The sequence below is a fragment of the Chryseobacterium sp. GVT01B genome, from assembly GCF_019970045.1.
Taxonomy (GTDB): Bacteria; Bacteroidota; Bacteroidia; order Flavobacteriales; family Weeksellaceae; genus Chryseobacterium.
In genome coordinates this window covers 1-57,671 of the sequence record NZ_JAHXYI010000010.1, presented here as the reverse complement: position 1 = coordinate 57,671, position 57,671 = coordinate 1, and the positions used below count along the sequence as shown (strand labels likewise).

At 35.8% G+C, this 57,671-nt stretch carries 53 protein-coding genes and 1 tRNA gene (1 of these 54 running past the window's edge); 26 read left to right on the top strand and 28 right to left on the bottom strand.

Annotated elements, in window-relative coordinates:
• From LC457_RS21265 to gcvP, 11 genes are all read left to right on the top strand, one after another.
• A protein-coding gene (locus tag LC457_RS21265; protein ID WP_223601632.1) for an SDR family oxidoreductase crosses the window boundary here: on the top strand, positions 1-165 show its 3' portion. The gene continues 669 nt to the left of window position 1, outside the view; 165 of the gene's 834 nt are visible here — the last part of the coding sequence; its start codon lies off the left edge, out of view; the stop codon is at positions 163-165.
• A 137-nt stretch (positions 166-302) separates the two neighbouring features.
• Positions 303-731, top strand: a complete 429-nt coding sequence (locus LC457_RS21260) for an SRPBCC domain-containing protein (protein WP_223601631.1) — start codon at positions 303-305, stop codon at positions 729-731.
• Positions 732-801: 70 nt separating this feature from the next.
• Entirely contained in the window at positions 802-1,260 is a 459-nt protein-coding gene (locus tag LC457_RS21255) for an SRPBCC domain-containing protein (RefSeq protein ID WP_223601630.1), read from the top strand.
• Positions 1,261-1,359: 99 nt separating this feature from the next.
• On the top strand, positions 1,360-1,818 hold the full coding sequence (locus LC457_RS21250) for a DoxX family protein (protein ID WP_223601629.1): 459 nt from the start codon (positions 1,360-1,362) through the stop codon (positions 1,816-1,818).
• A gap of 176 nt (positions 1,819-1,994) precedes the next feature.
• On the top strand, positions 1,995-3,998 hold the full coding sequence (locus LC457_RS21245) for a S9 family peptidase (protein WP_223601628.1): 2,004 nt from the start codon (positions 1,995-1,997) through the stop codon (positions 3,996-3,998).
• 795 nt (positions 3,999-4,793) lie between these two features.
• On the top strand, positions 4,794-5,348 hold the full coding sequence (locus LC457_RS21240) for an RNA polymerase sigma factor (protein WP_223601627.1): 555 nt from the start codon (positions 4,794-4,796) through the stop codon (positions 5,346-5,348).
• Between the two features lie 11 nt (positions 5,349-5,359).
• Positions 5,360-5,692 (top strand): hypothetical protein, encoded by a 333-nt coding sequence (locus LC457_RS21235; RefSeq protein ID WP_223601626.1) that lies wholly within the window; start codon positions 5,360-5,362, stop codon positions 5,690-5,692.
• 90 nt (positions 5,693-5,782) lie between these two features.
• The gene (locus LC457_RS21230; protein ID WP_142718197.1) at positions 5,783-6,040 is read left to right on the top strand and encodes a hypothetical protein; all 258 of its coding nucleotides are present in this window, start codon (positions 5,783-5,785) and stop codon (positions 6,038-6,040) included.
• A 135-nt stretch (positions 6,041-6,175) separates the two neighbouring features.
• Complete coding sequence (locus tag LC457_RS21225) at positions 6,176-6,820, top strand: alpha/beta hydrolase (protein WP_223601625.1); 645 nt, start codon at positions 6,176-6,178, stop codon at positions 6,818-6,820.
• A 379-nt stretch (positions 6,821-7,199) separates the two neighbouring features.
• Positions 7,200-7,847: a J domain-containing protein gene (locus tag LC457_RS21220; RefSeq protein WP_213279850.1), complete on the top strand. Its 648-nt coding sequence runs from the start codon at positions 7,200-7,202 to the stop codon at positions 7,845-7,847.
• A 637-nt stretch (positions 7,848-8,484) separates the two neighbouring features.
• Complete coding sequence (gene gcvP / locus LC457_RS21215) at positions 8,485-11,343, top strand: aminomethyl-transferring glycine dehydrogenase (protein WP_223601624.1); 2,859 nt, start codon at positions 8,485-8,487, stop codon at positions 11,341-11,343.
• Positions 11,344-11,453: 110 nt separating this feature from the next.
• Here the strand turns inward: gcvP and LC457_RS21210 are convergent, their stop codons facing one another.
• The 4 genes from LC457_RS21210 to LC457_RS21195 form a co-directional block, all read right to left on the bottom strand.
• Positions 11,454-12,239 (bottom strand): hypothetical protein, encoded by a 786-nt coding sequence (locus tag LC457_RS21210; protein WP_223601623.1) that lies wholly within the window; start codon positions 12,237-12,239, stop codon positions 11,454-11,456.
• A gap of 381 nt (positions 12,240-12,620) precedes the next feature.
• Complete coding sequence (locus LC457_RS21205; protein WP_223601622.1) at positions 12,621-13,061, bottom strand: hypothetical protein; 441 nt, start codon at positions 13,059-13,061, stop codon at positions 12,621-12,623.
• Positions 13,062-13,066: 5 nt separating this feature from the next.
• Positions 13,067-13,813 (bottom strand): YggS family pyridoxal phosphate-dependent enzyme, encoded by a 747-nt coding sequence (locus LC457_RS21200; RefSeq protein ID WP_223601621.1) that lies wholly within the window; start codon positions 13,811-13,813, stop codon positions 13,067-13,069.
• A complete protein-coding gene (locus LC457_RS21195; protein WP_223601620.1) occupies positions 13,810-14,529 on the bottom strand; it encodes an AAA family ATPase in 720 nt (239 codons plus the stop codon). The genes LC457_RS21200 and LC457_RS21195 overlap by 4 nt, the downstream gene beginning before the upstream one ends.
• A gap of 1,145 nt (positions 14,530-15,674) precedes the next feature.
• Here LC457_RS21195 and LC457_RS21190 point away from each other — a divergent pair.
• Positions 15,675-16,010: a multidrug efflux SMR transporter gene (locus tag LC457_RS21190; RefSeq protein WP_223601619.1), complete on the top strand. Its 336-nt coding sequence runs from the start codon at positions 15,675-15,677 to the stop codon at positions 16,008-16,010.
• On the opposite strand, the gene LC457_RS21185 is transcribed toward LC457_RS21190, so the two are convergent.
• The 3 genes from LC457_RS21185 to LC457_RS21175 form a co-directional block, all read right to left on the bottom strand.
• Positions 16,007-16,663, bottom strand: coding sequence for a glycosyltransferase family 32 protein (locus LC457_RS21185; protein WP_223601618.1), 657 nt, complete (start codon positions 16,661-16,663; stop codon positions 16,007-16,009). The two genes, LC457_RS21190 and LC457_RS21185, sit on opposite strands and share 4 nt — an antisense overlap.
• Positions 16,664-16,929: 266 nt before the next feature.
• Entirely contained in the window at positions 16,930-17,901 is a 972-nt protein-coding gene (locus LC457_RS21180; protein WP_223601617.1) for a DUF6268 family outer membrane beta-barrel protein, read from the bottom strand.
• 7 nt (positions 17,902-17,908) lie between these two features.
• Positions 17,909-18,337: a hypothetical protein gene (locus LC457_RS21175; RefSeq protein ID WP_223601616.1), complete on the bottom strand. Its 429-nt coding sequence runs from the start codon at positions 18,335-18,337 to the stop codon at positions 17,909-17,911.
• Positions 18,338-18,530: 193 nt separating this feature from the next.
• Here LC457_RS21175 and LC457_RS21170 point away from each other — a divergent pair, with 193 nt between their 5' ends.
• A complete protein-coding gene (locus LC457_RS21170; RefSeq protein ID WP_223601615.1) occupies positions 18,531-19,607 on the top strand; it encodes a sensor histidine kinase in 1,077 nt (358 codons plus the stop codon).
• On the top strand, positions 19,607-20,329 hold the full coding sequence (locus LC457_RS21165) for a LytTR family DNA-binding domain-containing protein (RefSeq protein WP_223601614.1): 723 nt from the start codon (positions 19,607-19,609) through the stop codon (positions 20,327-20,329). Before LC457_RS21170 ends, LC457_RS21165 begins: the two co-directional genes overlap by 1 nt.
• A gap of 258 nt (positions 20,330-20,587) precedes the next feature.
• Here the strand turns inward: LC457_RS21165 and LC457_RS21160 are convergent, their stop codons facing one another.
• Together LC457_RS21160 and LC457_RS21155 are read right to left on the bottom strand one after the other, a co-directional pair.
• Complete coding sequence (locus LC457_RS21160) at positions 20,588-21,322, bottom strand: DNA-formamidopyrimidine glycosylase family protein (RefSeq protein WP_223601613.1); 735 nt, start codon at positions 21,320-21,322, stop codon at positions 20,588-20,590.
• A 91-nt stretch (positions 21,323-21,413) separates the two neighbouring features.
• Positions 21,414-22,043, bottom strand: a complete 630-nt coding sequence (locus tag LC457_RS21155; RefSeq protein ID WP_223601612.1) for a bifunctional 2-polyprenyl-6-hydroxyphenol methylase/3-demethylubiquinol 3-O-methyltransferase UbiG — start codon at positions 22,041-22,043, stop codon at positions 21,414-21,416.
• Positions 22,044-22,247: 204 nt separating this feature from the next.
• On the opposite strand from LC457_RS21155, the gene LC457_RS21150 reads away from it, so the two are divergent.
• Positions 22,248-23,603: a deoxyguanosinetriphosphate triphosphohydrolase gene (locus tag LC457_RS21150; protein WP_223601701.1), complete on the top strand. Its 1,356-nt coding sequence runs from the start codon at positions 22,248-22,250 to the stop codon at positions 23,601-23,603.
• 3 nt (positions 23,604-23,606) lie between these two features.
• Here the strand turns inward: LC457_RS21150 and LC457_RS21145 are convergent, their stop codons facing one another.
• From LC457_RS21145 to LC457_RS21120, 6 genes are all read right to left on the bottom strand, one after another.
• A complete protein-coding gene (locus tag LC457_RS21145; protein ID WP_223601611.1) occupies positions 23,607-24,683 on the bottom strand; it encodes a nitronate monooxygenase family protein in 1,077 nt (358 codons plus the stop codon).
• 30 nt (positions 24,684-24,713) lie between these two features.
• Positions 24,714-25,166 (bottom strand): nuclear transport factor 2 family protein, encoded by a 453-nt coding sequence (locus LC457_RS21140; protein WP_223601610.1) that lies wholly within the window; start codon positions 25,164-25,166, stop codon positions 24,714-24,716.
• Positions 25,163-25,897, bottom strand: a complete 735-nt coding sequence (locus LC457_RS21135) for an SDR family NAD(P)-dependent oxidoreductase (RefSeq protein WP_223601609.1) — start codon at positions 25,895-25,897, stop codon at positions 25,163-25,165. Before LC457_RS21135 ends, LC457_RS21140 begins: the two co-directional genes overlap by 4 nt.
• A gap of 6 nt (positions 25,898-25,903) precedes the next feature.
• On the bottom strand, positions 25,904-26,122 hold the full coding sequence (locus LC457_RS21130) for a 4-oxalocrotonate tautomerase family protein (protein ID WP_047421685.1): 219 nt from the start codon (positions 26,120-26,122) through the stop codon (positions 25,904-25,906).
• 39 nt (positions 26,123-26,161) lie between these two features.
• Positions 26,162-26,695: a YceI family protein gene (locus LC457_RS21125; RefSeq protein ID WP_223601608.1), complete on the bottom strand. Its 534-nt coding sequence runs from the start codon at positions 26,693-26,695 to the stop codon at positions 26,162-26,164.
• A 102-nt stretch (positions 26,696-26,797) separates the two neighbouring features.
• Positions 26,798-27,370, bottom strand: coding sequence for a Crp/Fnr family transcriptional regulator (locus LC457_RS21120; RefSeq protein WP_223601607.1), 573 nt, complete (start codon positions 27,368-27,370; stop codon positions 26,798-26,800).
• A 192-nt stretch (positions 27,371-27,562) separates the two neighbouring features.
• Here LC457_RS21120 and LC457_RS21115 point away from each other — a divergent pair, with 192 nt between their 5' ends.
• Entirely contained in the window at positions 27,563-28,501 is a 939-nt protein-coding gene (locus tag LC457_RS21115) for an SPFH domain-containing protein (protein ID WP_223601606.1), read from the top strand.
• Positions 28,502-28,638: 137 nt separating this feature from the next.
• Here the strand turns inward: LC457_RS21115 and LC457_RS21110 are convergent, their stop codons facing one another.
• Positions 28,639-29,253 carry a DUF4377 domain-containing protein gene (locus LC457_RS21110; protein WP_223601605.1) on the bottom strand — a complete coding sequence of 205 codons (615 nt, stop codon included), beginning with the start codon at positions 29,251-29,253 and terminating at the stop codon, positions 28,639-28,641.
• Between the two features lie 149 nt (positions 29,254-29,402).
• Here LC457_RS21110 and LC457_RS21105 point away from each other — a divergent pair, with 149 nt between their 5' ends.
• The 3 genes from LC457_RS21105 to LC457_RS21095 all read left to right on the top strand — a co-directional run bounded on the left by LC457_RS21105 (position 29,403) and on the right by LC457_RS21095 (position 32,481).
• Complete coding sequence (locus LC457_RS21105; RefSeq protein WP_223601604.1) at positions 29,403-31,424, top strand: hypothetical protein; 2,022 nt, start codon at positions 29,403-29,405, stop codon at positions 31,422-31,424.
• 131 nt (positions 31,425-31,555) lie between these two features.
• Entirely contained in the window at positions 31,556-32,011 is a 456-nt protein-coding gene (locus LC457_RS21100) for a lipocalin family protein (protein WP_223601603.1), read from the top strand.
• Between the two features lie 23 nt (positions 32,012-32,034).
• Complete coding sequence (locus LC457_RS21095; RefSeq protein WP_223601602.1) at positions 32,035-32,481, top strand: hypothetical protein; 447 nt, start codon at positions 32,035-32,037, stop codon at positions 32,479-32,481.
• Positions 32,482-32,760: 279 nt separating this feature from the next.
• On the opposite strand, the gene LC457_RS21090 is transcribed toward LC457_RS21095, so the two are convergent.
• The 4 genes from LC457_RS21090 to LC457_RS21075 all read right to left on the bottom strand — a co-directional run bounded on the left by LC457_RS21090 (position 32,761) and on the right by LC457_RS21075 (position 39,718).
• Positions 32,761-33,099 carry a DUF962 domain-containing protein gene (locus tag LC457_RS21090; RefSeq protein WP_223601601.1) on the bottom strand — a complete coding sequence of 113 codons (339 nt, stop codon included), beginning with the start codon at positions 33,097-33,099 and terminating at the stop codon, positions 32,761-32,763.
• Positions 33,100-33,254: 155 nt separating this feature from the next.
• Positions 33,255-34,937 carry an APC family permease gene (locus LC457_RS21085; RefSeq protein WP_223601600.1) on the bottom strand — a complete coding sequence of 561 codons (1,683 nt, stop codon included), beginning with the start codon at positions 34,935-34,937 and terminating at the stop codon, positions 33,255-33,257.
• A 104-nt stretch (positions 34,938-35,041) separates the two neighbouring features.
• The gene (locus tag LC457_RS21080; protein WP_223601599.1) at positions 35,042-37,294 is read right to left on the bottom strand and encodes a CocE/NonD family hydrolase; all 2,253 of its coding nucleotides are present in this window, start codon (positions 37,292-37,294) and stop codon (positions 35,042-35,044) included.
• A gap of 183 nt (positions 37,295-37,477) precedes the next feature.
• Positions 37,478-39,718: a CocE/NonD family hydrolase gene (locus LC457_RS21075; protein ID WP_223601598.1), complete on the bottom strand. Its 2,241-nt coding sequence runs from the start codon at positions 39,716-39,718 to the stop codon at positions 37,478-37,480.
• 257 nt (positions 39,719-39,975) lie between these two features.
• On the opposite strand from LC457_RS21075, the gene LC457_RS21070 reads away from it, so the two are divergent.
• The 4 genes from LC457_RS21070 (at position 39,976) to LC457_RS21055 (ending at position 45,370) form a co-directional block, all read left to right on the top strand.
• On the top strand, positions 39,976-42,939 hold the full coding sequence (locus tag LC457_RS21070) for a tetratricopeptide repeat protein (RefSeq protein WP_223601597.1): 2,964 nt from the start codon (positions 39,976-39,978) through the stop codon (positions 42,937-42,939).
• Positions 42,940-42,942: 3 nt separating this feature from the next.
• Entirely contained in the window at positions 42,943-43,434 is a 492-nt protein-coding gene (locus LC457_RS21065; protein WP_223601596.1) for a hypothetical protein, read from the top strand.
• A 34-nt stretch (positions 43,435-43,468) separates the two neighbouring features.
• Complete coding sequence (locus LC457_RS21060; RefSeq protein ID WP_223601595.1) at positions 43,469-45,232, top strand: TonB-dependent receptor; 1,764 nt, start codon at positions 43,469-43,471, stop codon at positions 45,230-45,232.
• 64 nt (positions 45,233-45,296) lie between these two features.
• Positions 45,297-45,370 (top strand) — tRNA-Arg (locus LC457_RS21055).
• Between the two features lie 123 nt (positions 45,371-45,493).
• On the opposite strand, the gene LC457_RS21050 is transcribed toward LC457_RS21055, so the two are convergent.
• The 7 genes from LC457_RS21050 to LC457_RS21020 all read right to left on the bottom strand — a co-directional run bounded on the left by LC457_RS21050 (position 45,494) and on the right by LC457_RS21020 (position 52,864).
• Positions 45,494-48,262 carry a hypothetical protein gene (locus LC457_RS21050; protein WP_223601594.1) on the bottom strand — a complete coding sequence of 923 codons (2,769 nt, stop codon included), beginning with the start codon at positions 48,260-48,262 and terminating at the stop codon, positions 45,494-45,496.
• Positions 48,263-48,298: 36 nt separating this feature from the next.
• Positions 48,299-49,324: a hypothetical protein gene (locus LC457_RS21045; RefSeq protein ID WP_223601593.1), complete on the bottom strand. Its 1,026-nt coding sequence runs from the start codon at positions 49,322-49,324 to the stop codon at positions 48,299-48,301.
• A complete protein-coding gene (locus tag LC457_RS21040; RefSeq protein ID WP_223601592.1) occupies positions 49,317-50,120 on the bottom strand; it encodes a molecular chaperone in 804 nt (267 codons plus the stop codon). The genes LC457_RS21045 and LC457_RS21040 overlap by 8 nt, the downstream gene beginning before the upstream one ends.
• A gap of 84 nt (positions 50,121-50,204) precedes the next feature.
• A complete protein-coding gene (locus LC457_RS21035) occupies positions 50,205-50,729 on the bottom strand; it encodes a hypothetical protein (protein ID WP_223601591.1) in 525 nt (174 codons plus the stop codon).
• 300 nt (positions 50,730-51,029) lie between these two features.
• Positions 51,030-51,395, bottom strand: coding sequence for a hypothetical protein (locus LC457_RS21030; RefSeq protein WP_223601590.1), 366 nt, complete (start codon positions 51,393-51,395; stop codon positions 51,030-51,032).
• A 55-nt stretch (positions 51,396-51,450) separates the two neighbouring features.
• Entirely contained in the window at positions 51,451-52,281 is an 831-nt protein-coding gene (locus LC457_RS21025) for an AraC family transcriptional regulator (protein ID WP_223601589.1), read from the bottom strand.
• Between the two features lie 406 nt (positions 52,282-52,687).
• A complete protein-coding gene (locus tag LC457_RS21020) occupies positions 52,688-52,864 on the bottom strand; it encodes a hypothetical protein (RefSeq protein WP_223601588.1) in 177 nt (58 codons plus the stop codon).
• Between the two features lie 308 nt (positions 52,865-53,172).
• Here LC457_RS21020 and LC457_RS21015 point away from each other — a divergent pair, with 308 nt between their 5' ends.
• Together LC457_RS21015 and LC457_RS21010 are read left to right on the top strand one after the other, a co-directional pair.
• A complete protein-coding gene (locus tag LC457_RS21015) occupies positions 53,173-53,649 on the top strand; it encodes a DUF5675 family protein (RefSeq protein ID WP_223601587.1) in 477 nt (158 codons plus the stop codon).
• 7 nt (positions 53,650-53,656) lie between these two features.
• The gene (locus LC457_RS21010) at positions 53,657-55,366 is read left to right on the top strand and encodes a hypothetical protein (protein WP_223601586.1); all 1,710 of its coding nucleotides are present in this window, start codon (positions 53,657-53,659) and stop codon (positions 55,364-55,366) included.
• A 112-nt stretch (positions 55,367-55,478) separates the two neighbouring features.
• Here the strand turns inward: LC457_RS21010 and LC457_RS21005 are convergent, their stop codons facing one another.
• A complete protein-coding gene (locus LC457_RS21005; protein ID WP_223601585.1) occupies positions 55,479-56,663 on the bottom strand; it encodes a DcaP family trimeric outer membrane transporter in 1,185 nt (394 codons plus the stop codon).
• A gap of 380 nt (positions 56,664-57,043) precedes the next feature.
• On the opposite strand from LC457_RS21005, the gene LC457_RS21000 reads away from it, so the two are divergent.
• The coding region (locus tag LC457_RS21000) for a dicarboxylate/amino acid:cation symporter (protein ID WP_223601584.1) at positions 57,044-57,671 on the top strand (628 nt) is incomplete at its 3' end.

Here is a 57,671-nt window from a genome sequence, read left to right as displayed (position 1 = left end):
GAAGCTTTTGATGATCTTTCCAAATTTGGAAAAGATACTCCGCTGAAGCGTGCTGGGCAACCATCGGAAGTAGCTCCGGCCTATGTTTTTCTTGCTTCTAAAGATGCAAGTTATATTACAGGAGAAATTATCCACATTAACGGAGGTGATTTCGTCGGAGGATAGAATGAAACGCTGGAAGCTGGAAACAAGAAGTTAGAAGTTAGAAAATCACAGATCAATACACTCTTACTCTAAGACTCTCAAACCCTCAGACACAATCACCTGCAACCTATTAACCACCACCTAAAACCTTAAAATATATGGAACGATTATCATACGAAATAGAAATCAATGCCGAACCTGAAAAAGTATGGAGTGTCCTGTGGGCAGATATTACTTACAGGCAATGGACAACGGCATTTACAGAAGGTTCTTTCTATGAAGGAACACTCGAAGAGAACAATATTGTTAAATTTCTTGACCCCAAAAACAACGGAATGTACAGCAGGGTAGAAAAGGTTATTCCTAATGAAGAAATAAGATTTCTGCACCTTGGAGAAATTTATGACGGTATTGAAGTTCCTCAGGACTGGGGAGAAGCAACAGAAGCTTATTTCCTTGAAGAAAATGAAGAAGGAACACTACTGAAAACAGAAATACAGACTCCTGCAGAATTTAAAGACTTTTTTGAAGAGAAATTTCCAAAAGCGATGACCATCGTTAAGCACCTTTCAGAGAATCAGTTGTAAATATCTCAGGTTAAATTACACCTGAGATTGAAAGTAATTCAATAGCCAAATCACTGTAAAAAATATAAAAATGGAAACCTTATCATACGAAACAGTAATTGATGCCCCTTTACAGAAAGTATGGGACATTCTTTGGAACCCTGAAACATATAGTGAATGGACTCGGTTTTTCGGTCCGGGATCTATCATGAAATCCGATTGGAAGATAGGCGGAAAAACCTATTTTCTTAATGCTGAGGGAGAAGGAATGGTTTCAACCATAGACAGTCTGGAAGAACCCCATCAGATTGTTTTTAAACATCTGGGAATGGTAGATAAAAATGGAGTAGAAGACACCCAAAGCAAAGAAGTAATGGAATGGAACGGAAGCTTTGAAAAATATTTCCTGATCGACTTTGGAGGGAAAACAAAACTTCATGCCGAAGTTCAGGTTGAAAAACAATGGGAAGATCACATGAACACAGGCTTTACAAAAGGTCTGATGGTCGTGAAAAGTCTCGCAGAAGGAGTAAGCCTCGATTCTGTGTAAAGCAGTTCAAAGTTTAAAATTTCAAGTTCAAGGTCTCTAATCCCTGCCACCTATCATCTGCTACCTGCTACCTGCTACCTATTACCTACCACCTAAAATATGAAACTACTCGTAATACTTTTCGCAACATTTATTCTGGCTTTGCTGGGAACTTTTTTAGTTCAGGGAAAGCCGGATTTTATATTTTCAGGAAACCTGGGAATGGCTGTATTTATCATATTTACAGGTTTTGCCCATTTTAAATTTCAGAAAGGAATGGCCATGATGATTCCCGAATTTATTCCCGCGAGAATGTTTTGGGTATACTTTACAGGAGTTTTAGAAATTGCTGCAGGAATCGGACTGATGATTCCGGCTGTTCGTGAGATTACTGCAGTGTTGCTGATTATTTTTTATGTATTGGTTTTTATTGCCAATATCAATTCTTCCAGGAAAAGGATTAATATTTTTAAAGCAGATTACACTGGTCCGGGAATGAAATACCTTTACATGCAAAGGATTCCCATGCAGATTATTTTGATAGTCTGGACCTGGTATTTCGGAATATATTTACACTAAATAAAAAAGACAGTCATGGAGGCTGTCTTTTTCATATAATTGCTGTTTTTTTAAATTAATTGATAATATTGTGTAACGTTTTATAGGGATCGTGTGTCTTATTGTATAAATGCATTTATTTTTTATTGTTTTGAAAATAAGTGTGTTCTATAACTTTAACCTTAAAAACAGAAGTTATGAATCTAAATCACAAAATTTTCGGTACAGCCATTATTGTACTATCCTCTATGATGATCAACGCACAAAGTTCTACTGCAAAACTGCCGGGAGATCCTACTTTGCCATCTTCTAAGGCTAATCTTGAGAAACTTATTTCTTATGACAAAGGAAACTTCAAATACAAAGTTGAAGATTACTTTGCAAGACCAAAAGCTTCCGTATTTAAAATCTCTCCTGACGGAAAATATCTTTCCTACAAAGAAAAAGATCAGGATAAAAAAAATCATGTGTACGTTAAAGACTTGAGTACAGGAAAGATCACTAAGGCCATCGTTGAAAAAGATGATCTGATCAAAGCTTACGGCTGGCTGAATAAAAAACGTCTTTTCTATACGCAGGATAGAGGAGGAAATGAAAATATTCACCTTTATGCTACCGATACAGATGGAAGCAATCAAAAAGATCTAACACCATTTGACGGTGTAAAAGTGCAGTCTATTATTCCTATAAAAGATACTGATTTCGTTGTGGTTACTATGAATAAAAACAACAAACAGATCTTTGAACCTTTTAAAATCAATTTCGTTACAGGGGAAATGACCCAGCTGTATGAAAATAAAGATGTCAACAGTCCTATCGACGACTATCTTTTTGATAAAGATGGAAATCTGAGAGGCTATAGCGTTCTTGAAAACGGATTAACAACAAAAACATATTATAAAGATCTGCAGACAGGAAAATTCAACCTGATCAAATCCGCAGACTGGTCTGATACTTTCAGTATTATAGAGTTTAATGAAAATTCTAAAAATAAAGATGAAGCGTATGTAGTAATGAATCTTGATAGTGATAAAGCGAGAATTGTACTCTACGATCTGAAAAAAAATACTGTGATTAAAGAAATTTATTCCAATCCGGTATATGATGTAAGTTCAATAAGCACAGCGGGTAAAAATAGAAATTATGAGCTTGATTTTATTAGCTATGAAGGGACAAAAGGAGAAACAGTTCCGGTAAGTAAATTTTATAAAGAAATACATGATAAATTAAAATCTCAGTTTGGAGACAAGGAATTCGGAATTGCTTCTTCTGATGATAATAATGATAAACTTCTCGTTGTGGTAGGAAGTGATAAGCTCTACGGAACCTATTATGAATATGATACCAAAACCAAGCAAACCAAACTTCTGTACAACCTGATGCCTCAGCTGAAGGAAGAAGATATGGCTGAAATGAGACCTATCGAATTTAAAAGCAGAGATGGAATGACCATTCATGGATATATCACATTGCCTAAAGCAGCGCTGGAAGGTAAAGAAGTTCCAATGATTGTGAATCCTCACGGTGGTCCACAGGGAATCAGAGACAGCTGGGGATTCAATCCTGAAGCGCAGCTGTTTGCAAGCAGAGGATATGCCACACTTCAGGTCAACTTCAGAATTTCCGGAGGCTATGGAAAATCATTCCAGAAAGCAGGCTACAAACAGATCGGAAGAAAAGCGATGGATGATGTGGAAGACGGGGTAAAATATGCCATCAGTCAGGGATGGGTAGATCAGGATAAAGTAGCCATTTACGGAGGCAGCCATGGTGGATATGCCACGTTAATGGGCTTGATTAAAACTCCAGACCTGTATACTTGTGGGGTAGATTATGTAGGAGTATCGAATATCTTTACCTTCTTTGATTCATTCCCGGAATACTGGAAGCCTTATAAAGAAATGGTAAAACAAATCTGGTATGATCTGGATAATCCTGAAGAAGCAAAGATTGCCAAGGAAGTTTCACCGGTATATCAGATTGATAAGATTAAAAAACCACTATTTGTCGTTCAGGGAGCCAATGACCCAAGGGTAAACATCAATGAATCTGATCAGATTGTAAAAGCAATGCGTGCCAAAGGTTTTGAAGTTCCTTACCTGGTAAAATATGATGAAGGACATGGATTTGGAAAAGAACCGAACAGAATTGAGCTTTACAAATCAATGTTAGGATTCTTTGCAGAAAATTTTAATAAATAAACTATTAATTAAATAATATTTGAACGGAGGACTTAGGTCTTCCGTTTCTTTTTTATCATGGGTAAAGTCATTGCGAGCAAAGCGAAGCAATCTCATAAGAAATTAGAAGCAGTGGAAGAGTTGGAAACGCAAAGGCGCTAAGGTTTTACAAGTGATGTGCTTTAAGGCGCAAGGATTTTATCTTCGATAAAATTGTATAGCTCTAAGGGTTTACGGATATTTCCACGGTACATTTGTCATTCCGGGCGAAGCGAGGAATCCAGGCTCCGGTAATAGTCACTCTTATTAATTATGCAAATACTTATAAAAAACTGTTTTAATAACCTTTGATCTATATTGATCTACAAGAAAATAAAAAGAATATCACTTGCCGAAAATCTTTGATTTTCTTGCGCCTTACAATTATACATAATAATGATAAAAACTTTGCGGCCTTGCGTTTTCCAACCAAAAAAAATATATATGGAAATACAAAGATTTTATCATTCATTACTTATCATTTATCATTGATTACTTTAGCCCCGATAGCAGCGGTTACCCCGGAGCATGAATGGGAGCGTTGGAGGATAAGGTTGGGGGATAGTTTGGCGTGAGGAGTATGAGCGGATAGCGGGAATAAGCTCCTAAAGAAATAAATAATGAGTAATAAGCAATGGGTAATCTGATAAAATAAGAAGATAAAAATGTTGATGAATAAAAGAAAAATTGAATTGTAAGAAAAATATTTTAAATTTATTAAAGTAAAACCAAAAGGCTGGCCGTCATAGCAATATGGAGGTTGTCGAAAAAATAACAATGCCACAGAAGGAGAAAGAAAGCATCATCTCACAGACCGTTTCCAACTACGGAGGGAAGCTGATGTCCTATATTCGTCCGAAAGTGAAAAATACGGAGGATGCGGAAGATATTCTGCAGGAGGTGTGGTATCAGTTCAGTAGCCTTACGAATATTTCGGAGATCGTAAATGTTGGTGGATGGCTGTATAGGGTAACGGCAAATAAAATTACAGACCGTTACCGCAAAAAGAAAACAGAAAATCTTGAAGATTTCGTATATGAGGATGAAGACGGTAGTTTTTCTATCAAGGATATCTTGTTGATGGATGACAGTGCCGGTCCTGAGGTGAAGATGTTTCAGGATGAGATCTGGAAAAAACTGTTTGAAGCACTGGACGAACTTCCCGAAAAACAAAGACTGGTCTACGTAGAAAATGAACTGAACGACAAAACCCTCCAGGAGATCGCCGATGAACAGGGAGAAAACATCAAAACCATCATCAGTAGAAAAAACTATGCTGTGAAGCATTTGAGAAACAGATTGAGAAAACTGTACGAAGATTTAAAAAGTTAGAAAAAGAAATTATGAATCATAAACACAAAAAGGGTTGGATTTTTTTATTGTTATGTCCGCCGTTAATTTTAGCCGCTGTTACATGGATTGTAATGCTGCTTTGGAATTGCCTTCTCCCGGAGATTTTAGGAGTAAAAGCCATTACATTCTGGCAGGCAATGGGAATACTGATCCTAAGTAAAATTCTTTTCGGAGGTTTCCATTTCGGGAAAGGAATGAAAGACTTCAAGGAAAGAAAAATGAGAAAAAAAATGGAAGGATGGTCCCCTGAAGAAAGGGAAAAATTCAAAGAAGTCTGGAGAAATAAATGTTCAGGCGGATTCTTCAACAGAAACAACGAATAATTTGAAAATTTTAAGAAGTAGTAAAGTAAAATTAAAATTCATTCGTCTCTATAAAAAACAAGAAGTAGTAAAATTTAAAATTTTGAAAAAATGAAAAATTCAGCATTAAAAGGAGCTCTGGGAGCATTAGCTGTTGTAGGTGTAGCCTTAATCGCTAAAAAAGCAATACAAAGAAAAAGATTTATCAAAGGTATTTTTGATGAGTATGGAATCAAGGAAAAATCACCTTTCGGACTGGCAGATAAGATCAGAGAAATGAATGACGAAGACTATCAGGAACTGAAAGGGAAATTCAAAAAAGAATTCCATTCAAGATGCTGCAAAAAGGATAATACCTTCGAAGCATAATACGTAAAGACTAAATTGAAATTGTTTAATTCCGGCGCGGGAAGCTCTGCTTCCCGCGCCGGAATTTTTATTTAAAATACATCCTGTAAAGGCTTTTAATACTATATTTGTTATTACTAAATATTATTTCCGGCTATGATGAAGTGTAAGAATATTTTCTTTGTGGTATCTTCGTTTTTCTCAATCAGTATGTTTGGGCAAAAGTCACAACCAAAACAGTATATTTTCTTCTTACATAATAAATTTTTAGAAGGGCATTCTTTAGAGGAGAAACATCCAAAATATGGGGTTGCGGAATATGAAGAAATACTTAATAAACTAAAGGATAAAAATACGGTTGTGATTTCTGAGAAAAGAAAAGCAGATACTGATCCAGTAGCTTATGCAGAAAAGGTAAGGAAGCAGATTGACAGTCTCATGAAAAAAGGAATTCCGGCTGGAAGCATAACCGTGGTAGGAACTTCTCAGGGAGGTTATATTGCACAATATGTGTCTTATTATGAAAAGAATCCGCAATTGAAATTTGTGATCATTGGAGCGAGTTTTAAAGATGATTCTCTGGAAAAAGATAAGAACTTTAAGCTTTATGGAAGGATTCTTTCCATTACGGAAAATTCAGATGATGGACATGTGCCGTTATCGAAGGAACAAAGGTGGATCAGATCCGGTATTAAGGATTTTAAAGAAATAGAGCTTAATACAGGACTTAATCATGGTTTCCTTTTCAAAGCCCTCAATGATTGGATTGTTCCGGCTAAGGATTGGGTTTTCCGCAAATAGATATTGGTTGAGCTATTACCGTTTAGTTCTTATGGTTGAGTTGCTGCAAAATGATCTGCGTAATCGGTGAAATCTGCGGGCAGAAATTAAAGTTGAGATTCCTCGTTATGCTCGGAATGACAAAGGGGCTGTTGAACTCATTCAATTCGCAGCATTTGTTGAGAAGTACAATTTTATCGGAGATAAAATCTTCGCCTTAAAATATGCAGTTTGAAAAAGAACTAGCGTCTTTGCGTTTTCCAACCTTAAAATAATAAATGATATTGAGATTGCTTCATCTTCGATTCGCAATGACTTTTTTGAGCTCCGTTTTCCAGCTAAATTTTTGTAATAAATATCAGACGCAAAGAAAAATAAATCCTTATTTTTGTATTTCTCAATGAAAGATTACTACTATTTTCTCGGTATATCACAGGATGCTTCAGAAGAAGACGTCAAAAAAGCCTATCGAAAACTGTCTTTAAAATATCATCCCGATAAAAATGACAATGACGACTTTTTTGCTGACCGTTTTCGTGAAATTCAGGAAGCTTATGAGACGTTGAGTGATTCTGTCAGAAGGCGCGCTTATGATCAGAATTTAGAAAATCATCAGAAAAGTTTCAGGTATAATATTCCACCTGCGATCAAAACTTTTACCGCGAATAAAATTCATGCAAAAAAAGGGGAGGAGATTATCATCAACTGGCAGACGAGTAATGCTGATGTGGTGAAAGTATTGCCTTTCGGGTTAGAAAAGCCGTATGGAGAGAGAATCTTTAAGATCACAGAATTTAAAGATGGGAAATTCCAGCTTCTGCTTCATGCAACGAATTCTCTTTTGCACAAAACCGTTGTTCAGGGAATTACCATTACGGAAGTTTTTGAAAATGATACTGAGAAATTCAAAAATTCAGTAGAAGAAATGTTTAAGCCACAACCCAGAACGGTAATGAACAGGTATGGACAGCCTAAAATTATAATGCTGTTTTGGGGAATTATCGTACTGGCAATTGCCTTATACTTTTTGATAAAAACGTTGGCCTAGCCTAAGCCATTTTCTTTCTTCCCGGGCATTTTTTGCATCTTTTTCCTTTCTTGAACTTTTTACAACACGATTTCTTTTCACAGAACATCTCTTCGTTATTGAATGAGTAAGGTGCCAAAGGCGGAACTTTAAAAGGGACAATCATATTCATGCTGCAAATATATTAATTTAGAATAAATATAATTAATAAAATTTCATAAAATTCTTTAAACCTGATGTATAGCAGATATTGCCTGCTTTCTAATGGATTGTCAGACGTAAAATCTATGCCTGGATCGTTCTTAAATTCTCCTTGAATTAGATTTAAGTTTACATTTTGAATAAAACTAATAATAGTAGAATGTTTTAAAGATAAGTTTAACCCGTAAGATGAGACCAGTGAATAATTCACATTATTTCAAATAATATTTCAGTATTTTGTTGAGTGTGATTTGATAGTTTTGTTGCATATTATGTATAGAATAAGGGATGTGTTTGTCAGGATTGTTATAAACCTTGTTAAAAGTTTATTAAAAATAAAGTGTGATAAAAATCACAAATATTTTGGTGAATTATCACCCCGGATATGCTCTTGTACAATCATTCAAAAAAATGTAATTTTACACATCTTTTTACAAACAAAATCTAATAAATAAAAATGAATACAGAACAGTTTGTGAGCCGTCACATTTCCCTTAATGAAGCCGATAAACAGGCGATGTTGGAGAAACTTGGCGTTTCTAGTATTGAAGAGTTAATTTCTCAGACCATTCCATCTTCTATCCGTTTAGAGAAAGATCTTGAGATCTCGGAACCACTTTCTGAATACGAAATGTTGAACCACTCAAAAGAATTGGCATCTAAAAATACAGATTATACGAGTTATATCGGATTTGGATACCACAATACACTTTTGCCTTCAGCAATCCAGAGAAATATTTTTGAAAACCCTAGCTGGTATACGGCCTATACTCCATATCAGGCAGAAATTGCACAGGGAAGACTTGAAGCTCTTCTTAATTTCCAGACTGTAGTATGTGATCTTACAGGTTTTGCATTGGCTAATGCATCTTTGCTGGATGAATCTACTGCTGCAGCTGAAGCAATGCATATGTTCTTCAACAACAGAACAAAAAACCAGAAAAAAGCAGGAGCTAATAAGTTCTTTATTTCTGACCTTGTTCTTCCTCAAACAGTTTCTGTATTAAAAACAAAAGCTGAAGGATTAGAAATAGAAATCGTAGTAGGAGATCATAAAACACACCAGTTTGATGGTTCTTATTATGGAGTTTTATTACAGTATCCTGGTAAAAACGGAATCGTTTTAGATTATACAGAAGATATCGTAGAATACAAAAAACTTGACCTTCAGGTAGCTGTTGCTTGTGATCCTATGGCTTTGGTAAAACTAAAGTCTCCGGCAGAAATGGGAGCTGACTGTGCGGTAGGAACTACACAGAGATTTGGTATTCCATTAGGGTACGGAGGTCCTCACGCAGCTTTCTTTGCTTGTAGAGAAGATTACAAGAGAGATATCCCAGGAAGAATCATTGGGGTTTCTCAGGATATGTACGGAAGACGTGCATTAAGAATGGCGTTACAGACAAGAGAGCAGCACATCAAAAGAGAGAAAGCTACTTCAAACATCTGTACAGCTCAGGTTCTTTTAGCAGTAATGGCAGGGATGTATGCTGTTTATCACGGTCCAAAAGGATTAAATTATATCGCTGATCAGATCCACTTTAAAGCCAATGCTTTGAAAAATGGTCTTAAAGCATTAGGTTATCAGGTAGTAGAAGAGCCAATCTTCGATACAGTGAAAATCACAATGGCTGAAGATGAAAAAGGAAGATTAGTAAGATTGATGCTTGATCACAAACTTAACCTTAACTATTTCACAGAAGGTGTAGTAAGTATTGCGATCAACGAAAGTACAACATTAGAGAAATTAAACTATCTGATGGCTTCTTTCGCTCAGTTTAAAGACAAGCAGACTTTCAAATTAGAAATAAAAGAAGGATACAGCATTCCGGAAGAAAACTTAAGAAAAGACGAAATTCTTACAGAATCAGTATTCAACAAATACCATACGGAAACAGAATTGATGCGTTACATCAAGCGTCTTGAGAGAAAAGACTTATCATTGACTCATTCAATGATTTCTTTAGGATCTTGTACGATGAAACTGAACGCAGCAACTCAGATGTTACCGCTTTCATGGGAAAACTGGGGTGCAGTTCACCCATTTGTACCTGTAAATCAGGCGGAAGGTTACCAGGAGATGATCCGTGAACTGGAGAAAGACTTAGCAGAAATTACAGGTTTTGCAGGAACTTCTCTTCAGCCAAACTCTGGAGCTCAGGGTGAATATGCAGGATTAATGGTAATCAGAGAGTATCACATTTCAAGAGGAGACCACCACAGAAATGTAGTATTGATCCCTCAGTCTGCACACGGAACAAACCCGGCTTCTGCTGCAATGGCAGGAATGAAAATCGTAGTTGTGAAAAACCTTGAGAACGGTGAAATCGATTTCGAAGATCTTAAAGCTAAAACAGAACTTCATTCAGCAAACTTATCAGCTGTAATGATCACTTATCCTTCAACTTACGGATTCTTTGATGCTAACATTAAAGAAATTACCAACCTTATCCACGAGCACGGAGGACAAGTATATATGGATGGTGCAAACATGAACGCTCAGGTAGGATTTACAAGTCCTGGAAACATCGGAGCTGACGTTTGCCACCTTAACCTTCACAAAACTTTTGCAATTCCTCACGGAGGTGGAGGTCCTGGAGTAGGTCCAATCTGTGTTGCTAAACACCTAGTACCTTTCCTTCCTTCTAACGCGAATATCAGAATAGGGTCTAAAGAAGCTATTGAAGGTATTTCTGCTGCACCTTACGGTTCAGGATTGATCCTTAATATTTCTTATTCTTACATCAAGATGTTGGGAACTGAAGGTCTTAAAAAGGCTACAGGTCACGCTATCATGAACGCTAACTACCTGAAAGAAATTTTAGCAGAGCATTTCCCGATTTTATATTCAAACGAAAACGGAAGAGTAGCTCACGAATGTATCGTAGATTTCCGTCAGTTTAAATCTTTAGGAATTGAAGTGGCTGATGTGGCGAAGAGATTGATGGATTATGGTTTCCATGCTCCTACTGTTTCTTTCCCGGTTGCAGGTACTTTGATGATTGAGCCTACAGAATCTGAAAGCAAGTCTGAAATTGACCGTTTCGCAGAAGCATTGATCTCTATTAAAAAAGAAATTGATGAAATTGCTAATGGTGAAGCAGATGCAACAAATAACGTATTGAAAAATGCTCCTCACACAGAACAATTGGTAATCTCTGATTCCTGGGATAAACCATATAGCAGAGAAAAGGCAGCTTATCCGTTAGAGTGGGTAAGAGACCACAAATTCTTCGCTTCTGTATCAAGAGTAGATGAAGCTTACGGAGACAGAAACTTGGTATGTACTTGTGAGCCGATTGAAGCTTATATGTAATCTTAGTTTTAACTATAAAAAATCCCTTTCAGTAATGAGAGGGATTTTTGTTTTTGTCATTGCGAGCAACGCGAAGCAATCTCAAGTTGCGTAAAATCAATAATACTCTATTAATTAAATAACTTATATTTCTCCCTGTAATCTCCTTTCGGCTTAAAATGTCCCGTTTTTTGATCATAAAGAAAAATATATTCTACAGGAATTTTTTTGTAAGGATTATCAACAGAATAATTGATTTCCCTATCATCTATCGTAGTGTTGTCATACCAGAACCCATCCGGTGTTCGCCTTTGGATCAATACGAGTTTTCCAGTGAAAGCAATATCATTGAATCCATCATTATTATAATCTTTTATTTTTAATGATAACTCATGAGGTTCATACACTTTGTTGTCTTCATCAGTATCATAAGTTTTTACATTTCCATCATAGATATTTACTAAAGAGTCTGCTGTGATTTTGTAAATTTCATGGCCTCCGTTTCCATGGCCTGTCACTATTGTTGCCAGTAGAAAAGGATTTTGTTTGGGGAAGATCTTTATAAATTCATATCGTTGAGCGCATAAAGTTTTAACAAGTTTTCCATCGGAAGTTAGTATTACTTGATTTTTCCAGGGATATCCTGCACTAGGTCCCGTTTTCCAGTCATATTCAATAAAATAATAATCCTGATCAGAACCATTTATTTTTATCTTTTTGAATGCCGTTATTTTTTCACCTGTCTGCTGTTCCGGACTTTTATGAATAGCAAGATCAAAGGTCTGCCGAAGATTTCTGATAAATAAAGAAGAATCCCTAATTACCGGATAATCTGAAACCTGCCCGAATTTTTTTTCGTTCTTTTGAGTACAGCTAAAAGCCATGAAAGAAAGAGCTGCTAATAGAGGTGTTTTCATTGGGCTATAAGTAATAATATGACAATTTATTAGATTTTAATGAAATTCTCATTATTTATTTGAAACAAATAAAACAAAACCACCTCCCAAAACTGAGAGGTGTTCTATTGTTTTCTGTCATATTCCTTTACCTTCTTTTAAAGCTATAGGCCAGCAAAATAGCTACGCCCATAGTAACGCAGGTTATAATTGAAATAGTTTCAATGGAGATTCCACTTTTCATCTGTGTGTTTTCTTTTTCACATGAAAAAAAGAATAATACTGCTATAAATAGACAGCCCGAGAGTAATTTTTTTGTCATACATGTATTTGTTTGGTTCTTAAAGTTTTATAGCAAAAAGTATACCGAATTTGTAGACAATGTAATGGACTGTTTACTGTTTAATTTTCGTTTAAATTTTTGGATATTTTATCAATTACTTTAAGGTGATAGGAATAGTTCAGAATTGTGTTAAGAATGAAAAATAGAGTTGAAAAAATGATTTCAATAACTATATGATGGATCAGGAAATGTAAGATCAGAAAAAATATAACAGAATAAATTAGGAAAAATAGAAGAGAATAAAATGCTTCAATTTTATAGGTGAGAATTTTTGTATTTTCATTATAATTGAAGAACTCTTTACGAGGAGAAAATACCAATGGAGATCTACTTGAAAAATCTAGTTTAAAGAGTTTTTCTTTGCCTACAATAGTATTGTCATCAAAGCTGGAATTATCCATTTCTCTTTCCATAAATGAATAGCGTATTTCATCAGTGACATTTTTTAATGTATTACTATTCTTTATTTCTCTTTCAAAGGTATAATAAAGTGGAAACATATAATTTATGCTTTTTTATTCGTTTTACCCTCGTTCCAATAATAACTGTCCGGATATATTCTCGCTCCAAAAACTGCAGTTCCCACCCGTACAATGGTGGCTCCTTCTTCAATGGCTGTTTCCAGATCTCCACTCATTCCCATGGAAAGTTCTTTCATTTCCACATTCGGAATATGTTCATGGATGATTTCCTGTTGAAGATTTTTAAGGATTTTAAAACATGCTCTTACTTTCTCGGTTTCAGCACTGAATAAGCCAATCGTCATCAAACCTTTTATTTTCAAAGTAGAGTAATGGGAAATCTTTCGGGTGAGTTCAACTGCTTCATTGGGATCAACTCCGAATTTGCTCTCTTCATTGGAGGTATTCACCTGAATTAAAACATTCATCGTTTTATTTTCGGCTAAAAGTCTTTGGTGAAGTTTTTCTGCCAGTTCCAGACGATCTAGAGACTGAACGCAGGTAACATCATATTTCAGGATATCTTTGATTTTATTAGACTGAAGATGTCCTATAAAGTGATTGTCATGAGGTAGATCTTTTAAATCATCGTACTTCTCCTTTAATTCCTGCACCTTGTTTTCTGCAATTAAGATTTGCCCATGTTTCAGCGCAACTTTAATTCGTTCTGCGGAAACTGTTTTGGTAGCCAGTAATAATTTAACTTCATCAATATTTCTTCCGGATTGTTCACAGGCATTTTTTATCCGGTTATTGATGATAGTGAGATTGTGGAGAATGTCTTCTTTCATGATGGAATGGTTTCTTTGGCTTCCAGTTTTTTTATCAATGCAGCTTTTACCGATGTTAAAGCATAATCCTTAGCTTCAGCAAAAGAAACTGAGTATTTTCTTTCAACGGTTCTCATGTCTTCAGGGAATTGACCCAGCAATTGGTCGTAGTAGGTATCCAGGATCTCATCGGAAGGCATTTCGTAATTGATCTTTAGCTGGAAACGTCTTAGCAAAGCCGTATCAATGATCTCTGGATGATTGGTAGCACAAAGCAAAAGTGAATGTTCAGGATAATAATCAATTAATTGAATTAATGTATTCACCAGTCTTCTCATTTCCCCTACATCTTTATCATCACTGCCTCTCGCTTTGCCAATCTGATCCAGTTCATCAAGAAAAAGTACAGATCTTTCTCTTGCTGCTTTATCAAAGATCATTTTAATATTCTGGGATGTTTCGCCGATACGGGATGAAACAATGTTACTCAGATTAAGGATCATAATGTTTTTTCCTAAAGCATTCGCAACAGCCTTTGCAGTCATTGTTTTTCCACATCCCGAACTTCCCTGAAGCAAAATCTTATTATTAACCGGAAGACCGTATTCCTGCAGCTCTTTTATATAATTATGTTCCTTGATAAGCTGAACCAGGTGCTCCTTGTTATTTTTATCGAGAAATACTTCGTTGAGGTTTACTTGTTCTTTATCCTGGATAATAAGATTGTACAGACTCATGATGATAATAAAATGATTATTGAATAAACAAAGATAAAGCTTTATTAAATGCCGAAAGAAATCCTGAATAATAATAAACAGCTAGGCCAGTATGAAAAAATAATAAGCTGTGAATGAAAAAACATCGGTAAATAATTGTAGAATTCGTGATCAAGAGAATTTAATGCTCATTTGATAATTCTTAAAACAAAAAGAAGAGCCGGACTTACGAACGACTCTTCTCATTTGGATATTAAAATTTGTTATGAAACTAAGATTTTGTGGTTTATGTTTTGGGCCCTTTTACCCGATGAGTAAAAGAGCAATCCGATCTCTCAGACTAAAAACATAAAACAATATAATTAGTATAGATATTTCTATAGGCTTGCTTTATTTAAAATTAGTTTCTTTCTCTTCTTACTGTCATGAAATATGAAGTGATTACGACTAAACCTGTTACGATACCGATATAAGTTACCATTTTGTATTATTTTTAATTATTTGACTTTTTTTTATCAATCTTTCAATTGCAATATTACTACTTTCAAATCACGTGCCAAAGTAAATACTTATGATGTATATCAGTGTTTTACGGTGGTTGGTGTTCATTTATTAGTGAATTTTTGTTTACATTAAATTAATGCATTATTGAGAATTTATTAATACTTTTATTATTCTCTCTGTAAAATTATGTGAAAACGTTAATCGTTTCTCGACTTCTATATTGGAGTTGATAAAACAAATAATAAATAATGTGTAGCATAATATTGTTTTAAACCACTTTTTTTGAATGTAAATTTTTCACGCGAAAAGGATTTTCATGTTAAGAAAATTTATTTTTAGCCTCGTTTTTCATTCGGAATTTTTGTCATGTGTCACATTTCATGACATAGAGAAATAATTTTTTTGTGCCAGATCGGAAAAAAATGGCATACTTTTCCAAAACCTTTAAAATATTGAATGGAGCTAAAAATAAGGCACTTAAGTTGAATTAAGTGCCTGTGATAAGTATTGTTGTTGGATTGATAGTTTAAAAAATAGAATTTTTTATACCTTAATAAAGTCATAAAAACACTTGCCGTATTTGAATAACAGAGAGTTTCCCCATTATCTCTTTTTTGGAATTACCGGAGTGCTTTTGTTACTTTTGTACAAAGAATAAACTTATGGGACGCAGTTATATTTTTCTTACTTTGGCTATTGTATTTGAGATCATCGCTACGAGTTTTCTGAAAAAATCCGAGGAGTTCTCCAAACTATGGCCATCCGTAGTGACCGTCATAGGATATGCCTGTGCTTTTTATTTTCTCAGTCTCACGCTTCGGCAGATTCCTGTTGGAATTACCTATGCCATCTGGTCCGGAGTAGGAATTGTCTTTATAACAATGATTGGAGTCATTGCCTTTAAACAGATTCCGGATCTTCCGGCTATTATCGGTATTGCTCTGATTGTTATCGGGGTGATTATTATTAATGTATTTTCAAAAATGGGAACGCATTAAAAAATAATCTCCTCATGCTTTTGCATCTGTTTCCAATGTTTGGATCTTGTTTTGTATAAGAAAAATTTTCCCAGTTTATATTTGAACTTTAAATACCCGCGGAACTCAATACCGTCAAATAAAGTAAAGGGAGTAGTCGGATTTTCTTCTAGTGACTGTCTGATTCCATTACTGAATACAGTAGGTCCTGTAGTAGAATGTATATCATGTGGATAGCGGTGAGTGTTGATATTATCCATCATCAATTCCAGTGTTTTCTTTAGGAAAGGATGATTTTTATTGAAAATAAGGGCCCATTGAACATACAGATTTTCATGTCTTTCTACACTGATTACAGCTTCATCATTATCTTTTATCAACTTTTTGAATGGCTTGATAATACTGCTGTCTACATCCAGATATACACCTCCTTTCTTATATAAAACAGCATATCTGAAAAAGTCAGCTTTTGCAGCACCGATTCTTAATTTGCGATACGTTTCAATATATTGTGGAGGGAATTCTTCTTCAAGAAAATTTTCTATATCCTGATCATCATAAAAATAATACTTATATTCCGGATTCTTTCTTTTCATATTCCAGATATGATAACGCGTAATCAGAGGAAGTTTTTTAGTTATGAAAGTCTGAAATATTTGTTTGGGTACAGGCATATTCTTTTTTTGGTAAATTCTTATATTTAAAATCCCGAAATCATTTTCACAAGTCATTTGCATAGGAGGCAATAAGATTTTTCATGAAAGAGAATCTCCGAACGTGTATTTTTTCTGTAGTTTTGATTGTAATTTGTAAGAATGGTTAAACGCTGAAGGAAGAAAATTTTAATTTTTTTTTAATCTCCTTGATTAGGGAACTTCAGCAATCTATTCGGATATTGTAAAAATCAAAATCCTGTGTTTACAGGAACGGCTTTTCGGTGTTATTTTGTCCTTTTTCTTTCAAATGGATTATAAGAAATTCCAACATTGAAATAGAGTGAAGGTTTGTAAGTTCCTTTCCATATATAATCATTAAATGAATCCTGTTTATTAAAAGCCCTGGAGTTGATATTTGCTCTGAGCCCTGTTTTAAAAGTTCCGATAAAGTTTCCTCCAAGATTATGCTCATACATTGCCCCTGAGTTGAGGGCAACCTGCCGGAATTCATAAGTATTGTTATTACGGTAGGTATAAAATGATGTATTGTCCATTTCCGTTCCCAGAGAGAGTCTTCCGTTGGAAGAAATATCTTTTCGGATCAATACTTTTTTCGGAAGCAGAACATCCAATACCCATCCGTTATTGAATCTGTTTTCGTAAGTGAAGATAGGAAGTACAGGTATTTGTGAACTCGGATCGATAATACCAGCCAGCCCAAGGGTCATTTTTGTTTTTGGAGTTGCTTTTAAAATCAATGAGGCCGTTACCAATCCTCTGATCCGTTCAAAATGCTGATCACTACCATCAGCAGAAATGCTGGCAGAATATATTGCCGTTTTTTTGAATAACCTTGAAAAATAGCTCAGATTAATCGCTTCCGAATGATAGTGAAAGTTCTCTTCGGATTCAATTCCCGGAACTACAGGGTTTTCGTTGCTGATTGAAGTGTAGCGGTAGTTCAGCGTAGTACTCAAAAGCCAGTTTCTTTTCTTGATAAAATAAATATTGGCATCTGCCTTCATCTGCTGAAAGCTTTTTACCTTATTATCCGGCAGATCCTGACCCTGGAGCTGTGACGAGAAAGAGGATGGGGTGACAAAGGTGTATTCGACATTGAAGTTTCGTGCCTGCGGAATTTTATCGGCAAAAAAAGCACGCACTTTCAAAGGAATACTATCCCTTTTCTGGGCATAGGTGATGTTCTTTAAAGGGAGTATTGCCAGTGGGACAAGTACTCTTCTCAATGTTTTCATGGGCAGTTTATTTTAAAGGGTGAATAATAGACTGAAAGAAATTAAAGCTGAAAATCCTCTCATAGAAGATATCCAGACTGTTTTCAATAATTGCATCTGCATATCCGGCTGTATCCGGAATATAAGTTTCCTCTACAAAGACAAACCAGAGTTCAGAAAGCTTATATCTCCTTCTGAATTCTTCCGAAGCATTGCTGTCCGGCACTGGAGAATGTTTCAGGTCACAAAACAGGATTCCTATTGTATTTCCCTGATGTTCTATAATATTAATAGGATGGTGGAGATAGCTGAGAATTTTAATCTTCGGATCAAAACATTCTACAAAATGGTGCAAATCAATAAGCTGTATTACTTTTTCTTCCTGTTGAGATTCTGTCATAAAGAAACATTCCAATGATATTTCCTGAGTCAATTCGTGAAAAGCTGTTAATTCCATATGTGTTCATTTTATAGGCACAAAGGAATAGAGAAAAATACAGCGTGAATTTGTTTTTATACAAAATGGCCGGGATTTTATACAAAAACCGAGGGTGTAATAATTGGTATAATAAAATACAGGTTTCGTATAATAAAATAGTTGTAAATTCCGTTATTGTCTATTTTTGTTAATGATAAAATGAGCCTATCGTATGAAATACAGTCCGCAGAAATTTGAAGAAACCTTTGTAATGGATTTTTTGGTGGAAGCGAAATATGGATTCCGAAGGCATTTGCTGTTTCTCATCTTCTTTTTCTTTCTGCTGTACAGTGCGAGATTCTGGCATTGGTATTCCGGCATATATCAATACTATGTCTTATTCTTTGTGTATATTATTCTGATCGCAATGGTGTACATTAATATATATGTATTGGTTCCCCGGTTTTTCTTTAAAACAAAATACCTTACCTACCTTGTATTGCTTGTTCTGATGGGAGTTGTAGGGCTTAATTTTATTGGATATAGTTTCAGACATCTTTTTGAGGATTTCAGAACACAATATATTCCGAAGGATAATGAAAGAGGAGGGATCTATGAAGGCGTTCTGATGTGTATTCCGATTATTCTCACGACTACCACTATAAAACTTCTGCAGAAATGGATCAGTGATAATAAAAGGATCAGTGAACTGAGTACCCTTACCCTGAATATGGAACTGAATGAACTGAGAAATCAGATCAATCCCCATTTTCTGTTTAATATGCTGAATAATGTAAAAGCATTAATAAGAACAGATCCCGCAAAAGCTTCAGTAGTGATTGTAAAACTTTCCGAATTTCTCAGATATCAGCTGTACGAAAACAGTGAAGAAAAAACGTTACTGGCTTCAGAGATTGATTTTCTGTCCAATTTTTTAAACCTTGAAAAAATAAGACGTGATAATTTCTCTTTTGAGATTCATAGAGATGTTGATAAAAGAATCATTAGCAGTACATTTATTCCACCGAATTTGTTCACCACTTTCGTTGAAAATGCCGTCAAACACAGTGTTGATCTCAGTGGAGGAGAGTCTTATGTGAAAATTGAGATCAATATTGAGAATAAGGAGCTTCATTTTATGTGTGTCAATTCAAGGAGTGCTGGTTATATTGTTTCGGATAAAAAAAATAGCGGACTTGGGCTTGCCAATATCATCAGAAGGCTGGAACTTCTCTATAACGACACTTTTGACCTGCAAATAGAATCAGATGAAAAAGAATATACTGTAAATTTAAAAATTCCCGTGTGATGAATTGTATTATCGTTGATGATGAGCCTTTGGCAAGGTCCGAAATGAGATCGCTGATTACTGAAATTTCCAATATTGATATTCTTGGTGAATTTTCCAATGCGCCATCTGCTCTTGATTTTCTTAAAGATAATGATGTAGATCTTATTTTTCTCGATATAGAAATGCCTATGGTAACAGGTCTTGAGTTTGCAGAAATGCTTCCCAAAAAATCACTGATTATCTTTACAACAGCCTATTCTCAATATGCGTTGAAAAGTTATGAATTGGAAGCGGTAGATTACCTGCTGAAGCCTATTGATCCCCAGAGACTGGAGAAGGCTGTGGAGAAAGCCATACTTTATACCGAACTTTTGTCTAAAGACACCGTGAAAAATACGGTAGAATCCAATACTGCAGACTTTTTATTTATCAAAGCAGAGCGAAGATTCTATAAAATCAGTTTTTCAGATATTAAATTCATAGAAGGGCTTAAAGATTATGTAGTCATTCATACAAAGCAGCAAAAGCTTATTACTGCAATGAATCTGAAAACCATTCATCAGAAAATTTCCGGAGAAACCTTCATCAGAGTAAGTAAATCTTACGTTGTCAATATGAATTATATTGATTCATTTGATAATCATAATATATACATTGAAGACTCCGAAATTCCTCTTGGAGAAGTATACCGCGCTGAATTTTTCACAAGATTTGCAGGAGGACTCCTGAATTCAGATTAGAATATAAGTAATAGGTAATGAGCAATGAGTAATAGTGTTTTGTGGGATTCGTAATGCAAAAAAGTAGATATTGTCAACGGTGAAAATCTGTAAAAAAATAGATCAGAATTGTCATTCTGAATGAAATGAAAATGTAGTGAAGAATCTCATGCTTTACCATCAGTAGGATTCTTCCTTCGTCAGATTGACAGAAGCCAAATGGTCTTTAAATAAATAAACCCTTCAACGGCTTTAGCCAAAACTTAAAATAGTATTGATCTAATAAAGCTTCTGATCTTTTTCACAATAGAAGCTTCTCCTTTTTCCCGCACCCGTTTGTTTTTTGATCAATTTCTGTCCACAAACCGGACATATAGATTTGGTATGAACAAGCCAATGCTTTTTCAATACAAATTCTCTTTTCCATTTCAGAAAATCAAAACTGTAATTCCTGGCTTCTGCAATAAGCTCTTTTCTTTTTTTGGCGGGAAGATTCTCCAACAGACTTTCTGGCTGCACTCCGATTCTGAAAAGCACTTCGTTTTTAATGATATTGCCGACACCAGAAAAAATATCCTGATTCATCAATGTATCACACACCATCATTTCTGGATTCGATTTCAGTTTTTTCTCTGCTTTTTTGGGATTCCACTGATCACTCATTACATCGGCTTCCCAATCAATTGTGGAGAGAAATTCAAGGTCTACGGACTTTACAGAACAGGTGTAAAAATAGATGCTTCCGGTAGAGAAAAACAAAGCTAAACGTAAACTTTTATCCGGCTTGGTCTGTTCATCAATGCTGTAAGAACCAAACATTAATAAATGAATCCGGATCGCTGCTTTTTCAAAAACCAGATAAGTTTGTTTTCCAAAAGTTCGGATTTCCAAAAGGGATTGGCCAATGAAACTTTCTTTCTCGAATTTGGCATTTCCTGAAACTTCTGTCACTTGCTGACCTGCAAATGGCTGCAGGTTTTCTTTCATTAATAGGATGGATGGACCTTCAGGCATACGTTTGTTTTGGGATAAAGATTCAAATAATATTCCATAGCTATATAAAATCTTAATTTTTTATCCCAAAACAAACCTGTTTTAAATATTTTTAGACCAATTTCTGTCCTACAAAACGAATTACAGAGCCCGTTCCATTATGAAACAACCCCTCATTGAGCTCGATTTCTGTTTCTTCTAATTCAATACGATCATAATCAGGAAAGTCAGCCTTGATTTCTTCAATAGAGAATAGAGATTGAATATCTTTTGGGCCGCCTACCTTTTCATTCTTTGCAATATATTCAAGATGATTTTTACTGAAAGCTTCAAAAATAATAAAGCCGCCTTTACGCAGATATTGATTCAGCATTTGATGGATGGAAGATTTAATATCTCCCGGAAAATGAGCGTAAATAAGAGCTATAGCATCAAACTGTTGTTCCTGATAATTCAGTGTTGAAAGTTCCCCAACCTGATAATCAATTGTGTTTCCCAGTTGCTCTGCAAGCTGTAAGGCTTTATTTCTGCCATTGGCACTAATATCGAAAGCAGAAACCTGCCATCCTTGTGTTGCTGCGAAAACCGCATTCCGGCCTTCTCCTTCCGCAGGAAACAGTATTTTGCCTGGTTGTAATTTACTAAGCTGTTCTCTCAGATAATTGTTGGGTTCAGTTCCGTAGGCAAACTCTTCGCTGCTATACCTTTCGTCCCATCTGTTGAGCCATGTGTTGTCCGTCATTGTAAAAGAATTTTAAAATTTGGATAAAGAAGAATGATAAGTATTCTTCGGTTGTATTAGTTGTGTCAAATGTAGAATATTTCTTTAATCTTTCCGATCCCTAAAAAACGTTTACTATAATAGATTTTTTGAATGAAAGATCTGTTTAATAAAAATCTAAATACTATTCCGTACAATTAAAATTTGGAGTAATTTTGAAAAATGATGAATTTAAACCAGATTTTCACCAATCAACGTACAGGAAACAATCCACAGACCAAAGCTTCACGAACTGATTTTCAAAGGGATTTCGACAGAATTATCTTCTCTTCTGCTTTCAGAAGACTGCAGAATAAAACGCAGGTTTTTCCTCTTCCCGGAAGTGTTTTTGTACACAACAGGCTTACCCATTCTCTGGAAGTATCATCTGTAGGAAGAAGTTTAGGAAGCATCATCGGTGAATTCATTGCTGAAGATTTTAAAAGTGAGCTTACTGAAGATTCAAAGAATTTTTATCTCTATAATTTAGGAAACGTCATTGCAGCAGCATGTTTATGTCATGATGTGGGAAATCCCGCTTTCGGACATTCCGGAGAAGATGCCATTGCAAGCTATTTTGAAAGGAATGAAAAAGACCTGAAGTCAAAATTCAATGAAAAGGAGTGGGCGGATCTGGTCAACTTTGAAGGAAATGCCAATGCGATCAGAGTACTGGCACAGCAGCAGCAAGGGAAAGATGCAGGAGGTATTCAGCTTACCTTCTCCACTTTGGCAAGTATTGCAAAATATCCGTGTGAGGCTGTAGCCAGGAAAAAAGGAATTATTCACAGAAAGAAATTCGGTTTTTTCCAAAATGAAAAAGATATTTTCCTGGAAATTGCCAAAGGAACCCATCTTATTTCTGAAAGTGAAGAACCTCATATTTTCAAAAGACATCCGTTTGTATGGCTGGTAGAAGCGGCAGACGATATCTGCTACAATATCATTGATATGGAAGATGCCCACAGATTGGGAATTGTTTCTACAGCAGACTGCAAAAACTTATTTTTTGAACTGGTAAAATCTGAGACAGACGATGTTCAGAGAATTGAAACGAAGCTAAATTCTATTTCAAACGAAAACGAACAGATTTCTTACTTAAGAGCAAAAGTAATTAATGCTTTAATTAATAAGTCGCTTGAGATGTACAAATACAACTTTGAGACAATTCTTGAAGGAAATCTGGGTAACGGTTTACTGGACATTTATAAAAAAGAAAATAAAGCATTACAGGATATTGCAAGTTTCTCCGTAGAAAAAATCTATAATCACAAAGCGGTTGTAGAAATTGAAAATGCAGGATATAATGTAATGTATGAATTGCTGGATCATTTTATTCCTTCCATTTTGAAACCGGAAGATAAGAGAAAATCCTATGATGAAAAAGCTTTGAAATTAATTCCAAAGCAATTCATTTACAATGACGGTACCGATTACCAGAAAGTTCTTGGAGTCATTGATTTCGTTTCAGGGATGACGGATAATTATGCTACCGATTTATATAGAAAAATTAAAGGAATAGACATCGGAATGACGGTGTAAGTTCTATTTATTCAATAATTCAGAAGCCTCTTCTATTAATGATTTCATTAAAGTGGAGGCTTTTTTATGCTTTAAAAGCGGAGCAATCTGACCTGCCCAGAAAAATACCAGATCATTCTTTTTCTGCTCTAAAGCTGCCTTTCTCAGTGCACCCATAAAATGAGTCTGCAACGGAAATGGTAATGTTTTGTCGGTAGCAGCCAATACATCTCGTGATATTGTTGTGGTAATTCCGCGCCCTAATCTTCCGGTATACGCTCTGGTAAGCACGGTAGATCTTGCAGCATCGGAAAATAAAAACGCTCTGTGTATCGGTAAAGCTCCGGATTCTTCAGTAGCCAGAAATGCTGTTCCAATCTGTACTGCTTCTGCACCCAGTTGAAAAGCTCCGGCAATTCCACGGCCGTTGGCAATACCTCCCGCAGCAACTACAGGAATTTTTACACGATCTTTTATCAGTTGAATCAGAGCAAAAGTTCCCGTTGTAGAAAGTTCAGCCTGATCCAGAAACGAAGGTCGGTGGCCGCCACTTTCAAAGCCGGAAGCTACAATGATATCCACTCCGGTTTTTTCCAGCGCAATTGCTTCATTCAAGGTAGTTGCATTTCCCAAAACAATAGTTCCCTGCTGGTGAACATCTTCGATGATATTTTCGTCCATCAATCCAAACATAAAGCTGAAAACTTTAGGCTTAATATCAAAAATAACATTCAACTGATTCTGAAATCTTGATTCAAAAGAGGGTGGAAGGGCAGGAATATCTGTGTCTAAAAGATCAAAATAAGGCTTGAAAGTTTCAATTGCCTTCTGATACTGCTCTTTTGTATGTTCTTCATCAATAATATCGTGGTCATTGACCCAGAGATTAAGATTGTAAGGTTTATCCGTTTTCGTTTGTATTTCTTTATGAATGTCATAGATTTCCTGCGGTGACAGAGTATAAGCCCCAAATCCGCCTAATCCTCCAAGATTACTCACTGTTGTGGTCAGTTCAACCGTAGACAGACCTCCGCCAAAAGGACCTTGCAGAATAGGATATTCAATACCCAGTAATTCCGTAATTCTATTTTTATTCCACATGATTTTGTTGATTTTTAATTAAAATTTGAATTAAGGGTGTACGTTGGTCAATGTCTTGTTCACGATGAGCCATTCTCCGTCGATGTTATTGAAAGTTATGAAATTATAGTAATTAAAATCATACATTCTTACATTTAATTTCGCTGTAGCAATCGAATTAATGATATCAACAGAAATAATCACTGCTTTAAAACCTTTTCCGGATTTTTCGGGACTTATACGGTTTCCGACTCCCTCGATATATTGATCTGCCGTTTTGAAATAGGGAACTCCATCTACATCTCCGAAAAGCAAAGCTCCTTTATAAAAAACTTTTTTAAGAAGTTCTGTATTTCCTTCATAAATTCCTTTGAAATAATAATTTTCAATAACATTTCTTATTTCAGTTTCTGATGTTGAGCTGGTTTTCATATCCTTTTTATTTTGTGCATGGCCGTTCAATGGAAAACTGAACAGCCATGCAAAGATTAATAATAGTTTCATGATAATGAATGTCCGGCACCCATTCCACCGTCAACATTGATGATAGCTCCGGAAATTAATTTATTTTTAGCAACAGCATGAATCATCTGAGCAACCTCTTCCGGCTCCCCGATACGGTTGATGAGGTGTATTCCTGCATTGTTATCAAGACCGGCACCATGCATTGGAGTTCTGATCAATCCCGGGGCAATCGTATTGACTCTGATATTATCTTTTCCAAACTCAGCAGCCAGTTGCAATGTCAGAGCATGGATCGCTCCTTTGCTTGAAATAGGTGCTGTAGAAGGAGATTGCGCAATAGCATGATACACCAATGGAGTTCCTACATTAATTACCACACCGTCATTTTGTTTGATCATTTGAGGGATCACCGCCTGGGTCGTAAAGAATGTTCCTTTTAAATTCGTTGTTAAAAAACGGTCAAGGTAATCTTCGGTAACGTCCAGGAAAGGTTTGTTCTCGTAAATTCCGGCATTGTTGACCAGAACGTCAATTGACCCGAATCTTTCAAGTGCTGTTTTTACCAAAGCTTCTCCCGTTGCTTTCTCTGATACATTTCCGGGAACCATCGCCAGACTTTCGCCGGCTCCCAGTTCATTATAAACTTCTTCTAATTTAGAGGCTGTTTGTGAATTGATGATGACATTATCACCTCTGTCTAAGAAATAGCGCGCTGTTTCCAATCCTATTCCCGAAGAGGCTCCTGTTACAATTACGGTTTGCTTTTTCATTGTATGTTATTTTTTTTCTGTTGAAAATCCCTGTTCTTTTAACACTGAAACCTGTTCTCCGGCATATCCCCAATTATCATCTTCGATTTCGTTGATTACAATATGGGTCAAATGAGGATCCTTATTCAAAACTGAAGTTACAGCTTCACTTATTTTTCTGATTAATTGTTGTTTTTTTTCGCGGTTAAGATCTTCGCGAAGCACATCTACTTTTATGAATGGCATGATGGTAAATTTTTAAGGTTAACTGATCTTTGAGTTCCGTTAGTTTGCTTCTGCAACAAGATGAATATTTAAATCAAAATTGTTGTAGATCAACGTATCACCAAGATTAGTGAAGAAATTGGAAGATCTGAATTTGATATTGAATTTCGTTCTGTCAACTACAATTTTAGCCTCTAAAACAGCTGTATTGTCCGTTGTTACAATCTGCAGACTTGTGTTGATAGAATGAGTAATACCTTTTATGGTAAGATCTCCGGTTACATAATACAGATTCTGATCACCTGGCTCAGCATGAGTGATTTCGAAAACAGCCTCAGGAAACTGATCAGAATTAAAGAAATCGTCTGAGGTAAGATGGCCTGCAAACTGAGCATTGGTTTCAGCATCCTCAATATCAAGGATTTTGATGGCGCGGGTATCAATGATGAATTTTCCGGATACTGGTTTTCCGTCTTCAAATCTGAAGCTTCCTTCTTTTACACCGATTGTTCCGTTGTGAGCTCCGGTTACTTTTCTTCCGATCCAGTCGATCGTACTTTTTTCATTATTGACTTTAAAATTTTTTGTGTCCATTTTATTGGGTTTAATTAATGACACAAAGTTCAGCCGATCGGAAGAAAAAGTTACGTGATGTACCTCACAAAATAGGAAAGGTAAACGGTGATAAGATGTAGATTATTGATGAAGTCTGCTCAGGGTTTCCCGGGTTACGCCAAGATAAGAAGCGATGAGGTGTTTCGGAACCAGATTGTACAATTGGGGATACATGGCTAAGAGTTCCTCATAACGGAATTTAGCATCATTATTCATGAAAGAAAGCAGACGTTTCTGTGTCGCTACATAGCCTTTATTGGTTCTCCATCTGAAAAAATGTTCAACTTCATGAATTTCATTGCAGAGTTTTTCCCTGTCTTCATTGGAAATAGAAAGAATTGTAGCATTTGTAATGCAGTCTACATTAATGGTAGCCCTTGTTTTACTGTAAAGTGCATCAAAATCTGTTACCCACCAGGTAGGCATTGCAAACTGAAGGATAAACATTTTCATGCTGTCATTAAGATAAAAAGCTTTCAGACAGCCTTCCAGAACGAAATATTCATGATTTACAAAATCACCTTCCGAGATCAGACTTTGTCCTTTCTTTAAAGTAATCAGGTTAAAGTGTCCAAAAACATAATCAAACTGCTCTTCTGTAAGAGTAGTAAATTTTGAAATATGATCTTTTAATATATCTTTGGTATCAGCCATGATGTATAATGAATATTCAAAAGTAAGTCTTTTTCGGAATAATTTTAATTTAAAAATGATTCATTCATAACTTTCATTATTAGATGGTCATGTGTCAAATCTTACATTTATTTTTCATATATTTAAGCAGATACCAATAAAAATGTTTTAACAAAACATGATTTATTACGACTTATTAAAAAATTAAAAACTATGGGAATATATTTAGCACCCGTTATTTTCTTCGGGCTAATCATTTTATTCGCTTCGTTCTTTGTCGTTAAACAGGAAACCGCAGCGATTATTGAACGTTTTGGAAAATTCCGGGCTGTAAAACATTCCGGGCTTCATCTTAAACTGCCAATCATAGATCAGATTGCTAAAAGACTGAACCTTAGAATTCAACAGCTGGATGTAATGATTGATACCAAAACATTAGACAACGTTTTCATCAAAATGAAAATTTCAGTTCAGTATCAGGTCATCAGAAATCAGGTTTCAGATGCTTACTATCGCTTGGAAAATCCTGAAAATCAAATTACTTCATTTGTTTTTGATGTGGTAAGAGCTGAGGTTCCGAAACTGAAACTGGATGATGTTTTTGTAAGAAAAGATGATGTGGCGATTGCTGTAAAAAGTGAGCTTCAGGAGGCTATGAACAGTTATGGGTATGATATTATCAAAGCTTTGGTTACCGATATTGATCCGGATGAACAGGTAAAACATGCCATGAACAGAATTAATGCCGCGGAAAGAGAAAAAACAGCTGCAGAATATGAATCAGAAGCACAAAGAATCAGAATTGTAGCCGTTGCCAAAGCGGAAGCTGAGTCTAAAAAACTGCAGGGGCAGGGGATTGCCGATCAGAGAAGAGAAATTGCAAAAGGACTTGAAGAGTCTGTAAGAATGCTGAATAATGTAGAGATCAATTCACACGAAGCATCAGCACTTATCGTTGTGACACAGCATTATGATACATTACATTCCATAGGGGCAAGTAACAGAAGCAACCTGGTTCTTCTTCCCAATTCACCAACGGCAGCCAGCAGCATGCTGAATGATCTTGTGGTAGCTATGACAACTGCAAATACAGTAGGAGAGGCCAGTAAAGGTAAATATCCGGATCCTCCTCAAAAAGAAGCCGGATTTTAAAATAAGGGAAAGGTTATGAATACTGAAAAGATGAATCATTGAATAATTTTCTTTGATTGTTAAAGATAACTTCAGACTTCATTCCTCCGGCTTTCTGCATAACAAAAAAGCTTCTGAAATTTTCAGAAGCTTTTTTATTATTTTTTCGTTTTAGAAACCTGTTCTATCAATGTATATTTGATGGAAGAAGCGTCAGCCGGAGGATTGGCAATTTTTTCTGTTTTTACTTTTAAAACATATTCGTAACCCGGTTCATAGGTAAAACCTTCAATGTTACTGTAGAAATTGGTCCAGCTTTCAGAAGCACTTTCTTTTACCTGCATACACTTCATTCGCCCTGCTCCTGCAGAACAGTCTACCGTTTGTGGTCCTACGATAAGTGTTTTTTCATTGGCTGCCATTTCTTTCTTTTTTGTTTTAGAAACCTGCTTTACCAAGGTGTATTTTATGGATGATCCGTCAGCTGGCGGATTGGCAATTTTTTCTGTTTTTACTTTTAAAACATATTCATATCCGGGTTCATAGGTAAACCCTTCAATATTGCTGTAAAAATTGGTCCAGTCTCCGGAAGCGTTTTCTTTTACCTGCAGACATTTCATAGGAGCTACGCCTGTACAGTCTGCTGTTTGTGGTCCTACGATGAAAGTTGTTTCATCTCCTGCCGATGCACTTGCTGCTGTTGTACATTGCGTCATTGCGAATAATGCTAATGCGGGTGCCGCCCCTTTTAGAATTGTTGCGATACTTTTCATAAACTTGATTTTTTCCCCATACCTCGCAATTACCATGCCGAACTGGCTTTCCTGAATTTGTAGTACTTCTGCTATTGTTTTTTATTTTTTTAATCATTTAATTTGAAGTTCTTAAACACTAACCACAAAACATAATTCTTACAATAAATATGGAAAATCAAATGCAAGTTGAAAATTACAGGATTCAAAAACCTGAAATGTGGGCAGGAAATATCGGGGATGAGGAAATAAAAAACAGAATCAAAGACTCCGGATTTGCCAAAAAACAAATTGATGAAGGCCGGGATTACTGCTACTTTTTAGACAAAAAATACTATACCAGCAATACGGAAAACAGTGAATATGTCTGTATGGCTTATACGCTGAACGAGCCGGGAAATCTGGAGAGAGCTTCCGTGTCTGACGTCATTGTGGAAGAAAATGAAGTCTATCAGATTCACAGAATCAGTGTTTTGAGAGATGGGGTACTGATAGATAAAATTCCGGATACAAATATCAAAGTTCTTGACAGTGAAAACCAGAGCAGCGGAGGTGTTTTGAGCAGTAATAAAAAGATCAATATTACCATCAAAGATCTTAGGCTGTATGATGTACTGATTTTAGAAGATTCAAGGATTAAAGAATTTACAGACCGGGATTTCCTGAGAAAGGAATTCTCAAAATATGTATGGGTAAGTCCGGATAATTACTGGGCATATGGTAATTTTAAATTCACTTTTATCAATGAACGTGAACAGACAATTGCTTATAAAAAGACATTCTTCAGAGACGAGCAGGGAAATGTTCTGGAACCGGAAACAAATCATTTGAAAAAAGGAGAGAGGTTTGTAATAGAAGAGCAGAATTATATTAATCCTGTAGATTCGGGAAGAGAAATTTTCCCTTATGTGGATTTTGCTACAGAAAGCAGCTGGAAAGATCTTTCCAATTATATTGTGCCTCTTTATGATGAGGTTTTCAATAGCTCTTCATTGAAGGATTTTGCTCCGAATCTGATTGAAAAGCTGGATGCTATTACGGATCAGGATGAAAAACTTCAGTTTGCCATAGAATATGTTCAGAACCATATCTATTATATCTTCAATGCGGATGAAATGAATGGGCACAAGCCTCAGGCGCCGTCTGTAACTTATGAAAACAAGCAGGGAGACTGTAAAGCAAAATCAGTTTTATTAAAAGTGATTCTTGATTATATTGGTGTGGATGCTTCTGTTGTACTGGTGAATTTCAACACAGATTATTATATCAAGTATTACCTTCCGTCACTGTTAAGCTTCAATCATGTTGTTGTAAAAGTGAATTATAACGGTCAGGAATACTTTATAGATGCTACAATCCGTGATGAATTCGGATTGATCGAAAACAGAGGATTCATGTATTTTATGCATTATCTGGAAGTGAAAAAAGATCAGGAGCTTCAGGTAAGAAAACCTTATCGATTCCCTTATTTCTGTATTGATGAAAAAGTAGATTTTAATGTACAGGGAAATGTTGGTAGATTTACCTTGTCAACAACCTACAAAGGAAGCAGGGCCAACGCCATGAGAAGGTATTTTAAAAGCACCAACAAAAGAGAAATTATCGACAGTTGGAATAATTTCCTTTTCTATGCCCTGAATTACTCAGGTGACAGAAATGGTACAGATGTACGGAATGTATTCAAAGATGCAGCCATTGATGTGATAAGCGATGATAAAAGACTAAATGAAGTGAAGATTCAATATACTGCTATCATTGAGAATCCTTACTATGTAGATCCACAGAACAACCGTTTCCTTATGTATTTTGACAGAAATGTTATAAAGGCAAGTGCAAGGGATTTTATGCATAAAGATTTATCGTTCTGGCATAATTTCGATAGCGAAAAGTATGAGATTAATCTCTATACGGATCAGAAAATTGACACCGAAGAAAAATATACGGTTCAGGAATGCACCATTGCCAATCCGTATTTTGATTATAAAAGCCGTAAAAAAGTAAGCAGGAATGGAGCAAGTGTATACATCGAATACAATCCTCTGATTAATCTTGAGATTCCTCAAAGTGAATTTGAAAAGTTCAGAACAGACCATCATACCGTTGCAGACAGTAATTTCGGAATTGGAATTGACATCATAGAACCGGGGCTGATGAACAGACTTAAATTTAGTTTTAAGAAGAAATTTAAATAGCAACTGAGTTCAAGGTTCAAAGTTTGGAGTTTAAAGTTTCAGCGGGCGGCGAAGCCGCCCGCTGAAACTTTTTGCTTTATTCTAATTATTGTATATTCGTTTAAAATCATATAAAAAACACAAGTTTATCTATGCAGAAGATATTTTCTATTGCTTTTCTTATAACAGTTTCTTGTATTAATGCCCAGAAATTAAAGAAAGAAGACGTTACTGGGTTTTGGAAACTGAAGGAAGCCGGGTTTTATGAAAATAAAAAGAAAGTGGTAAAAGAATTTGATAACTGCCGTCTGATGAGAAATTATGCCATCAGGGAAGACGGATATGCCATTTATAATTATGTAGAAGGGAAAACAGGCGACTGCAGTCCATCTGAGCCAAGACTCTCTTTTTGGAGAATCGTAGAAAACAGAATCCAGTTTTATGTAGATGAGCAGAATATTCTTGAGGAAGTTGAAGTGACCCTGAATAAAGATAACACCATGACTTTTTCAAGTTATATTCCCAACCCAATTAAAGTAAAAGGAGATGCTCTCGCAGAAAAGGTTGTAAATACGATCCACTATGATATCCTTGAGAAAAAATACTAACGGCCAATAGTAAAACTTGATGTATGAATTATGTAACGGTAATCTATCTTCTTAATATTGTTCTCTATGCGATGTATTTCTTTGGAAGAACAGGTGGCGAGACAGATCTTTCCGGTATAGATTTTTTTGTTTCAGGAATTTTATCTTTACTTCTGATCTTTGCCGGATATCTGAATGCAAAAAAGAAAATGATTTACAGAACGGTTCTGTGGGTATTTTTTGTGAATGTGTTCTTATTCGTTTGTTCCGGTGTATTCGATCAGTTTGGAAGCGATTTCAATATTCTTTCTACAGGAAATAGTGACAGCTTTCTTTTCACACTGGCACTCATTGTTTACAATGGATATCTTTTTCCTCTAACGATTATTCTTGAGGGTTCCGGTCTGTCATTGATATTCCCGGTGATATTGTCTTTTATTCTACCCTCATTGGGATATCTTATAGGGAAGAAGCTTTACCCAAATAAATAAAATCCCACTAAAGTTTAGTCATTGCGAGCCGAAGGTGAGGCAATCTCAATAGTACTCATAAGCAGAAAGTTGGAAAACGTAAAGCCACTAAGATTCTTACAAGCATGTGCATGTAAGACGCAAGGATTTTATCTTCGATAAAATTGATATCGCATAATTTTTGCTGAAAATCTTCGATTTTCTTGCGCCTTAAAATATACGCAACACATAGACTTTTGCGCCTTTGCGTTTTCCAAAATTCATACTTTTAGATTAAAAAGGGAAAGGAAATGCTTAAGGTTATTCCTGATTCTGAGGTTTATTATCAGGCATTATGAATTTCTGCTTACCAATCAGCAGTTCAAAAAACAGTCTGAAATCTGAAATTAAAGACCATAAAGGATACTTGAAAGTGGCAGGTTTGTTTTTCTCAATCACTGCATGACTGAACCAGGCAAATCCATATCCAAAAATAGGAATATACCACAGAAACCTTTCCTTTCCGGAACTGATGACATATCCTATAACGAAAAATACGAGCAGTGTTCCGATAAAATGAAAAATCCGGGTTCCTGTTTTACTGTGTTCGGTAAGATAAAACTGATAAAATTCTCTGTAGGTTTTAATTCTTTCAGCCATGGTAGGTTAGTTTATTGATTCTATTGGACTTAAAGCAATAATTCGGCCGATTTTTTTAGAGTGTAAAAACAAAAAAGGCAAAATCGCAAATCAGTCTGTTTAAATGTTCGACTTTTTTGCCATTTTGCCTTTTCGCAGTTTGCTAATATTTTTTTTTAGCTATTCTTTAATTCTTTTCCAAGTTTACTGTTTTTGTATCCGTAGCAGAAATAAATAACCATACCGATCAGGAACCACATTCCGAACCAGAACCAGTTTTCATGGCTCATTCCCGTAAGAAGATACAGACATGAGCTTAATCCAACCAATGGAATCAATGATAAGTTCTTGATAAAAGCAACTATACATAAGATCAGGTTAATGATGATAAAGAAGAAAATAGACGCTCTGAATTCTCCTTCGCTAGGATCTGACCAGTTCATCAGATTGTCAAAAAATTCCGGCTGCCATTTGTAGAAGGCTAGTAAACCTCCAATGAAAACAACAGGGAAAATAATTTTACCATTCACATACGGAAGGTGAAACCTGCCTTTGATTTTCTCTTTCGCCGGAAGCATAAGTACTCCCGCACATACCAATACGAATGCGAAAATAGTTCCGATACTTGTAAAATCAAGGATAAATGTTTTATCTGTGAATAGGATTGGAATTCCTACTACAATTCCGGTAACGATAGTTGCGTAAGAAGGGGTTTTATATTTTGGGTGTACCTTCTGGAATCTCTGAGGCATTAGTCCGTCACGGCTCATTGCGTACCAGATTCTAGGCTGTCCCATCTGGAAAACCAATAATACTGTGGTAATGGCAACAATAGCAACGAAGGAGACAACAAGTTCCATCCAGGCTACATTAGCATTTGTTTTTTCAAATATGAATGAAAGCGGATCTCCCACGCCGTCAAACTTTTTATAATCTACCATTCCTGTAAGTACAAGCGTTAATGCAATATAAATTACGGTACATAATACAAGAGAGATGATCATCCCTTTTGGTAAGGTCTTTTGTGGATCTTTAGTTTCTTCGGAAAGTACACTTAAAGCATCAAATCCAATATAAGCGAAGAATACTCCAGATACTGCACTCATTACTCCGGCAAAGCCGTTTGGCATAAAGGAAGGAGTTCCTGTAGCTGGACTTATTGGGGTCCAGTTTTCAGTGTTTACATAGGCACAGCCTACAAGAATTACCAATATGATCACTGCCAGTTTTAAAATAACCAGAGAGTTGTTGAAGTTTTTACTTTCTTTTACTCCTACATAACAAAGCCATGTGATTAAACCATTGATTACCAATGCGGGAATGTCTACAATAAATTTTAAGCTTCCTATCAATGGAGCTGTTTTCCAGGCGTTTAAAAGTTCTTTGTTTTCTGAACCATATTGAACCGCTTTCCTTGCTTCAGTATAGCTGCAGGTCAGGTAATCAGGGATATGCATTCCGAGACGGCCTAAGAAACTTGTGAAATAATCTGACCAGGAAAATGCTACATAGATATTTCCGAAAGAATATTCCATGATCAGAGCCCAGCCGATTATCCAGGCAATCAGCTCACCAAAACTGGCGTAGGCATAAGTGTAGGCAGAACCTGCGGTAGGAATTCTGCTGGCAAATTCTGCATAGCATAAAGCAGTAAACCCACAGGCAAAACCACAAATCAAATATAAAAGGATAACACCGGGACCACCTCTGAAAACGGCCTCTCCCAAACTGCTGAAACTCCCAGCTCCGATAATAGCCGCAATACCAAAAAATACAATGTCCCATACTCCCAAGACTCTTAAAAGCCCCGTTGAAGTATCTGTATCTGAATAGATTTTTCTTCTAAAAAGTTGACTCATTCAATAACTATATTTGATTTGAAAAAAAGCAAATGTAATGATTTTTTATTTTGATGTTAACAGTTGTTAAGAACATTTAGGTAAAAATGCTCAAACAAAAGGCTTTAGTCTTTATAAACAGGTATTTCCACATAGCTGTCATTGTACCATTTTACTTCCAGAGGTTCATTAGCATCCTTTATTGTTTCATCACTTACATCTTTCCCGGAACCATAGTTGACCTGCCAGCTTTTATTTTTATTAACTCCAACCAATAATACGAGTTTGCTTCCCTTTTCTATTTTTTTGCTCATAAACAATGAGTTTTTGATCGGGATCAGCTCCTTTTTGCCGGGCTTAAGAAGCTGACGTTTGGAATTATCTTTTGAATAGCTAGCCCTTGTAAGGTGTGTAGATAATAAAAATGTCTTCCCATCCGGTGTCACCTGATATAATAAGGTATTGGGATCAAAATCTTTCTTATTAATAGAAACATTAAATACTCCGGATAAATTTCCGCTTAGTATAATATCTCTGTCCAGAGTTTCACTTTCAAAATAAACGGAATTCGTTACATAGACACTGTCCTGTTTACTTACTTTATGGTAAAGATATTTCGGATTTCTGTCTTTAAAGTCAATGGTCTGTTTGGTAAATTGCTCGCTTGTGGGTTTCTCAAAAACTGAAGAACCGTTTTTACGATCCTGAAGATAAAATTTAAAAGTAGAAGAGTGCATTTTATCAAGAGTAGGAACATGCTTCCATGTATTGCTGTTCATAATCTGGAAATTGACCTTATCCTTTAGAAGTTCCGGTTTTTTTCCATCTTTCAGAATATAATCGAACCATGAAAAAGCAAGTTCATCAATACTTATTCTGGCTATAGGATCTATGAGGGTACTCCCGGTACCATAAACATAATTGTATCCATAGCTTTGAGCTCCTGCATGATCATAAGGACCTATCACTAAATAATGGTTAGGGTTTTTATTGTATATGTGGTGCTGTTTATAATAATACAGAGCTCCGATCTGGTCAGCATCATAATAGCCAGTAGTTGTCAAAACAGGAATGTTTATTTTAGCAAAATCCTTTTTATAAGGAACCATTTTTTGCCAGTATTTATCATAACCGGGATGGTCCAGCCATCTCTGGAAAATTTTATTGGGCTTCCCGCTGATGGAATCCAGAGCTCTGAATGACCTGCCACTTTTATACCATGCTGTATTGATAGAATCCCATTTTGGATAATTGGTGAAGGTTGCTTCGTCGGTCAGCTTATTATTAGTCACATAGCGGATCCATTGCATCATATAGCTCATGAATACATTGTTTTGAGCAGGATAATCAATTCCGATTCCTACCGCAACCTGAGGTACAATTGTTTTCAAAGCCGGATGCAGTTTTTTGGCAGCTGCCCATTGGCTGAATCCTAAATAGCTTCCGCCTATCATTCCTACTTTACCATTGCTCCATGGCTGTTTGCTTACCCAGTCTATGACTTCATAAAGGTCCTGTGCTTCATCTTCAAATGGATTATTAGGGTCATTACTGCCTCTTTTTCCACGTGTATTAACTACAGCTCCTACATAATTGTAAACCGCTGCTCTTTTTCCCATCCCTGCATCTACAAGTTCTCCGGCATAAATATTATTGGTAAGAATAACGGGAAGGGGAGATGTATTTTCTTTTTTTCGTACAATAGTAATGGTAAGTGTTGTTCCGTTTTTTAAGGTCAGGTTCTTGCTTTCGATGCTGAATTTTTCCTGCTCCTTTACTTTCATCAGCTGCATTACCTGAGGCTTGATGCTGGAATAGGTCTTAAAATTCACATAATTTTTACATAAAGCCAGAGCGGAAGCATAATCTATACTGTCCTTATCTTTTTGCTTGTCAAGTGCTGCTTTCAGAGATTTTTTATATTCCTTTACATCACCATCCAGAATGGTCCCGATCTTGGCAATCAGTGGATCAGGATAACTTTCATATTTTGTAGTAAATGCCGTTTGAAGAGCACTGGAAAAAGAAGTTTTTTTATCCTTTTCCGCCAGTTTGGCCATGCTGTAGATTTCATAAGCTAGAGATTTGTTCCCTGCCATATTATGATCTGCATATTCTTTACGATAATCCGCTAAACTTGTAATAGAATTTTTATAATCTTTTGCAGCGAGCTGTAAACGAAATAGGTTGTCTAAAAATGTGACGGTAGATTTCGGTTTGTTTTTAGGAGACTGATGTTCTGTAATAACCTTTAATGCTAGTTCCTGAATTTGTTTTTCCAAAATTACAGAATCTGTTGTTGCCGTTTTCGGAAAGTAAAATTTCTGAGCCTGCATTAGGTTAACAAAAACTAATGCTACGAGTATTTTAAATTTCATTAATGATGTGTTTTTGAGCTGCTGATGAAAAAGTACCACATCAAAATATGATCCTGATCATTGAGTGCCCATTGGTTATTTTTTAGCCGACTAAATTAAGAATTTTTATCATTAAAGAATGAAATAATCTCATTGCTTTTTTTTTAGTATAAAGTCTTCCGTAACTCGTTTAAATAAAAAGTTTTAGTCTTTATAAACAGGTATTTCCACATAGCTGTCATTATACCATTTTACCTCAAGGGGTTCCCCGGAATCTTTTATCGTTTCATCACTTACATCCTTGCCTGTCCCGTAATTGATCTGCCAGTTAGGATTTTTATTAACGCCCACCAACAGCAGAAGCTTGCTCCCTTTCTCTATTTTTCTACTCATAACATAAGAATTGTTAATCGGGATTTGTTCCATTTTATTGGGTTCAAGAAGCTGTCTTACTTCATTGTTCTTTGCATAGCTGGCTCTTACAATATGAGTGGACAGTAGAGAGGATTTCCCATCTGGCTGAATCTGGTACAGATAAGTATCCGTATCAAAATCTTTTTTATTGATGGAAACATTGAAAAATCCCGAAAGATTTCCGCTGATGATCATATCCTTATCCAGTACTTCACTTTCAAAAATAATGGAAGTAGTCGTCTTTATACTGTCTTTTTTGCTGACTTTGTAGTAGGTGTCCTTCTGATCTCTGTTTTTAAAATCAACAATTTGTTTTGTGAAGCTTTGGGTTTCCGGCTTATTAAACACTGAAGCTGTGTTTTTCTTGTCCTGAAGGTAGAATTTTACAGTTGAGGTATGCATTTTATCAAGATCAGCAACATGTTTCCAGGTATTGGTGTTCATCACCTGAAAATTAATTCTGTCTTTTAAAATTTCCGGCTTTTTGTCTCCTTTCAGAATATAATCAAACCATGAAAAAGCAAGATCGTCAATGCTTATTCTGGCCACCGGATCAATAGGACTACCGTTCACATAAGTAAAGCCGAAACTTTGTGCCCCTCCATGATTGTAAGGACCAATTATCAGATAGTGTTCTGCATTTTTATTGTATTGGTGATGTTGCTTAAAATAATACAGGGCACCAATCTGATCATCATCATAATATCCGGTTGTTGTCAGAATAGGAATGTTGATTTTAGAAAAATCCTCTTTGTAAGGAACCATTTTCTGCCAGTACTCATCATATGCCGGATGATCCAGCCATCGTTGAAAGATTTTGCTGGTTTTTCCGCTTATTGTGTCCAAAGCCCTGAATGATTTTCCGCTTTTATACCATTCTGTATTAATTAAATTCCATTTTGCAAAATTACCAAAGTCTACTTCATCCGTAAGTTTATTGTTGGTGACATACTGTATCCACTGCAGCATATAGCTCATAAAAATATTATTCTGAGCAGGATAATCGATCCCGATTCCTACAGCAACCTGCGGAACGATTGTCTTTAATGCAGGATGCAGTTTTTTGACAGCTGCCCATTGGCTGAAACCTAGATAACTTCCGCCAATCATTCCTACTTTCCCGTTGCACCATGGCTGTTTGCTTATCCAGTCTATCACTTCATAGATGTCTTCTGATTCGTGCTCAAAAGGATCATTTACGTTATTACTGTTTCTTTTGCCGCGGGTATTGACAACAGCTCCTACATAATTATAAGTAGCAGCTCTTTTTCCAAAGAATTCATCAAATAGTCCTGCATAGATATTATTGGTAAGAATAACAGGAAGTGGGGAAGTATTTCCTTTTTTTCGGACAATTGTAATCGTCAGGGTATTCCCGTTTTTTATTTTAAGATCTTTGGTTTCAATAATGAATTTTTCTTTGTCTTTTGATGCCAGCAGTTGCACTACCTGAGGTTTGATGCTTGAATACGTTTTATAGCTGAGATAACTTTTACATAATGATAGAGCGGTTTTATAATCAATACTGTCTTTGTTTTTTTGTTTGTCCAGTATTTCTTTCATTTGTTTTCTGGATTCTCTTACATTGCCGTCAACCGCAAGAGGCAGTCTGGGAATCAGTTTTTTCGGAAGACTTTCATATTTTTGGTTAAATACTTTCTCAATGGCATTGGGAAAAGAGATATTGCTTTCCTTTTGTGCCAGTTTAGCCATGCTGTACAATTCAAACCCGATATATCTATAGTCTCCCATATGGTGATCGGCAAAGAGATTGCGGTTTTCCGACAGAGAAGCCAACGAATTCTTATAATCCTGAGCTACCATTTGTAAACGGAAAAGATTGTCCAGAAGGTCAACCCTGTTTTCCGGTTTATTTTTTTCGGACTGAAGTTGGGGGATCACTTGTTGTGCAAGTCCCGGCATCTGTTTTTCCAGTATAAGAGAGTCTGTTACAGCGGTCTTTGGAAAGTAAAATTTTTGTGCCTGCATCAGGTTGACAAAAATTAATGCTAAAAGTATCTTAAATTTCATGAGATCGTGTGTTTATGGTATGTTTTTAGCTGCTGTTGAAAAAGTATCAAATTAAAATATGTTTTTGATAACTTATTATTAAAATTGTTTACATTTTATCAGACGAAAGTAGTAAATTTTATCATTGAATGGTGAGAAAATTTTCATCGTTGTTAATTTGCTATTTAAGCCTAATAAATCTGTTAAAACTTGCTTAAACAATAAGTTTTTAATATTTTCGTTAACTTATTTAGACTAATTTTCTTATATCAAGAAGAATGAAATCAAAAAAAATACTTTTAGCGGCTGCGGTCATTTATTTCGGAATCTCCGATGCTCAACAGTCCCAATATTTTACCCAGAAAGAAAATTACAGGTTTAATCTAGCCGAAAATCTTTATCAGACCAAAATATACAACGCTTCTCAATACGAATATGCAAGACAATATTTCTACAATCAGAATTTGTCCCGTTCAAAAAAGGAAGCTGCGCAGTTTTTTGATAATGTGATTGGCGTGATTCTTCAGAAAAATCATGCTGAAGAAGGGTTAACAGCTTTCATGAAAGAGTATCCGAATTCAGCTTATTTTGCGCAGGCTAATCTTCCATTGGCAGATTACTACCTGGCAAAAAAAGATTTTGATAAAGCTTTGGAGACTTTGAAAAAAGTAAACCAGTATCAGCTTTCAAAAGAAGAGAATACACAGTATATTCTGAAGCTTGGATATGCAAAATTCATGATGGGTGATTCTAAAGGAGCTACCGATGCTCTGGAAGAAGCCTACAAAACAGCGGATCAGTCCCAAAAAGGAGATATCGCTTACATGTTGGGGCATTTATATTACAGCAACAGACAAAATGATAAAGCTTTCCAGTATTTTGATTCTATAAAAGATCAGGATAAGTTCTCAAAGCTGGTACGTCCTTATTATGTGCAGATGTATTACAATGATAAGAACTACGATCAGGCAATTACGGAAGGAACTGCTCTATTGAACGAAAATATTTCTGATTCTTATAAAGCTGAAGTTCATAAGATCATTGGGGAGAGTTACTTCATGAAGAATGATTATACCTCGGCCTATCCGCATTTGAAAGACTATCTGAGCGTTCAGCAGAATCCTTCTGAAAACGATTTGTATGAGATGGGATTTGTGGCAGCACAGCTGAAAAAATATGATGAAGCGGTTTCTTATTACAACCAGCTTCTGAACAGCAATTCTGCTTTAGCACAAAATGCTTACTACCAGTTGGGAAATGCTTATCTGGCAGTTGACAAAAAACAGGAAGCTCTTTCTGCATTCCGTTCTTCTTACCAGATGGATTATGATGCGAAAGTGAAGAAACTGGCTCATGAGCAGTATGCTAAATTAAGTTACGATATCGGAAACCCGTTTGAAAGCCCTTCAGCGGTTATTCAAAGTTATATCAACGAAAATCAGAATGGTGCCAATGCCACAGAAATGAGGTCACTATTGGTAAAATCATATCTGTATTCCGGAAACTATAAAGAAACTCTGAACGCGATTGACAGATTGCAGAGTTCTACTCCTGAGATCAACAAAGTAGACCAAGAGGTTTCTTATTTATTGGGGACTGAAGAGTTCAACAAAGGAAATTATGATGAAGCTGAGAAATATTTCTTAAGAAGTCTTGGTTTCAATATCAATAAAGAATTTAACAGCAGAGCTTTATATTGGCTGGCACAGGTATATTACCAGAAAGGAAATTATCCGTCTGCCATCGCCCGTTATGAAAAGCTTCTTACGGAAAACTTCCCTGAAAAGCAGCAGCTGCCATATGATTTAGGATATGCTTATTTTAAATCCAAGAAATTTGATCAGGCTGCTACTTATTTCAAACAATATCTTACCAATCCGAAGCCGGAATTTAAAAATGATGCAGAACTTCGTCTTGCAGATATTCATTATGCCAATAATGACCTGAACGAAGCGATTGCCATCTATGATAAAAACGAAGATGCAACGGATTATACTTTGTACCAGAAAGCAATGGCTTTAGGATTCAAAGGAGATACTCAGGCGAAGATTAACAACCTTAAAAATCTTTTATCAAAATATCCGGATTCTGAATATTACGATGATGCTCAATACGAAATAGGAACAGCCTATGCTGCTCAGGATGATTTTACGAACTCCAATGATTATTTCGGAAAAGTAATTAAAGGATCTGCTGATAAAGATTTAATTGCAAATGCTTCAATTTACAGAGCACAGAACTACATCGATCAGAACCAGAATGATAAAGCGTTTTCTGAACTTAAATCTCTGGGCGAGCAGTATAAAAATACAGCCTATGCTCAGAAAGTGGTGCAGGCTGCAAAACCTATCTTCACGAAAAACGGAGATGTTTCAGGATATGAAACTTTCGCAAGAAATATTGGGGTGAATGTGGATGCTGCAGAAATTGATGAGATCAATCTGTCAACAGGTAAACAGTTGTTTGCAAAGAAAGATTATAAAAACGCAATTTCTTACTACGAAAAGTATCTGACACAGAACCCAACAGGGGAAGGATTGTACCAGGCGAAGTATGAATTGGGAGAAAGTTATTATCAAACCAATAATTCAACTAAAGCTTTACTTGTTCTTCAGGAAGTTGCTGGAATTCAGAACGATTACCAGGATGATGCACAAACTCGTTTAGCTCAAATCTTTATTGCACAAGGGAATACAGCAGAAGCTAAAAAGTATCTTGAAGGCATTAAAAACTCTTCCAATATCAGCATTAAAAATTATGCAAATGTTGAATTGATGAAACTGTATGCAGAAGAAAATAATTTCTCCGAAGCTGAAAAATTAGCTAATGCAGTAATCGCCAATTCTAAAAACTCAGCAGCTGTTATTGAAACCGCGAAAGTGATCAAAGCAAGAAGTCTGATGAACTCAGGAAAAGATAAAGAGGCACAGTCTGCCTATGTTTCTCTTGAAAAATCATCCAACACTTCTGTAGCTGCGGAAGCTTTATATGCAAAAGCATTCTATCAGAACAAAGGGAAAGCATTCAAGTCTTCTAATGAGACGATCTTTAAGCTTGCCAATAACTATGCATCGGAAGAATTCTGGGGAGCAAAAGCGCTGGTGTTGATGGCGAAAAACTATATCGGCCTGAAGGATAATTACCAGGCAAGTTATACCTGTGATCAGATCATTGCAAACTATAAGGATTTCCCTGAAATTGTTGCAGAAGCAAAAGAAGTTAAAAAACAGATTAAGAAATAGTACATGAAGGGTTTTAAAATTGCTATCTATTCTTTCTTAGTTTCGGCTTCACTCTGGAGCTGCATTCCAGCGTACACTGCATATCCTAAAGAGTATAACCGCGCAAAAGCTGATTTTCCTAAGCAAAAGGCTTTTGTAGTGAATAAAGAACTTAAGAAGGAATTTGAGATTTTAAAACATTCTGATATTTATGAAATCGTGGAAGACAGTACCCATGCAGCAAAAATCAGACTGCATCCGATGCTGACCCGTACACCTCCTTGTGGAAACCCGATGATAGGAAGTATGCTTACAGTGGGGTTATTGCCTTCAGGATTTCCGTATGATATTTCTTACAGTTATGATGTAGCGGAGAACAGTACAACGAAAAATTATCAATACAAATTACAAGTTTATCAAAGCCTTTGGCTGTTTAATATATTCAGACTAGGGAGAACTTTTTCAAAACAGTCAGGGAAAGCTTTATTAGGCAATTATATTGCTTCCAATAAATAAAACCCGGTATATATTTTTTTCAAATAAAGAAAATATGAACAAGAAAATTCAAATATTATCCATATTATTTTTAGGAATTTCGTCAGTGGCGTTTTCCCAGATCAAGGAGGAAAAACTGGTTCTTAACAAAAAGAGAGAGCCGGAGGTGAAGAAGATCGAGAAGAAGAAGACTTCTGTGGAAACCATTAAAAACTATCCGCCGGAAGAGAAATCGCAGACGCCTGTGAAATATACCATCACGGATGTTCCGGCAGTTTCTGATTTCAAAACTTCAACGATTCAGGGGGAAGATGTTGCTCCGAAATTTGACGGAACGGCTCAGAATAATTACTTCCAGATCGGAATGGGTAATTATGGTAAAGTCTTAGTAGATGGAAACATATCCAAGACCCTTGAAAATAAATTTGAAGTAGGAGCGGATGTTCACGTACTTTCTACCAATGGTCTTAAAAAAGAGTACGACTGGAAATCCGGGCAGACTTCAGCTAATATTGGTGCTTTCCTGAACTCTTACGGAGAAAAGGGAAAATTCAATATCAACGCTGAATATGGCTTGGATAACTATAATTATTACGGGATCTATGCGATGCAGCCGACTGGTGAGCTTGATCTGAAACAAAAGGTTAATCAGTTTAAAGTAAATGGATACTATGATTTTTATTCCAATGAAATCTTAAATGATGTAAGAGTGAAATCTTCATTCCTGAAAGATCATTTTGATGCTTCGGAAAACCAGGTTTCAATCCTTGCAAACTTCTCTAAACATGCGGTTGAATTAGGGAAATCAGGAATCAATCTGAATGCTGATCTGGGTGTAGGATTGGATGCTGTGAAGACAGATTTTGCCATCAGAGATAAAAACTCTTCCAATTTCTTCAATACCAGCCTGACTCCGAAAGTGACATTCAGAAAAGGAGATTCTTATCTGACATTGGGTTCTTCATTCTCTTTCCTGAATGCTAAAAACTCTAATGATCAGCTGGAACAGCAGAAAAATAACAAAACCTACTGGTTCCCGCAGGCAGAATTTCAGTTTGCTGCAGCCAAAGAATTCAAATTCTATGGTGGGGTAGACGGCGGTCTGAAACTGAATACGTACGGAGATATGTTGCAGACGAATCCATTCATCCTTTCTGACCAGTTTTTAAAGCCTACAGAGACGAAATATCATTTTTATGTAGGATTGAGAGGAGATATTGACGAAACGCTGAAATACGACTTCTCTGCAGGTTACGGAAAGATGAGAGATATTATGTTCTTTAAGGCTAATGGTCTTTTTGATAATACCTCTGTTAGCCGCTCTGCCTACAATTTTGCCAATACATTCTCAGCAGTATATGACGATGGAAATGTAAGCGATATCAAAGGTAGCGTACAGTATTTCCCGTTAGCAAACCTGATTTTAGATGCAGAATTAAGGTTCACCAAGTATGATCTTAAGACTTATGACAATATTTATAACGTTCCATTGTTCAATGCGAGCATCGGGGCAAAATATACAATGCTTGACAAAAAGCTATTGTTAGGATTTAAAGGAATCTTCGCAAGTGACAGAACAACAAACTCTTATGCTATCGAAGGAGTAGGAGCTCCGAATGTCATCTTCCAGTCTACAGAGAATACAAACGATAAAGTTGGTGGTTATGCTGATTTAAATCTTTCTGCAGAGTATAAAATTCACAAAAATTTCAGTATTTTCGCACTCGGAAATAATCTTCTGAGCTCAAAGTATCAGACGTACAAAGGATATAAAGTCCTGGGTGCACAGATTCTGGGAGGAGTGAAAATTACTTTCTAGTATAAATAATGAGTAATTAATAATAAACTATATTTGTTGCTTATTATTAATTACTCATCAAAATGGCTTCGTAGTTCAACTGGATAGAATATCGGATTTCGGCTCCGAGGGTTGGGGGTTCGAACCCCTCCGAAGTCACAAGGCTTAAACCAATCTCACAGAGGGTTTAAGCCTTTTTTATTTGTTAATCAGTAACAAAAACAGTAACACAACTAATACATATGAAAAAAAATTTCACAGGAACTCCAGAACTTTCTTCATCTAGTTCCCAAACTTCTTAACATGCACCCTTTTCTCTGAAACCTTGATGACAAACGGTTCAAGATGTATTATTTTTCCTGCCTGAACGGTAAATTCCTGGTTTGTTTTCTCAGAATAGGTGTTGGCAGGTAATGAACTTTCTACAAGCTCAATTCTGTAATTTCCAGATCCAATAAAAGACCCGATTTCGCCATTATCATCGGTAACTACATGCTGTAAAAACTTATCCTTATCATAGATGTTGAAAATAATTCCTGCTGTTTTAGGATCAAATTCCAATGCTTTTTTGGGATCAAACTCATACGTGATTTTTCCCAGCATGGTCCCGTTTTGGTGCAGTGGGACCTGAAGAGAATAACTGCTTTTTTTTACTTCAAACTCCAGTTCATTATAATACCATCCCTGCTGGATCACCTGCTTGAGCATATAATTACCATACGGAATTGCTTTGTACACAATTTTACCACTCTGATTGGTTTTGAAAGAGACATTATTGATCATAATAATATAATTTTCAGCACTTTGGTCGCCATCATCATATACATTATTATTGTTGTTATCATAAAATACAAATGCCGTTATTTCTCCCTTTTTACTGGCAATAAGTCTGTTAGGCTGCAGGTTCAGAGTGACGCCTGCTTCAACAGTGAAAAAATTGTTGCTGAAATTGTTGGAAGAATAATTGAACCAGGAAGAATTCAGGAATACTCCATATCTTTCTTTTGTATATTTCAGGTTGACAAATCCTGAAGGAGACTTCCCATATAAAACATCATCCGTATACGATAATCCCGAAGTAATATTGAGCTTTTCGTTTAACAGGTTTTTATTAACAAAGGCGGATACTGAAAATTTCTTATACAGGACGTTTCCATTGAAATTTCTTGATGAAGCAAATTCAGAGAGATAATAGCTTCCATGCTGATATATTCCGTTGATGTTGAACCATTTATAGCCGTAATTTCCGGTGATCTTCATCTGGTATTCTGCATTGTGGCCATCCGGATAATTAACTGCTCCTGCTTCCACAGCAAGTAATGTAGAATGTTTTCTGTTACTACTGATCCATGTTGTATTCTGGCTGATCCTAAAGGCTTTCAGCGTTTGTAATTCCTGATTTCCTGAAGTATCAAAAAAGTTGTTGTAGCTGTTAGAGCTTTCTTCCTGATATTGTGTACCCACAGCAAATCCGAAATTTTTCCTTTTCGCGAAGTTGATTCCAATATCTCCTCTTATCGTATTGGATCTAAAATCATTGATATAAGAGTAAAATTTTGGTGAAAAGTTAGAGACCATCACATTCGCATACAAATAATGGTTTTCAAAAATGGGGGTTGAGAAATTCTGCTGTATTTGCAGCATTCCTCTTCTGTTTCCGGGATAATAGTCACTGCTGTAGAAGTAGTTCCCATTCAGATTGACTTTTTTGATGGTTCCTGAATACTGTGTTTCCAAAGCCAGGGAAGGCTTGGTAAGATGTGTATTTTCATAATAACTCAGACCGCTGTATACTTTGGAATTCACTTTCCAATCCTTATTGAAAGAATACTGAATATCCGTACCGAATACATGATGATTCGCTTTTTCATAAGGATCATTTTTAAAAATATAGGTTGCTGAGAAATTTTTTGAGGTATTTTGAGCGCCCATTATACCCCTGGCATAAAACCCGTATCCGTATTTCAAAAAAGAATTCCTTTCAATAAGGCTGAAACTCTGATCTACAAAACCTACTTCTATTTTCTTGTCTTTATCCGGAGAAGTGTATGCATATTCTGCACCTCTTCCAAATAATGAAACTTCCATAATTTTACTGATATTCCCTAAGGTAAATTCATTTTGTTCCCTATGATAAGACACATAAGTATTGCTCACAACAGGATCACTTTGATTGTTCAGCGTATAAATATTACCACGGATAAACATATAACCCGAAGGAAGATTAAAGCCGCCTGATCCTATCAGCTGATACATATCTGTGTTGTTGCCGACCCGTCTGTAACTGGCAGTAATGGTATTTTTACTGTAATTTGAAAACAGATCGAACTCCATATCCTGATAACGCTGGGTAGAAGAAACATTTTGTACCGATATAGAAGTATTACCGAAAATTTCCTTGTCCGGTTCTCTGAAACCTGCAATATTAACCGTAAACTGAGAGCTCTTAAGCAGATTTCCGGAAGGCAGGAAGCGAAAAACAAATACAGAATCTTTCTGCACATCGATAGTTCCCTTTTTTTCGATAAAAAGGTTCTTTTGAGTAGCTTCCGGAATTTTAAATACAATGGTAACATGCTGCCTTTTGTTTCCTAAATTAGAAACCCTTGCCCGGACTTCCAGGGAATCTTTAGAGGTTCCCATGTAGATAACAGGATTTTCAGCTGTTATCTTCATATTGTTATTTTCCGTTACCACATAGGAGAGACTCTTTTTTACAACCTGTTGATTTTTTTCATCGGTAATGGTAAATACGAGATCTGCTTTACCGGAAATGATAGTGTTGCTGGTCAGTATTTTGATGGGAATAAACAGATTCTGGCCGGGATTCAGTTCGATCTCAGCATTATTGTCAGAAATTGTTCTGAAACCTTTGGGGGGCTTAACTTCAACTTTGCCTTTAAAATGTTTGTTTTCATTGTTTTTCAGAACAAGCAGAATCTCTACAATATTAGGATTAGCCCGATTGGGCTCATTACGGATCTCCATACTTATAGCTGTACCAGTTTGAGCCGAAATCCAAACGGAAAACGGGATCAGAATAAAAAACATTATTTTCCTGAACAGCCTGTTATGAAGCATTATAAATTATTGAGGCGTAATCTCGAATTGAAGGGTTGTTGTATAATCTTCTGCTTTGGCATTGATAAATCTTTCATCATTAGGTTTGGTAGAATACTTCATGTCATAATAAACATCAGCATTCTGTGTAGAACTACCGGCAGCGACAAGCTGTGGCACTGTACTTAGCAAAACAGTATACGCCGTTCCCATATTGCCTGAAATAGGAATCAGATTAAGCTGTACAGCATCAAGAGGCAGAAAGTTGCCGGAAGAAGAACTGAACTGAGTCTGAAGGGATTTTAATTTGATCTGATACTTCGTATTGCTTTTTACAATAAGTGCATTAGAATAACTTACACTGGCTCCATTTGCGTAATCCTGCATGTTTTTAAATTCCAGGTTACCGTTCATGGCTGCAGCTCCAAACTTCATAGACATCTCCGGAATATCCGTAGGAGTTCCCGAAAGCGTACCGATCTGAAACTGGAAATTATGATCTACAGTACCGATAATATTGTTGTACTGATCATAGGCTGTAAACTGTAATGGCGCTGTAAAAGTAATCCAGGCTGGATAGGCTCCAAGATAGGTTCCTCCAGCCAGATTCATGCTGTATTTAATCTGAAGGCTATAATAACCATTCGGTTGTGCTGGCTGATTATATAATGCAGCATTTGACTGAGGAATTAAGAAAACCTCCTGACTTTCTTTCAAAATCACATTAAGCGGCATCCCGATTTGTGGAATAGACGGAACCGGGTTAGGATAGGCCTTTCCTGATGATGAAACCGGCTGAAAGGAAATTTTATTCGCAGGTAAAATATAATTTCCCTGATTGGACACAATAGGCTGCTTCAATCTTACCGAAACTCTCCAATAAGGCATGTTGATATTCCCGTTACCCGCTAAAGTAAGCGTGTATGCATCCGGATTTGTATTGCCGTTATAAGAATTAATCTGCAAATAACTGTTTACCCATGAGCTGTATGAAATTTGTGAAAAGCAGCTTACGGAGATCAATAGCAGGATAAGACACAGTTTTTTATTCATGTGTAAAATTCAGTTCTGCTAACTCCAGATTATTATTGTCCCCATAATCAATCATTACTGATGCAGTATATTTTCCTTTTAACAGTGTTGCAGGAAGAGGGATGTTCAATTCTCTCTTGTTTCCAGGCATGGTATAGAAAATAATCTGATCAAGCGATACTTTATTGCCGTTTTCTGTATTCACAAGTTCCGTTTGTATTTTTCCATCGATCCATATATTACCCTGATTTTCAAATAAGATGGTAAGATCTTTTTTGGATGGAGCCAGAGTAAGATTATGAATCTCAATTTTTTTACTGGCTTTGGCAGTTAACTTATGAAAGAGTTTAATTCCTGAACGGATACTTACTTTTATATTGGCCCCTTTGTTATCTACATCATTCACAGGATTCATCTGACTCACATACAATACACCGGTATGAGCTAACATCTGATCTGATAATGTAGCGGGAGGAGTGATAGTGACATCAATATCTTTTCGTTCCCCCGGAGCTAATGTAAAATAGGTATCTTCATTTTTTATTGATATCCAGCTTGCGCAGGATGTCGGCAGCGTATTGGCAGGAGACATTTTGTTTTCTCCTGTTTCATTATATTCCCAGTCGCCTAAACTGACAGCCATGTCCAGAGAATTTTTTGCACTTACATTGGTTACAGTTACCTTCTGGGTAGTGCTTTTTCCTGCATCGGATTCAAAATAAAGTCTGGGTGGAGATACAGATACACCTGTCTGAGCATTGATTTGAGAACAGAAAAGGAGTAAAGAGAATAAAATGAAGATATAAGATCGGTTCATTATTATACTTTGCTGTTAAAGTACAGATAAAGTGCTACAATTTGTAACACTTTATCTGCAGTAGTTTATATAATATTTAAATACCTATTGAGAAATAATAGTATACGTTAACTCTGTTGTATAAACGGTAGGATCCTGACCTGCAATATAATTGTCAAGGTAAGCATTAGCTCCTGCTCCTTTATATTCAATATTAATTTTTTTGTCTACACCACCGTTTGCAGAGGTTACTAATATTGCATCGTTAGCAGAAAGTTGTACATTCTGTGCATACTGAGCTCCGTTAAGAACTTCAGTTCCTGCACTGGCCTTAATTTGAATGGTATTAGCCTGGATATTTTTTGCCCCACTTTGCAATGCTCCATTGGCACCTTTTACTTTTACCTGGAAACCTCCTGTGCTATAGATGCTTAAATGGTCAGCATTCACAGAGGATACTCCGTTGGCATAGTCATCTTTAGTTTTATAGTCTAAGTTGACAACCTTTTGAGCAGGATTAACGATAAGAGTTTGGATAGGTTTTAATCTAACATTTAGAGTTACATTTTGCTGAGCCTGTAAAGCAACAAAACCAAATAGCGACATTGAGGCTACAATATATTTCTTCATAAAATAACGGGAGTTTTAATAGTATATTACTTCTTGTTTTTTTTCAGGTGCAAATTTAGAAAGAGGGACAGGTACTTATTTTGTGAAAAAGTACTAAAGATTTGTAAATTTGGTTTTGGAAATAATCTTGCTGAAAAATAGTATTTTATGAAGGAAAATAAACTTTTAAGTTAATTAAAAATTAGAAATATTGTTAATATTGTTAAATCAATGTTATATTATTATCAATTTACCAAAAACAAAAGGCTGGAAATTTAAAAAAATAATATAAAATGCATAGTAAATAAGCTTCAGACCAGCTTATTGAGAGATTAAAGTTAACATCATAAAAGTAGACTTATCTTTAAACTGTTTTATAATTTTATCTATTTTTTGATTTATCATGAATTTTTTTTCGATTACTCCATCATGACTTTTAATAAGATTATACTCGTCCTTATCATCCTGTTGAATTCCTAACTGAAAGCCTGATGGACTTGAAATGATAACAGAGTTTATTTCCGGCTGGATACTTTCATCTGTATCATCAGCCATTTCGCTGTCACCTCCAACCGCCAGCATTTGGGTAGGATAAAGTCTTACATTCACCTGAACATCATCTGTCTGCGCATAGATACTCATGGAAACGAAAAGAAAAATTACTGAAAAAATATATCTTTTTAACATATATTAATTTTTCACTGATCTGTTATTTATCCAAAAATACAATATTATTTTTACATTATTTCATTTCTGAGGGATTTTTTCCTGTATGTTTTTTAATAAAATTACTAAAATTTCCTTCATCACTGAATCCCAGCTCATAAGCAATTTCAGAAATATTGTTGCCTGAGAAACTAAGGGATTTTTTGCATTCGTTAATCAGTTTTTCAATGATAATATGCTTGGCCGTTTTTCCCAAAACATACTCGGTCATCTCAGTTAATTTTCTGGGCGTGATATTCAGTTCATTGGCATAGTGGGAAACCTTTTTAGCCTTTTTATAGTCTCTCTGCAAAAGGACCTTAAATCGATTGACGTAGTGGAGGTAATCAAATTTGATGTCTTTTTTCAGTGTTTCGGCCGGGATGTGTAAAAATGCATCCAGAATCAATCTCTCAATAGCGTTATGGGCAGCAGAAACGTACAGGCTTTCATCCTTATGCTGAAAGTTGTGCATTCTTCCCATAAAAACAATGTTCATTTCCTTAATGTTTTCAAAAGGTGCTATAAAAACATCAGAATCATAATTAAAAAAAAGCCTTGAATTGATGAACATGCTGTCTTTTCCGGATCTTTCATAAAAACTTGATGAAAATGCAATGATATAAACCTCTCCCCGTTTGGTTTCCCCAAATACAATTTGTTTTTGCGGGCCTACAAATGCGATATGACCGCCTTTTATGGGATGTGGAATATTTTCAACTTCCAAAGTAATATCTTCTATAATGATGTAGATACAGAAATACTCAAGGGTATTAAAACTTCTTTTATTATTATTTCTCTGTATGATATTATTTAATGTGTTGATGCTGAATCCTAAATTCTTCAATTGGTCTGTGATAACGTACATATTAATAAGCTTCAATAAAATGATAAAGTTGTCCTATAGTGGCGGATTATACAGCTAAAATGAGCCTAAAGATCAAACTATATGATATAATTAGGATATTTAGGTACTTATTTTGAAGCCTGATTTGACTAATATAAATGTATATAAAAATAACTATGTTTTTGTCATTAATTTTACGTTATTATACTGTTTTATTTTCTTTCATAATCCTTATATGAAAGTTATCTTATAATTTTCATTACATTTATTACTCTCTAATCGTAACAGCGCTGAATGCGTAATTCTATTGATTATCATTTTTTATCTTTTCTGCCAATGAGTAAATCCTGCAAAATCATTGATTTGCAGGATTAGGATTTATAAAAATAAGCCAAAAGGTTGTGGCAAATTGTTTTTCCCTTTATTTCTAAATAGGCTGGGGAATCTCAAGATCATCACAGTTGATTACTTTTGGGATGCATCTTTTTACTTTTTCACACCATTGATGAGTGTATATGCAAACTGACGGAAATGGGCCGCCAATTGGTCCTGCCCCTGTTACGGTTTTCAATTCGTTTCTTGAAAGTTTTTTAAGATTTTTCATAATACAAAATGTTTTTATTTTCCTACTCTTTTAGGGAAAGCTTTTCGGATACCGCTTATTTACCATTCAAAAATGGGGTATCAGACAATTAAAACAAAGCATGATTTAATAAGTGGTGGTACTTTTTATATAAGTGAAGCAGTTTAAAGGCTTACTGTATAGATGGCATAGAAAATCTGATACTCCGACAGCTGAAATATTACACAAAAGTGCCATAGGCAAGGATCTGATTTACATGTAATTTTACCATAAAATCAATCAATATCTCTGGAACTTCAGGTTTACCTTCAATCTTAAAATATAAAATCATGAAAACAACTTTACTCGTAATTGTATTGACCGCTGTTTTTTCAGGCAGTCTTTTTGGGCAAAGAAATTTTGAAATAGTTATTGAAAGAAAGCTATCATCAGCGGCCTGTACCTTAGGGTATCTCATTGCAGATAAAAAAGTCATCTGCCATACGTTGGAGCTGCCATGGGAAAATAATACAAAAAACATCAGTTGTATTCCTCCCGGATCTTATAACGGTATTTTGAGATATGATAAAAATGACGGATGGAGAATACAGCTTGAAAATGTACCGGACAGAGATGGAGTACAAATTCATATGGGAAACTATACAAAGCAGATCAAAGGATGTATTTTGGTGGGGATGGAAACAGATATTGAAAATTGTAATGTAAGGAACAGTAAACTGGCGTACAGTAAATTGAAAGACGCATTTTACGGGACTTCAAATCCTAACAGTACTCCTGATAAAAACATTATAGTAACCTTTAAATAGACTAATCATGAAAAACTTTTATGTAACCATTGTATTGCTGCTTGCCAATACCGGAGTTATCTGGTCGCAAGTGACGCCAAATTCTAACAAATTTTCAGTCGAGAATTATGTAGCCATAGATAGTAAAGGGAAATATACACTTTACAATACCCACGGCTTTTATGAAAATGTTGCTAAGGGTAATGTTGCCAGGGTGTTTATATTGCCTATTCTTAAGTTTGACATCAATAATATTAAATATATAGATAGTAAAGGAAATGAAACCTATAAGAGCTCAGATCAAATCCGGACATTGATTATTCCGGTAACACAGGAGCTGGCATTACCCAATGAAAGCCAGAAAGCATCAATTTGTGCTGCAATAAAAAGCACGACAATAGCAGCATTTTATCCTCCGATTCTAAAAAATACAAATGGTCAGCCCGTTTTAACGCCTTACCTGGTTACCAATGCTGCATTAACCAACCATTTCTTTTCCCTTGCCCAACAGTATGAAACTACGATGCTGGCTCCTCAGGAACAGTTGATTAAAAATTATAATACAGAGTTCCAAAGTCAGATCATTTCACCTACCGAGGTAGAATTCATTGTAGAAGCAGGAGGGGAGACAGTTTACAGCAAACGAATTCCAGGAACACTGGTTGGAAATAAAAGCTTTAAAAATATAAGTATTGAAAATCCTACGGAATATGTTAAAAATCTGCTGGCCAACGGAAATGGTGAGATATCGGTCAGCTATAAATTTAAAAATTCTAAAAACAGTTATATTAATGCACATATAGACGGCAGTACTATTGTTAATCAATTTTTGAGTGATGCTCAAAAGAGCAGTGTCAGTCAGAAATCAAGCGGGTGGGCATTTCTTGGGTTGGGAAGCAGCCGGAAATCAATGAAGTCCTCATTCAATCAGCAGATTGAGAATCAGTATACTGCTGAAAAAATTAATAATACAAGAATCGAAATGTATGATGCAGATGACGATATGATTTATCAGTTTGAAGAAAAATTCTTTCCTGATATCTCTCAGGAGGAAGCCCTTAAAAATCACCTGCAGGCAGCCGAAAAAGCAAAAGCAGAAGGAAATGATAAATTGCAGAATTTACATTTACAGTTTGCAGAATCATTACAAAAAAATGATCCTAATCTAACTCCTAATATTGAGGCTGCTGTAGCGGCTCTTGGTAGAAAAGATTATATCGGATTTATAGCCAATGGAGTAAGATGGGGGAATAATGGAGCGAAAGGTAACACTTCCTTTAAAAAGGTGCTGAACAGTACTGAAATGACGAAGATGGTGGAAGATTACAGCCATACGAAAACAATATCAGTACAGCATGCGGTTACTCAACCTGTCATTGCCAAGGAAGATGTGAAGTTTAGAGCTTCTGTAGGAGTGATAGATGTTATTCCATGGGATGTGCAGCTCTATGTTTTTAATGGATATAATACTGTTCTTCAGAATGTAAAAGGAGTATTAATAGGCCCAACGACTGTAGGCGGAGCTTTACATCTCAATAATATCCTGGCTGGTACTCTGGTTAAAAAAGTAGGTGCTTATTCCGTATATGATGCTCAGACTTTTACAGATGCTTTAAAAAACTATGAGCCTGGGGAAAGAACTGATTTAACTTTAGTCGTGCCTAATGCAATGAATCCCAATGTCTATCAGGAAAAAACCGTGCAATTTACGCTGGGATCTCTTCCGGTTATTGATTAAAATTTACGATGAATATCCAATGAGAATAGTAAAAGGCTCCTGTAGATTTTTTCAACAGGAGTTCTTTTTATGGAGTATACCCATTGAAGTTTTGCTTTTCCCAATGGTATTACTAAAAATACATCTTTGTAGATGCTTGAATTCTCCACCCGTCGGCATTTTCATTTCTGAAATTTTGCTTTTTTCCATAATTACCCTCTATTCCAAATCTGACCTTTTTGTAGGGATGATAAATAATATTGCATGAAATATTTTGGAATCTTCTCGTCATATCTTTTGGGATAAAATCATAAAAACCAATATTAGAGTAGCTGAAAAAAAATACGGAACTCCATTTAGATGCCCACCAATGTTCATAAGCACCAATGATGTTAAACAGTTGTAAGGTTTCTAATAAATTTTTGTTATAAAGATTAGGAACTGCATCATAACTCTCTTCTCTCAGATTCGTATTGTAAGTTGAAAATCCTTTCCCGAATGAGCTTTGAAGGCTAAATGTATTTTTTGTGTCTAATCGTATTTTGCCAGAAATCATTCCACCCCAGCCTATAATAGTATTGGTCTTATAATCCTCTTTAGAGGTATATTTCATATCATAACTTATAGGGGATAAAACAATCCCAGCCTTGATATAGTTCTTTTCATTTCCATAGCGATATAACGTTGAAAATGCTGGGATTATAGCCCTTTTTTGCCAGTTTAATGAGTCGGTCGGTAGTCTTATGCTTGGAGTATTAGGGTCCTCCAGAGAGAAAGAAAGGCTGCCTTTTGTGGAAATTGGGGTAGTATAACGTAATTGTATTCTTCTTGTCAGAAATAATCCATCAGGAGGTACAAAGTCAAAAATCATGGGAAGAATTTCTATGTCAGAAAAATTGCTCCATGTTTGCCCTGCAAGCCATTTGTTCCATTGTAAATACCCATGTCTGAATCTTGGAGCTGTTGTGCCGTTTGGTCCGGAAAAATCAATTTCTGCGTAAACAGATAAAGTCTTGTTATCATTTGTATTTTTTTGTTTGAAACCTATTCCAAGTGTGGTTTGTTTTACACTGAAATTACTATTTATGGCATTCTTTTGTGGTATTTCTATCGAATAAGAAGAAAAACCATCTTTCGATTTCATATTCTGGAAGCTTACCATATAATCAGCCTGAACAAATCCTTTTATATAAAGTTCCCGGTCACTCTGATCATCAGATTTAATGGTAGCAAGGGTAATCTGTGCCGGAATTTTACCACAAAATATTATGGTAAAGATTATAATTTTTATAATCTCTACAGAAGTTTTTTTCATCATGTAATGTGTTGTTAAAATTTAAAGTCAACCATATCTGATCAATATTTTGATTGTGTTTTTTATTTATATAAAGTTTTCAGGTATCTGTTTTTAGCGTTTTGGGAACTCCCTATATAAATATTGACAGGTTAGGAAACTTTAATGAAAGTCATCTTTAAAAAAGCTTCTGCAAATGTATTGCATTGTGTTTTTTTTAATAGCATAGTGGGAATGTTGAAATGTGTCAGAAGTTGCACATTTGGATGATTACAAATGTCAATACTTGTCAATAACTGTCAATTGGAGATTTGGTATGAATAAGATAGAATAGCATTCATATATTTAAAAAAAATTATTGGAAAATAAGATTGTCAACCGAGTGTTAGAATTAAACTATATATATGAAAAGACAGAATAAACTTTTTATAGCAATTATCATTGCCCTTCTTGTTGGAGTAGGAATTGGAGGTATTGTACACGTGAAATATCCTGAGAATGCAGAACCTTTTGCTAAAAACATAAAACTGCTGGGAACGGTTTTCATCAGATTGGTACAGATGATTATTGCTCCTTTGGTGTTTACGACTTTGGTGGTGGGTATTGCCAAAATGAGTGATATTAAAATGATCGGAAGGGTAGGAACAAAAGCGATGCTTTGGTTTATTTCCGCATCTCTGATTTCCCTTTTTATCGGGTTGATCCTCGTTAATTGGCTGGAGCCGGGACATGTCACAAAACTACCGATTCAGGACGTATCTTCTGCTGATGAGCTTCTTAAAAGCAGTAAAAGTTTCTCCATGGAAGACTTTGTAAAGCATATGATTCCTAAAAGTTTATTTGAAGCCTTTGCAACCAATGAAGTATTGCAGATCGTGATATTTGCAGTGATGTTTGGAGTTGCCCTTGCCAATTTAGGTGAAGAGTATTCTAAGCCTGTGGTGAAGCTTTTTGATATCATCGCTCACGCAATCCTTAAAATGGTTGGGTACATCATGTGGTTTGCTCCGCTGGGAGTATTGGGATCTATTG

Excerpts from the sequence above, each read along its gene's own strand:
- LC457_RS21240 (WP_223601627.1), top strand. The coding sequence starts at position 4,794 with ATGCCACAGAAGGAGAAAGAAAGCATCATCTCACAGACCGTTTCCAAC.
- LC457_RS21040 (WP_223601592.1), bottom strand. The coding sequence starts at position 50,120 with ATGAACCGATCTTATATCTTCATTTTATTCTCTTTACTCCTTTTCTGT.
- LC457_RS21235 (WP_223601626.1), top strand. The coding sequence starts at position 5,360 with ATGAATCATAAACACAAAAAGGGTTGGATTTTTTTATTGTTATGTCCG.
- LC457_RS21225 (WP_223601625.1), top strand. The coding sequence starts at position 6,176 with ATGATGAAGTGTAAGAATATTTTCTTTGTGGTATCTTCGTTTTTCTCA.
- LC457_RS21195 (WP_223601620.1), bottom strand. The coding sequence starts at position 14,529 with ATGAGTCTGTACAATCTTATTATCCAGGATAAAGAACAAGTAAACCTC.
- gcvP (WP_223601624.1), top strand. The coding sequence starts at position 8,485 with ATGAATACAGAACAGTTTGTGAGCCGTCACATTTCCCTTAATGAAGCC.
- LC457_RS21230 (WP_142718197.1), top strand. The coding sequence starts at position 5,783 with ATGAAAAATTCAGCATTAAAAGGAGCTCTGGGAGCATTAGCTGTTGTA.
- LC457_RS21205 (WP_223601622.1), bottom strand. The coding sequence starts at position 13,061 with ATGTTTCCACTTTATTATACCTTTGAAAGAGAAATAAAGAATAGTAAT.
- LC457_RS21050 (WP_223601594.1), bottom strand. The coding sequence starts at position 48,262 with ATGTTTTTTATTCTGATCCCGTTTTCCGTTTGGATTTCGGCTCAAACT.
- LC457_RS21190 (WP_223601619.1), top strand. The coding sequence starts at position 15,675 with ATGGGACGCAGTTATATTTTTCTTACTTTGGCTATTGTATTTGAGATC.
- LC457_RS21255 (WP_223601630.1), top strand. The coding sequence starts at position 802 with ATGGAAACCTTATCATACGAAACAGTAATTGATGCCCCTTTACAGAAA.
- LC457_RS21015 (WP_223601587.1), top strand. The coding sequence starts at position 53,173 with ATGAAAACAACTTTACTCGTAATTGTATTGACCGCTGTTTTTTCAGGC.
- LC457_RS21175 (WP_223601616.1), bottom strand. The coding sequence starts at position 18,337 with ATGGAATTAACAGCTTTTCACGAATTGACTCAGGAAATATCATTGGAA.
- LC457_RS21035 (WP_223601591.1), bottom strand. The coding sequence starts at position 50,729 with ATGAAGAAATATATTGTAGCCTCAATGTCGCTATTTGGTTTTGTTGCT.
- LC457_RS21155 (WP_223601612.1), bottom strand. The coding sequence starts at position 22,043 with ATGACGGACAACACATGGCTCAACAGATGGGACGAAAGGTATAGCAGC.
- LC457_RS21180 (WP_223601617.1), bottom strand. The coding sequence starts at position 17,901 with ATGAAAACATTGAGAAGAGTACTTGTCCCACTGGCAATACTCCCTTTA.
- LC457_RS21070 (WP_223601597.1), top strand. The coding sequence starts at position 39,976 with ATGAAATCAAAAAAAATACTTTTAGCGGCTGCGGTCATTTATTTCGGA.
- LC457_RS21130 (WP_047421685.1), bottom strand. The coding sequence starts at position 26,122 with ATGCCATTCATAAAAGTAGATGTGCTTCGCGAAGATCTTAACCGCGAA.
- LC457_RS21165 (WP_223601614.1), top strand. The coding sequence starts at position 19,607 with ATGAATTGTATTATCGTTGATGATGAGCCTTTGGCAAGGTCCGAAATG.
- LC457_RS21020 (WP_223601588.1), bottom strand. The coding sequence starts at position 52,864 with ATGAAAAATCTTAAAAAACTTTCAAGAAACGAATTGAAAACCGTAACA.
- LC457_RS21025 (WP_223601589.1), bottom strand. The coding sequence starts at position 52,281 with ATGTACGTTATCACAGACCAATTGAAGAATTTAGGATTCAGCATCAAC.
- LC457_RS21110 (WP_223601605.1), bottom strand. The coding sequence starts at position 29,253 with ATGAAAAGTATCGCAACAATTCTAAAAGGGGCGGCACCCGCATTAGCA.
- LC457_RS21095 (WP_223601602.1), top strand. The coding sequence starts at position 32,035 with ATGAATTATGTAACGGTAATCTATCTTCTTAATATTGTTCTCTATGCG.
- LC457_RS21160 (WP_223601613.1), bottom strand. The coding sequence starts at position 21,322 with ATGCCTGAAGGTCCATCCATCCTATTAATGAAAGAAAACCTGCAGCCA.
- LC457_RS21005 (WP_223601585.1), bottom strand. The coding sequence starts at position 56,663 with ATGATGAAAAAAACTTCTGTAGAGATTATAAAAATTATAATCTTTACC.
- LC457_RS21145 (WP_223601611.1), bottom strand. The coding sequence starts at position 24,683 with ATGTGGAATAAAAATAGAATTACGGAATTACTGGGTATTGAATATCCT.
- LC457_RS21125 (WP_223601608.1), bottom strand. The coding sequence starts at position 26,695 with ATGGACACAAAAAATTTTAAAGTCAATAATGAAAAAAGTACGATCGAC.
- LC457_RS21135 (WP_223601609.1), bottom strand. The coding sequence starts at position 25,897 with ATGAAAAAGCAAACCGTAATTGTAACAGGAGCCTCTTCGGGAATAGGA.
- LC457_RS21080 (WP_223601599.1), bottom strand. The coding sequence starts at position 37,294 with ATGAAATTTAAAATACTCGTAGCATTAGTTTTTGTTAACCTAATGCAG.
- LC457_RS21010 (WP_223601586.1), top strand. The coding sequence starts at position 53,657 with ATGAAAAACTTTTATGTAACCATTGTATTGCTGCTTGCCAATACCGGA.
- LC457_RS21220 (WP_213279850.1), top strand. The coding sequence starts at position 7,200 with ATGAAAGATTACTACTATTTTCTCGGTATATCACAGGATGCTTCAGAA.
- LC457_RS21100 (WP_223601603.1), top strand. The coding sequence starts at position 31,556 with ATGCAGAAGATATTTTCTATTGCTTTTCTTATAACAGTTTCTTGTATT.
- LC457_RS21120 (WP_223601607.1), bottom strand. The coding sequence starts at position 27,370 with ATGGCTGATACCAAAGATATATTAAAAGATCATATTTCAAAATTTACT.
- LC457_RS21150 (WP_223601701.1), top strand. The coding sequence starts at position 22,248 with ATGAATTTAAACCAGATTTTCACCAATCAACGTACAGGAAACAATCCA.
- LC457_RS21140 (WP_223601610.1), bottom strand. The coding sequence starts at position 25,166 with ATGAAACTATTATTAATCTTTGCATGGCTGTTCAGTTTTCCATTGAAC.
- LC457_RS21030 (WP_223601590.1), bottom strand. The coding sequence starts at position 51,395 with ATGTTAAAAAGATATATTTTTTCAGTAATTTTTCTTTTCGTTTCCATG.
- LC457_RS21045 (WP_223601593.1), bottom strand. The coding sequence starts at position 49,324 with ATGAATAAAAAACTGTGTCTTATCCTGCTATTGATCTCCGTAAGCTGC.
- LC457_RS21245 (WP_223601628.1), top strand. The coding sequence starts at position 1,995 with ATGAATCTAAATCACAAAATTTTCGGTACAGCCATTATTGTACTATCC.
- LC457_RS21090 (WP_223601601.1), bottom strand. The coding sequence starts at position 33,099 with ATGGCTGAAAGAATTAAAACCTACAGAGAATTTTATCAGTTTTATCTT.
- LC457_RS21115 (WP_223601606.1), top strand. The coding sequence starts at position 27,563 with ATGGGAATATATTTAGCACCCGTTATTTTCTTCGGGCTAATCATTTTA.
- LC457_RS21185 (WP_223601618.1), bottom strand. The coding sequence starts at position 16,663 with ATGCCTGTACCCAAACAAATATTTCAGACTTTCATAACTAAAAAACTT.
- LC457_RS21200 (WP_223601621.1), bottom strand. The coding sequence starts at position 13,813 with ATGAAAGAAGACATTCTCCACAATCTCACTATCATCAATAACCGGATA.
- LC457_RS21105 (WP_223601604.1), top strand. The coding sequence starts at position 29,403 with ATGGAAAATCAAATGCAAGTTGAAAATTACAGGATTCAAAAACCTGAA.
- LC457_RS21065 (WP_223601596.1), top strand. The coding sequence starts at position 42,943 with ATGAAGGGTTTTAAAATTGCTATCTATTCTTTCTTAGTTTCGGCTTCA.
- LC457_RS21210 (WP_223601623.1), bottom strand. The coding sequence starts at position 12,239 with ATGAAAACACCTCTATTAGCAGCTCTTTCTTTCATGGCTTTTAGCTGT.
- LC457_RS21260 (WP_223601631.1), top strand. The coding sequence starts at position 303 with ATGGAACGATTATCATACGAAATAGAAATCAATGCCGAACCTGAAAAA.
- LC457_RS21085 (WP_223601600.1), bottom strand. The coding sequence starts at position 34,937 with ATGAGTCAACTTTTTAGAAGAAAAATCTATTCAGATACAGATACTTCA.
- LC457_RS21060 (WP_223601595.1), top strand. The coding sequence starts at position 43,469 with ATGAACAAGAAAATTCAAATATTATCCATATTATTTTTAGGAATTTCG.
- LC457_RS21250 (WP_223601629.1), top strand. The coding sequence starts at position 1,360 with ATGAAACTACTCGTAATACTTTTCGCAACATTTATTCTGGCTTTGCTG.
- LC457_RS21170 (WP_223601615.1), top strand. The coding sequence starts at position 18,531 with ATGAAATACAGTCCGCAGAAATTTGAAGAAACCTTTGTAATGGATTTT.
- LC457_RS21075 (WP_223601598.1), bottom strand. The coding sequence starts at position 39,718 with ATGAAATTTAAGATACTTTTAGCATTAATTTTTGTCAACCTGATGCAG.